The 54,459-nt window shown below is 72.2% G+C and carries 58 protein-coding genes and 1 pseudogene (1 of these 59 only partly in view); 40 read left to right on the forward strand and 19 right to left on the reverse strand.

What is annotated here, in order from left to right; all coding sequences use genetic code 11:
- Positions 1-440: 440 nt before the first annotated feature.
- Positions 441-1,775, forward strand: a complete 1,335-nt coding sequence (locus ACZ7H1_RS25360) for a carbohydrate-binding protein (protein WP_470789945.1) — start codon at positions 441-443, stop codon at positions 1,773-1,775.
- Positions 1,776-1,954: 179 nt separating this feature from the next.
- Here the strand turns inward: ACZ7H1_RS25360 and ACZ7H1_RS25365 are convergent, their stop codons facing one another.
- Genes ACZ7H1_RS25365 through ACZ7H1_RS25375 form a run of 3 tightly spaced genes read right to left on the reverse strand, consistent with a single transcriptional unit; the run spans position 1,955 to position 5,861 of the window.
- On the reverse strand, positions 1,955-2,965 hold the full coding sequence (locus tag ACZ7H1_RS25365; RefSeq protein WP_470789947.1) for a YdcF family protein: 1,011 nt from the start codon (positions 2,963-2,965) through the stop codon (positions 1,955-1,957).
- 34 nt (positions 2,966-2,999) lie between these two features.
- Positions 3,000-4,556 (reverse strand): N-acyl-D-amino-acid deacylase family protein, encoded by a 1,557-nt coding sequence (locus ACZ7H1_RS25370; RefSeq protein ID WP_470789948.1) that lies wholly within the window; start codon positions 4,554-4,556, stop codon positions 3,000-3,002.
- A 9-nt stretch (positions 4,557-4,565) separates the two neighbouring features.
- Complete coding sequence (locus ACZ7H1_RS25375) at positions 4,566-5,861, reverse strand: amino acid deaminase (RefSeq protein WP_470789950.1); 1,296 nt, start codon at positions 5,859-5,861, stop codon at positions 4,566-4,568.
- A gap of 127 nt (positions 5,862-5,988) precedes the next feature.
- Between ACZ7H1_RS25375 and ACZ7H1_RS25380 the strand changes: the two genes are divergently transcribed.
- On the forward strand, positions 5,989-6,735 hold the full coding sequence (locus ACZ7H1_RS25380; protein ID WP_470789952.1) for an IclR family transcriptional regulator: 747 nt from the start codon (positions 5,989-5,991) through the stop codon (positions 6,733-6,735).
- Positions 6,732-7,142 carry a RidA family protein gene (locus tag ACZ7H1_RS25385; protein WP_470789954.1) on the forward strand — a complete coding sequence of 137 codons (411 nt, stop codon included), beginning with the start codon at positions 6,732-6,734 and terminating at the stop codon, positions 7,140-7,142. The genes ACZ7H1_RS25380 and ACZ7H1_RS25385 overlap by 4 nt, the downstream gene beginning before the upstream one ends.
- 85 nt (positions 7,143-7,227) lie before the next feature.
- Here the strand turns inward: ACZ7H1_RS25385 and ACZ7H1_RS25390 are convergent, their stop codons facing one another.
- Positions 7,228-8,574, reverse strand: coding sequence for a M14 family metallopeptidase (locus ACZ7H1_RS25390; protein ID WP_470789956.1), 1,347 nt, complete (start codon positions 8,572-8,574; stop codon positions 7,228-7,230).
- A gap of 157 nt (positions 8,575-8,731) precedes the next feature.
- Positions 8,732-10,426: a chitinase gene (locus tag ACZ7H1_RS25395; protein WP_470789958.1), complete on the reverse strand. Its 1,695-nt coding sequence runs from the start codon at positions 10,424-10,426 to the stop codon at positions 8,732-8,734.
- Positions 10,427-10,832: 406 nt separating this feature from the next.
- Between ACZ7H1_RS25395 and ACZ7H1_RS25400 the strand changes: the two genes are divergently transcribed.
- From ACZ7H1_RS25400 to ACZ7H1_RS25475, 16 genes are all read left to right on the forward strand, one after another.
- On the forward strand, positions 10,833-11,696 hold the full coding sequence (locus ACZ7H1_RS25400; RefSeq protein ID WP_470789959.1) for a hypothetical protein: 864 nt from the start codon (positions 10,833-10,835) through the stop codon (positions 11,694-11,696).
- Positions 11,697-11,732: 36 nt separating this feature from the next.
- A complete protein-coding gene (gene cpaB, locus ACZ7H1_RS25405; protein ID WP_470789961.1) occupies positions 11,733-12,431 on the forward strand; it encodes a Flp pilus assembly protein CpaB in 699 nt (232 codons plus the stop codon).
- A gap of 7 nt (positions 12,432-12,438) precedes the next feature.
- Entirely contained in the window at positions 12,439-13,779 is a 1,341-nt protein-coding gene (locus ACZ7H1_RS25410; protein ID WP_470789962.1) for an AAA family ATPase, read from the forward strand.
- On the forward strand, positions 13,779-14,219 hold the full coding sequence (locus ACZ7H1_RS25415; RefSeq protein ID WP_470789964.1) for a TadE/TadG family type IV pilus assembly protein: 441 nt from the start codon (positions 13,779-13,781) through the stop codon (positions 14,217-14,219). Before ACZ7H1_RS25410 ends, ACZ7H1_RS25415 begins: the two co-directional genes overlap by 1 nt.
- 1 nt (position 14,220) lies before the next feature.
- A complete protein-coding gene (locus ACZ7H1_RS25420) occupies positions 14,221-14,604 on the forward strand; it encodes a TadE/TadG family type IV pilus assembly protein (RefSeq protein WP_470789965.1) in 384 nt (127 codons plus the stop codon).
- On the forward strand, positions 14,604-15,941 hold the full coding sequence (locus ACZ7H1_RS25425; RefSeq protein ID WP_470789967.1) for a CpaF family protein: 1,338 nt from the start codon (positions 14,604-14,606) through the stop codon (positions 15,939-15,941). Before ACZ7H1_RS25420 ends, ACZ7H1_RS25425 begins: the two co-directional genes overlap by 1 nt.
- Positions 15,942-16,010: 69 nt before the next feature.
- Positions 16,011-16,949, forward strand: a complete 939-nt coding sequence (locus ACZ7H1_RS25430; protein ID WP_470789969.1) for a type II secretion system F family protein — start codon at positions 16,011-16,013, stop codon at positions 16,947-16,949.
- 37 nt (positions 16,950-16,986) lie between these two features.
- Positions 16,987-17,874 carry a DUF5936 domain-containing protein gene (locus tag ACZ7H1_RS25435; RefSeq protein ID WP_470790127.1) on the forward strand — a complete coding sequence of 296 codons (888 nt, stop codon included), beginning with the start codon at positions 16,987-16,989 and terminating at the stop codon, positions 17,872-17,874.
- On the forward strand, positions 17,871-19,262 hold the full coding sequence (locus tag ACZ7H1_RS25440) for a sensor histidine kinase (RefSeq protein WP_470789971.1): 1,392 nt from the start codon (positions 17,871-17,873) through the stop codon (positions 19,260-19,262). Before ACZ7H1_RS25435 ends, ACZ7H1_RS25440 begins: the two co-directional genes overlap by 4 nt.
- A gap of 78 nt (positions 19,263-19,340) precedes the next feature.
- Positions 19,341-20,090 carry a response regulator gene (locus ACZ7H1_RS25445; RefSeq protein WP_470789973.1) on the forward strand — a complete coding sequence of 250 codons (750 nt, stop codon included), beginning with the start codon at positions 19,341-19,343 and terminating at the stop codon, positions 20,088-20,090.
- A 113-nt stretch (positions 20,091-20,203) separates the two neighbouring features.
- A complete protein-coding gene (locus tag ACZ7H1_RS25450) occupies positions 20,204-20,428 on the forward strand; it encodes a hypothetical protein (protein WP_470789974.1) in 225 nt (74 codons plus the stop codon).
- On the forward strand, positions 20,428-21,054 hold the full coding sequence (locus ACZ7H1_RS25455; protein WP_470789976.1) for a pilus assembly protein TadG-related protein: 627 nt from the start codon (positions 20,428-20,430) through the stop codon (positions 21,052-21,054). The genes ACZ7H1_RS25450 and ACZ7H1_RS25455 overlap by 1 nt, the downstream gene beginning before the upstream one ends.
- A gap of 23 nt (positions 21,055-21,077) precedes the next feature.
- A complete protein-coding gene (locus ACZ7H1_RS25460; protein WP_470789978.1) occupies positions 21,078-21,671 on the forward strand; it encodes a hypothetical protein in 594 nt (197 codons plus the stop codon).
- Between the two features lie 4 nt (positions 21,672-21,675).
- Positions 21,676-22,317 (forward strand): OmpA family protein, encoded by a 642-nt coding sequence (locus ACZ7H1_RS25465; RefSeq protein ID WP_470789980.1) that lies wholly within the window; start codon positions 21,676-21,678, stop codon positions 22,315-22,317.
- Positions 22,318-22,327: 10 nt separating this feature from the next.
- Entirely contained in the window at positions 22,328-22,498 is a 171-nt protein-coding gene (locus ACZ7H1_RS25470; protein WP_470789982.1) for a hypothetical protein, read from the forward strand.
- Positions 22,492-22,962, forward strand: a complete 471-nt coding sequence (locus ACZ7H1_RS25475) for an NB-ARC domain-containing protein (RefSeq protein ID WP_470789984.1) — start codon at positions 22,492-22,494, stop codon at positions 22,960-22,962. The genes ACZ7H1_RS25470 and ACZ7H1_RS25475 overlap by 7 nt, the downstream gene beginning before the upstream one ends.
- Here the strand turns inward: ACZ7H1_RS25475 and ACZ7H1_RS25480 are convergent.
- Complete coding sequence (locus ACZ7H1_RS25480) at positions 22,959-23,930, reverse strand: quinone oxidoreductase family protein (RefSeq protein WP_470789985.1); 972 nt, start codon at positions 23,928-23,930, stop codon at positions 22,959-22,961. The two genes, ACZ7H1_RS25475 and ACZ7H1_RS25480, sit on opposite strands and share 4 nt — an antisense overlap.
- A gap of 341 nt (positions 23,931-24,271) precedes the next feature.
- Positions 24,272-24,946 (reverse strand): annotated as a pseudogene (locus ACZ7H1_RS25485) (DUF4158 domain-containing protein); the annotation flags it as partial.
- A gap of 24 nt (positions 24,947-24,970) precedes the next feature.
- Between ACZ7H1_RS25485 and ACZ7H1_RS25490 the strand changes: the two are divergent.
- From ACZ7H1_RS25490 to ACZ7H1_RS25505, 4 genes are read left to right on the forward strand one after another with little or no spacing between them, the layout of a single operon-like run.
- Positions 24,971-25,945, forward strand: a complete 975-nt coding sequence (locus tag ACZ7H1_RS25490; protein WP_470789987.1) for a WD40 repeat domain-containing protein — start codon at positions 24,971-24,973, stop codon at positions 25,943-25,945.
- An 11-nt stretch (positions 25,946-25,956) separates the two neighbouring features.
- Entirely contained in the window at positions 25,957-26,373 is a 417-nt protein-coding gene (locus ACZ7H1_RS25495) for a WD40 repeat domain-containing protein (protein WP_470789988.1), read from the forward strand.
- A gap of 11 nt (positions 26,374-26,384) precedes the next feature.
- On the forward strand, positions 26,385-26,798 hold the full coding sequence (locus tag ACZ7H1_RS25500) for a WD40 repeat domain-containing protein (protein ID WP_470789990.1): 414 nt from the start codon (positions 26,385-26,387) through the stop codon (positions 26,796-26,798).
- Between the two features lie 7 nt (positions 26,799-26,805).
- Positions 26,806-27,375 carry a GNAT family N-acetyltransferase gene (locus tag ACZ7H1_RS25505; protein ID WP_470789992.1) on the forward strand — a complete coding sequence of 190 codons (570 nt, stop codon included), beginning with the start codon at positions 26,806-26,808 and terminating at the stop codon, positions 27,373-27,375.
- On the opposite strand, the gene ACZ7H1_RS25510 is transcribed toward ACZ7H1_RS25505, so the two are convergent.
- Both ACZ7H1_RS25510 and ACZ7H1_RS25515 read right to left on the reverse strand, forming a co-directional pair.
- The gene (locus tag ACZ7H1_RS25510) at positions 27,344-27,535 is read right to left on the reverse strand and encodes a hypothetical protein (RefSeq protein ID WP_470789993.1); all 192 of its coding nucleotides are present in this window, start codon (positions 27,533-27,535) and stop codon (positions 27,344-27,346) included. The two genes, ACZ7H1_RS25505 and ACZ7H1_RS25510, sit on opposite strands and share 32 nt — an antisense overlap.
- A 9-nt stretch (positions 27,536-27,544) precedes the next feature.
- Positions 27,545-28,396: a helix-turn-helix domain-containing protein gene (locus ACZ7H1_RS25515; RefSeq protein WP_470789995.1), complete on the reverse strand. Its 852-nt coding sequence runs from the start codon at positions 28,394-28,396 to the stop codon at positions 27,545-27,547.
- Positions 28,397-28,622: 226 nt separating this feature from the next.
- Here ACZ7H1_RS25515 and ACZ7H1_RS25520 point away from each other — a divergent pair, with 226 nt between their 5' ends.
- From ACZ7H1_RS25520 to ACZ7H1_RS25530, 3 genes are read left to right on the forward strand one after another with little or no spacing between them, the layout of a single operon-like run.
- Positions 28,623-29,120 carry an ATP-binding protein gene (locus ACZ7H1_RS25520; RefSeq protein ID WP_470789997.1) on the forward strand — a complete coding sequence of 166 codons (498 nt, stop codon included), beginning with the start codon at positions 28,623-28,625 and terminating at the stop codon, positions 29,118-29,120.
- Between the two features lie 30 nt (positions 29,121-29,150).
- Positions 29,151-32,636 carry an NB-ARC domain-containing protein gene (locus ACZ7H1_RS25525; RefSeq protein WP_470789999.1) on the forward strand — a complete coding sequence of 1,162 codons (3,486 nt, stop codon included), beginning with the start codon at positions 29,151-29,153 and terminating at the stop codon, positions 32,634-32,636.
- A 40-nt stretch (positions 32,637-32,676) separates the two neighbouring features.
- Positions 32,677-33,192: a hypothetical protein gene (locus ACZ7H1_RS25530; RefSeq protein ID WP_470790001.1), complete on the forward strand. Its 516-nt coding sequence runs from the start codon at positions 32,677-32,679 to the stop codon at positions 33,190-33,192.
- 201 nt (positions 33,193-33,393) lie between these two features.
- Here ACZ7H1_RS25530 and ACZ7H1_RS25535 read toward each other — a convergent pair whose 3' ends face one another.
- Together ACZ7H1_RS25535 and ACZ7H1_RS25540 are read right to left on the reverse strand one after the other, a co-directional pair.
- On the reverse strand, positions 33,394-34,245 hold the full coding sequence (locus ACZ7H1_RS25535) for a hypothetical protein (RefSeq protein WP_470790002.1): 852 nt from the start codon (positions 34,243-34,245) through the stop codon (positions 33,394-33,396).
- Between the two features lie 305 nt (positions 34,246-34,550).
- Positions 34,551-35,093 (reverse strand): TetR/AcrR family transcriptional regulator, encoded by a 543-nt coding sequence (locus ACZ7H1_RS25540; RefSeq protein WP_470790004.1) that lies wholly within the window; start codon positions 35,091-35,093, stop codon positions 34,551-34,553.
- A 103-nt stretch (positions 35,094-35,196) separates the two neighbouring features.
- Here ACZ7H1_RS25540 and ACZ7H1_RS25545 point away from each other — a divergent pair, with 103 nt between their 5' ends.
- From ACZ7H1_RS25545 to ACZ7H1_RS25565, 5 genes are all read left to right on the forward strand, one after another.
- On the forward strand, positions 35,197-35,616 hold the full coding sequence (locus tag ACZ7H1_RS25545) for a nuclear transport factor 2 family protein (protein ID WP_470790005.1): 420 nt from the start codon (positions 35,197-35,199) through the stop codon (positions 35,614-35,616).
- Between the two features lie 74 nt (positions 35,617-35,690).
- On the forward strand, positions 35,691-36,029 hold the full coding sequence (locus ACZ7H1_RS25550) for a hypothetical protein (protein ID WP_470790006.1): 339 nt from the start codon (positions 35,691-35,693) through the stop codon (positions 36,027-36,029).
- Positions 36,030-36,223: 194 nt separating this feature from the next.
- Positions 36,224-36,466 carry a hypothetical protein gene (locus ACZ7H1_RS25555; RefSeq protein WP_470790008.1) on the forward strand — a complete coding sequence of 81 codons (243 nt, stop codon included), beginning with the start codon at positions 36,224-36,226 and terminating at the stop codon, positions 36,464-36,466.
- A 138-nt stretch (positions 36,467-36,604) separates the two neighbouring features.
- Complete coding sequence (locus tag ACZ7H1_RS25560) at positions 36,605-37,393, forward strand: polysaccharide deacetylase family protein (protein ID WP_470790009.1); 789 nt, start codon at positions 36,605-36,607, stop codon at positions 37,391-37,393.
- A gap of 176 nt (positions 37,394-37,569) precedes the next feature.
- Positions 37,570-37,896 carry a nuclear transport factor 2 family protein gene (locus ACZ7H1_RS25565; protein ID WP_470790011.1) on the forward strand — a complete coding sequence of 109 codons (327 nt, stop codon included), beginning with the start codon at positions 37,570-37,572 and terminating at the stop codon, positions 37,894-37,896.
- Positions 37,897-37,936: 40 nt separating this feature from the next.
- Here ACZ7H1_RS25565 and ACZ7H1_RS25570 read toward each other — a convergent pair whose 3' ends face one another.
- Positions 37,937-39,118 (reverse strand): serine hydrolase domain-containing protein, encoded by a 1,182-nt coding sequence (locus ACZ7H1_RS25570; protein ID WP_470790013.1) that lies wholly within the window; start codon positions 39,116-39,118, stop codon positions 37,937-37,939.
- Between the two features lie 134 nt (positions 39,119-39,252).
- Here ACZ7H1_RS25570 and ACZ7H1_RS25575 point away from each other — a divergent pair, with 134 nt between their 5' ends.
- Entirely contained in the window at positions 39,253-39,867 is a 615-nt protein-coding gene (locus ACZ7H1_RS25575) for a hypothetical protein (RefSeq protein ID WP_470790015.1), read from the forward strand.
- A gap of 160 nt (positions 39,868-40,027) precedes the next feature.
- On the opposite strand, the gene ACZ7H1_RS25580 is transcribed toward ACZ7H1_RS25575, so the two are convergent.
- The 3 genes from ACZ7H1_RS25580 to ACZ7H1_RS25590 all read right to left on the reverse strand — a co-directional run bounded on the left by ACZ7H1_RS25580 (position 40,028) and on the right by ACZ7H1_RS25590 (position 42,568).
- Positions 40,028-41,308, reverse strand: a complete 1,281-nt coding sequence (locus ACZ7H1_RS25580; protein ID WP_470790016.1) for an extracellular solute-binding protein — start codon at positions 41,306-41,308, stop codon at positions 40,028-40,030.
- Positions 41,309-41,521: 213 nt separating this feature from the next.
- Positions 41,522-42,139: an SMI1/KNR4 family protein gene (locus ACZ7H1_RS25585; protein WP_470790018.1), complete on the reverse strand. Its 618-nt coding sequence runs from the start codon at positions 42,137-42,139 to the stop codon at positions 41,522-41,524.
- Between the two features lie 75 nt (positions 42,140-42,214).
- Positions 42,215-42,568 (reverse strand): DUF192 domain-containing protein, encoded by a 354-nt coding sequence (locus ACZ7H1_RS25590; protein ID WP_470790019.1) that lies wholly within the window; start codon positions 42,566-42,568, stop codon positions 42,215-42,217.
- Between the two features lie 86 nt (positions 42,569-42,654).
- On the opposite strand from ACZ7H1_RS25590, the gene ACZ7H1_RS25595 reads away from it, so the two are divergent.
- Entirely contained in the window at positions 42,655-43,395 is a 741-nt protein-coding gene (locus ACZ7H1_RS25595; protein WP_470790021.1) for a prepilin peptidase, read from the forward strand.
- Positions 43,396-43,563: 168 nt separating this feature from the next.
- Here ACZ7H1_RS25595 and mgrA read toward each other — a convergent pair whose 3' ends face one another.
- Positions 43,564-44,601, reverse strand: a complete 1,038-nt coding sequence (gene mgrA / locus ACZ7H1_RS25600) for an L-glyceraldehyde 3-phosphate reductase (RefSeq protein ID WP_470790023.1) — start codon at positions 44,599-44,601, stop codon at positions 43,564-43,566.
- Positions 44,602-44,726: 125 nt separating this feature from the next.
- On the opposite strand from mgrA, the gene ACZ7H1_RS25605 reads away from it, so the two are divergent.
- The 6 genes from ACZ7H1_RS25605 (at position 44,727) to ACZ7H1_RS25630 (ending at position 51,205) form a co-directional block, all read left to right on the forward strand.
- Positions 44,727-45,488 (forward strand): isoprenyl transferase, encoded by a 762-nt coding sequence (locus ACZ7H1_RS25605; RefSeq protein WP_470790025.1) that lies wholly within the window; start codon positions 44,727-44,729, stop codon positions 45,486-45,488.
- Positions 45,489-45,816: 328 nt separating this feature from the next.
- Positions 45,817-47,133: a PhoH family protein gene (locus tag ACZ7H1_RS25610; RefSeq protein WP_470790027.1), complete on the forward strand. Its 1,317-nt coding sequence runs from the start codon at positions 45,817-45,819 to the stop codon at positions 47,131-47,133.
- 430 nt (positions 47,134-47,563) lie between these two features.
- Entirely contained in the window at positions 47,564-48,253 is a 690-nt protein-coding gene (locus ACZ7H1_RS25615; protein WP_470790029.1) for an aggregation-promoting factor C-terminal-like domain-containing protein, read from the forward strand.
- A 132-nt stretch (positions 48,254-48,385) separates the two neighbouring features.
- Positions 48,386-49,699, forward strand: coding sequence for an AI-2E family transporter (locus tag ACZ7H1_RS25620; protein WP_470790031.1), 1,314 nt, complete (start codon positions 48,386-48,388; stop codon positions 49,697-49,699).
- Complete coding sequence (locus ACZ7H1_RS25625; protein ID WP_470790033.1) at positions 49,683-50,450, forward strand: hypothetical protein; 768 nt, start codon at positions 49,683-49,685, stop codon at positions 50,448-50,450. The genes ACZ7H1_RS25620 and ACZ7H1_RS25625 overlap by 17 nt, the downstream gene beginning before the upstream one ends.
- A gap of 35 nt (positions 50,451-50,485) precedes the next feature.
- Entirely contained in the window at positions 50,486-51,205 is a 720-nt protein-coding gene (locus ACZ7H1_RS25630; RefSeq protein ID WP_470790035.1) for a hypothetical protein, read from the forward strand.
- 148 nt (positions 51,206-51,353) lie between these two features.
- On the opposite strand, the gene ACZ7H1_RS25635 is transcribed toward ACZ7H1_RS25630, so the two are convergent.
- Positions 51,354-51,887 (reverse strand): alkyl hydroperoxide reductase, encoded by a 534-nt coding sequence (locus ACZ7H1_RS25635; protein ID WP_470790037.1) that lies wholly within the window; start codon positions 51,885-51,887, stop codon positions 51,354-51,356.
- A gap of 3 nt (positions 51,888-51,890) precedes the next feature.
- Positions 51,891-52,445, reverse strand: a complete 555-nt coding sequence (locus ACZ7H1_RS25640; RefSeq protein WP_366478365.1) for a peroxiredoxin — start codon at positions 52,443-52,445, stop codon at positions 51,891-51,893.
- Positions 52,446-52,560: 115 nt separating this feature from the next.
- Between ACZ7H1_RS25640 and ACZ7H1_RS25645 the strand changes: the two genes are divergently transcribed.
- Positions 52,561-53,538, forward strand: coding sequence for a hydrogen peroxide-inducible genes activator (locus tag ACZ7H1_RS25645; protein ID WP_470790039.1), 978 nt, complete (start codon positions 52,561-52,563; stop codon positions 53,536-53,538).
- Positions 53,539-53,598: 60 nt separating this feature from the next.
- On the opposite strand, the gene ACZ7H1_RS25650 is transcribed toward ACZ7H1_RS25645, so the two are convergent.
- Positions 53,599-54,459, reverse strand: partial view of an ABC transporter permease gene (locus tag ACZ7H1_RS25650; protein ID WP_470790041.1) — the 3' portion only. Its footprint extends 1,485 nt past the window's final position; only the last 861 of its 2,346 coding nucleotides appear in the window; its start codon lies beyond the right edge, outside the window; its stop codon occupies positions 53,599-53,601.

Here is a 54,459-nt window from a genome sequence, read left to right on the forward strand (position 1 = left end):
TGCCGGTCCCCCTGGGCCCGTGGAGCGGGGTCGGGGGCGCGGCCCGCCCTTCGGGCGGAAGGGCACGCGGCAGATCGCTACACGGCCGCGGCCGACTGGCGGCGGACGCTTGTCTGCAGCAGAGCTCGGCGGGGCGGCCGTGAGGCCGCAAGACGGAGGTGTGCACGGCGGGGAAGCCGCCGACGGCGGGCAACCGCCCACTGGGGGACCTCAGCGTTGCCCTCCCGGCCGCACGGGTGGTGCGGGTGGGTATCCCCAGCCCGCGCGGAGCGCGGGCGCAGCCCCCCGCCGGCGCCAGCCGGACCAGCGGCCCCCGCCCAAGCCAAGCGCAGCGGACGGGCATAACGTCGTGGGAGGGGACAAGTGGTAGGTACCAGGCGGGAGTTCGGGGTTCTACGGTGCGGGCATCCCCACTGACACTCCGAACGAGGAGATCCCCCATGCTTCGACGACACGCCCGCGCGGCGTGTACCGCCATGGTCGCCGCCGGGATGGTGGTGGCCGGGATGCAGGGCAGCGGACAGGCCGCCGCGCCCGGCGTGAAGTCCGCCGCCGTCGCGCTCGGTGCCGCGTCCGCCCAGCCCGAGGTGCTCGGCGCCATGCAGCGCGACCTCGGGCTGACGCGGGCGCAGGCCGTCGCCCGCCTCGGCAACGAGGCCGAGGCGGGGGCCGTCGCCGCGCGGCTCCGCGACCGGCTGAGGACCGCCTTCGCCGGGGCCTGGGTCGACGGCGCCGAGTCCGGCACGCTGACCGTCGCCACCACCCGCGCCGCCGACGCCGGGGCGATACGGGCCGCCGGGGCACGCGCCGTGGTCGTCGGCCGCAGCCTCGCCTCTCTGGAGGCCGCCAAGGGGTCACTGGACCGGGCCGCCACCGCCGAGACGCCGGTGCGGTACGTGGACACCAGGGCCAACACCCTGGTGGTGGAGGAGACCCGGGCCGGGGCCGCGGCGCGCGTGGTCGCGCGGGCCGGGCTGCGCGCCGCGGACGTGCGGGTGGTGCGGGCCGCCGAGGGGCCGCGCCCGCTGTACGACATCCGGGGCGGGGACGCGTACTACATGGGCGGGGGCGGCCGTTGCTCGGTCGGCTTCGCGGTCACCCGCGGCACCACCCAGGGCTTCGCCACGGCCGGGCACTGCGGCCGGGCCGGTCAGACGACCAGCGGCTACAACCAGGTGGCGCAGGGCTCGTTCCAGGGTTCCGTCTTCCCCGGCAACGACATGGCGTGGGTCGCCGCCAACAGCCAGTGGACCTCGACGCCGTACGTGAAGGGCAGCGGCGGTGCGAACGTACAGGTCACCGGCTCGGTCCTGCAGCCCGTCGGCTCCTCGGTCTGCCGCTCCGGCTCGACCACCGGCTGGCACTGCGGCACCATCCAGCAGCACAACACGAGCGTGACCTACCCCGAGGGCACCATCTCCGGCGTGACGCGTACGACGGTGTGCGCCGAGCCGGGCGACTCGGGCGGCTCGTACATCTCCGGCAGCCAGGCGCAGGGCGTCACCTCCGGCGGCTCCGGCAACTGCTCCAGCGGCGGTACGACGTTCTTCCAGCCGCTCAACCCGCTGCTGCAGAACTACGGCCTGACCCTGAAGACCAGCGGCACTGGCCCCGGTCCGGAGCCCGAGCCCGGCGGCACGTGGGCGGCCGGCAAGGTCTACAAGGCCGGTGACGTGGTCACGTACGGCGGTGCGAGCTACCGCTGCCTCCAGGGCCACCAGGCCCAGACCGGCTGGGAGCCGCCGGCCGTCCCGGCGCTCTGGCAGCGCCAGTAACCGGCCGCCTCCCCGCCCCGCACCGCGGCTCCGAAGGGGGGAGCCGCGGTGCGGCGACCGGTCGTTCCGCCGTCCCTGCGTGTGGCAATGGCGGGATGACCGGGTTCCCGTCCTTGGCCGGATCCGCCAGAGCCTGCGCAGGCGCGCCGGCCGCCGGCGCCTGGACCGGCGGCCGTGAGTCAGAGGCCGAGCAGCGTCGCCAGGGTGCCGAGTGCGATCAGGGACGCGCAGATGGAGAGGTTCGCCGCCCTGTGTTCCCAGAAGACCGCGACGAACTCGCGGATGGTGGCGCTCGGCCAGAAGTAGCGGGCCGTCGGGGAGCCGAGGACCTGGCCGTTGACGCCCTCGCGGCGGGCCGTCATCGCCGCGCGGAAGGCGTGGAAGTCGTTGGTGACGACCACGCACCGGTACTGCGGGTTCTCCGCCGTCATCAGGGTGCGGCTGAAGGCCATGTTCTCCGTCGTCGTCCGCGAGCGGTCCTCCAGCCGCAGGTGCTCTTCGGGGACGCCCCGCTCGCGCAGCCAGTTCGCCATCGCGAGGGCCTCGGGCAGCTTCTCGTCCGGGCCCTGGCCGCCCGACGTCAGCATCAGCGGGGGACGGCCGCCGCGGGCCGTCTGGGCCCGGTGGATCTGCCGGCCCTTCTCCAGGCGGGAGGCCAGCAGCGGCGGTACGCGCTCCCCGCCGATCAGGCCGGAACCCAGCATCACCACGTAGTCGACGTCGCCGCGCACCTTGATCCGCCCGTACATGAAGGCGTAGCCGAGGAAGCAGAGGAAGATGAACGACACGTAGGCGACGACGAACGTCAGCGTGATGACGAAGCCGTCGAGCAGCGGGCTGCCGCTCGTGCCCACCGCGATCAGCAGGCCGATCATCACGAAGATGCCGAGTCCGGCGAGCAGCGAGAGCAGGTTGGCCGGGCGGCGGCCCTCCTTGCGGACCATCGTCACGCCGTTGGCGACCAGGAAGACGCCCAGCGCGACCGTGCCGAGGACCGGGATCGCGAAGACCGCCAGCAGCAGGACCTGCGCGGGGAGCGGCGGCAGGGAGGCGATCTGGAGCACCAGCGCGAAGGCGAGCGTGATGAACGTCAGCCCGAGCAGGACGGCGTTGCGGAAGCGGCGGCGGTCCTCCCGCACGCTGAGGCAGAAGACCAGGAAAAACAGGGCAGGAGGGACGAAGGCGGCCATGGCGTCCATCGTAGGCGGGCGGGTGCCGCCGGGATCAGGCCGTTCGCCGGATCGACCGGCCCGCGAGCACGTCCGTGCGCCGCCCGTCCCGCATCACGAACCGGCCGTCGATCAGGACGTGCGGGATGCCCCGCGGCAGCGTCCGCGGCGACTCGTACGTCGAGCCCGCCGCGACCGTCTGCGGGTCGAAGAGCACCAGGTCCGCCCGGTACCCCTCGCGCACCAGCCCCCGGTCCGGCAGCCGCAGCCGGGCCGCCGGCCGGCCCGACAGGTGGGCGACGCACTCCTCCAGCGAGAGCACGCCCAGCTCGCGGACGTACCGCCCGAGGTAGTGGGGGAAGGTGCCGTACGCCCGCGGGTGCGGCTTGGCGCCCTGGAGGATGCCGTCCGAGCCCCCGGTGTGCGCCCGGTGGCGCATGATCGTGCGGACGTTCTCCTCGTGGCCCACGTGCTGCAGGACCGTGGGGCGCAGCCGGTCCTCGAGGAGCAGCCGGCGGGCCGTCTCCCAGCCGTCGACCCGCCGTCCCACGTGCGCGGACAGGGCCGGGTCGGACACCCCGGAGATCTCGATCGCCGACCAGTCCACCGGCACGCCGTGGCAGCCGTCGGCGCCCTCCACCTCCAGCGAGACGCGGATCCGCTCGGCGGCCGCCGGGTCCGCGAGCCGCTCCAGCACCGCCGCCGGGCCGCCTTCGTTCGCCCACGACGGCAGCAGCGCGACGAGCGTGGTGCAGCCGGGGGTGTACGGGTACGTGTCGAGGGTGATGTCCGAGCCGTCGGCCAGCGCCCGGTCCAGCAGGGCCAGCAGCTCGTCCGCGCGGCCCTCGTTCTCGGGGAAGTTCATGGTGGCGTGCGCCAGGTGGAGGGCGCAGCCGGCCTCCCGGGTCAGCCCGACCATCTCGGCGTACGCGCGCAGCGCCCCGCGCCCGTACGAGCGGTGGTGCGGGCAGTAGTAGCCGCCGTACCGCGCCACCACCCGGCACAGCTCGGTCAGTTCGGCGTCGCCCGCGTACATGCCGGGGGTGTACGTGAGCCCCGAGGACATGCCGACGGCGCCCTGCTCCAGGCCCTCCGCGACCAGCTGCCGCATCCGGTCCAGCTCGGCGGGGCCGGCCGGGCGGTCGGTCCAGCCGACGGCGTACGCGCGGACGGTCCCCTGCGGGACGAGGTAGGCGGCGTTGACGGCCACGCCGCGGTCGAGCCGGTCGAGGTACTCGCCGACCGTGCGCCAGTCCAGGTCCAGGTCCGAGCCGTCGCCGTTCCAGCCGGCGACGGCGGCGCGGACCTCGCCGAGGGTGCGGTCGTCGACGGGCGCGTACGACAGGCCGTCCTGGCCGAGTACCTCCAGGGTCACGCCCTGGGCGGCCTTCGCACTGTGGTCGGGGTCGCGCAGCAGCGCGAGGTCGCTGTGCGCGTGCATGTCGACGAAGCCGGGCGCGAGGACCAGCCCGGTGACGTCGAGGGTCCGGCGCCCGCCGCTGCGGAAGCGGCCGATCCCGGCGATGCGGCCCTCGTGCACGGCGACGTCCGCCGCGTACGAGGGCCCGCCGGTGCCGTCGGCGATCCGGGCCCCGCGCAGCACGAGGTCCACCGCGGGCTCCTAGAAGAAGGTGCGGACGTAGTCGGACACCGTCCCGTCCGCCTCGACGACGGGGATCAGCTGCCACTTCTCGAAGATCGTGCACGGGTGCGACATGCCGAGCGCGACCCAGTCCCCGACGTCGAGGGCGTCGGCCGAGTCGGTCTCCAGCCAGGCGTGCTGGTCGGACAGCTTGACGACGCGGATGCCGTCGGCGGGCCGCTCGGTGCCGTCGAGGGGGTCGCGGACGGCGGCGACCTCCGGCAGCCCGAGGTCGTACGCGACGTCCCGCTTGCCCGCGTTGACGAAGGCCTGGCCGGGCGAGGGGCGGGAGACGACCTGGGCCCACAGCCGGAACGCCGGGCGCAGCCCGCCCTCGGCGGGGATCCGGTTGAAGGGGGTCAGGCGGGTGTACCAGCCGTGGTCGTGGGAGACGTACGCGCCGGAGCGCAGCAGCCTGAGCACGGGCCGGGACAGCGGCGGGAGCGCGGCGAACTCGTCGGCGACGGCGTCGAACCACGCGCTGCCGCCGGCGCTGACGACGATCTCGTCGAGGTCCGCGCCGAACCGGCCGTCCTTGTCGAAGTCGACGGCGAGGGCGGTCAGGCGCCGCAGCCAGGCGTGGACCCTCTCGGCGTCGGCGTCCGGCACCTCGGCCTCGTATCCGGCGACGCCCACCAGGCGCAGCGTGGGCGCCTGGGCGACCGCGTCGGCGACGGCCCGGCAGTCGGCTTCCGTACGGGCCCCGGTGCGGGCGCCCTCGCCGGCGCCGAGCTCGACGACGACGTCGAGGGGCCGGCCGGCCGCGGCCTCCCGCAGGGCGCGGTCCATCAGCTCGACGCCGCGCACGGAGTCCACGTAGCAGACGAACCGGAACCGGGGGTCGGCGTCGAGCTCGGCGGCGACCCAGCGCAGGGCGGCGGCGTCGACGAGTTCGTTGGCGAGGAAGATCCGCTCGATGCCGAAGGCGCGGTAGACGCGGGCCTGGTGGGGCACGGCGGCCGTGATCCCCCAGGCGCCGTGGGCGAGCTGACGCTCGAACAGCTGCGGCGCCATGCAGGTCTTGCCGTGCGGGGCGAAGGCCAGGCCGTGGCGGGTGCTGTACGTCTCCAGGGCGCGGAGGTTGTGCTCCAGGGCCTCGGCGTCGAGGGTGAGGACGGGGGTGGTGAACCCGCCGGTGAACAGGTCCCGGCGCTGGGCGGCGAGCGCGCCGACGGTGAGGGCGGCCGCCTCGGCGTCCGGCGGGAGTCCCTTGAAGCGGTGGTCGACCGGTTCCTGCGCAAGTGCGCCGAGCACCTCGCGTGCGTCGCTGCCCATGGGTGCCGCCTCCGTGTAGGTCCGTGCGTTCCGTTGCGTGTTGCGCAACGTGCGTTGCGTGTGCCGCCGCATGCTGTCTAACATCCCGCGTGACGACGGGTCAACGCAGCCGCAGGACGGGAACGTCATGAGTCAGTCACTCGGCAGGGCGCTCGCGATCCTGCCCCTCCTCGCCCGCGGCCCCGCCGACCTCGGGCAGGTCGCCGCCGAGCTCGACGTGCACAAGAGCACCGCGCTCCGGCTGCTGCGCACCCTCCACGAGCACCGCATCGTCCACCGCCGCCCCGACGGGCGCTACCGGCTCGGCGCCCGTCTGTTCACCCTCGCCGCGGAGGCCCTCGAGCACCTCGACGTGCGCGAGAGCGCCCACCCGCACCTCGTCGCGCTGGGCGAGCAGACCGGGCACACCGTCCACCTCGCCGTGCACCAGGACGACGAGGTCCTGTACATCGACAAGGTCGACAGCCGCTACCCGGTCCGCATGTACTCGCGCATAGGCAAGCCCGTGGCCGTGACCGTCGCCGCCGTCGCGAAGCTGCTCCTCGCCGACCTGCCCGCCGCCGAGCGGCGCGCCCTGGCCGAGCGCCTGGACTACCCGGCGTACACGGCCCGGTCCACCCCGGACGCCGCCGCCTTCCTGCGCGAGCTGGAGACCGTACGGGCCCAGGGCTGGGCGGCCGACCTCGGCGGGCACGAGGAGACGGTCAACTGCGTGGCGGCGCCCGTGCGCGGACCGGACGGGCGGGCGGTCGCCGCGATGTCGCTCTCCGCCCCCAGCGCCCTCGTCCCGGCGGACGAGCTGCTCGCACTCCTGCCGCTGGTACGCCGTACCGCGGAGGCCATCAGCCACGACTACTCCGGAGGAACGCCATGACGGAGAAGACCCCTGTCACGCCGCCCACGCACACCGCCCCGCCCGCGACGTTCTCGCACGGCGTGCGCAAGGGGAACATCCTCCAGGTCGCCGGGCAGGTCGGCTTCCTGCCGGCCGTTCCGGGGCAGCCGCCGACTCCCGCGGGGCCGACCCTGCGGGAGCAGACGCTCCAGACCCTGGAGAACGTCCGCTCCGTCCTCACCGCGGGCGGCGCCGGCTGGGACGACGTGATGATGATCCGCGTCTACCTCACCGACACCGCGCACTTCGCCGAGATGAACGAGATCTACGACGCCTACTTCGCCGAGCAGGGCCTCAAGGAGGCCCCGGCCGCCCGTACCACCGTGTACGTGGGCCTGCCGGCCGGCCTGCTGATCGAGATCGACGCGCTCGCCGTCCTCGGCTAGGACCGGCCGGAAGACGCCGGAAGACGCCGGACGGGGGCGCCGGAACACCGGCACCCCCGTCCGTCCGCAGCGGCCCGTCACCGGGTCAGCTGCAGTACTGCGCCTCCTTGCCGATGGAGCGGTACATGCAGTCCGAGTTCTCCAGCAGCTGGAGCACCGCGTCGCGGTTCCGGCTGGTCTCGCGCTCGATCACCTCGTCGGGCGGGTAGAAGCCGCCGCCGCCCGAGCTCGCCGGGTACATTTCGAAGGTGTAGCCGAAGATCTTCTGCGCGCCCCACAGCCAGTCGTCGATCGTGCCGTCGGTGATGTAGAGGTCGCTGGACTGCTCCGGCGTGTAGCCGTTGCTCGCCGCCATCTTCTGGCCGACCGCCTTGAACGCGCCGAGGTCGTCCGCCGTCAGGCCGGGTGCGGTGTCGCTGTAGGTGTAGCCGTACGGCCACAGCACCAGCTCGCTGTACGTGTGGAAGTCGATGGCCGTCTTGATCTGCTGCTTGCCGCCCACGACCCGGCTGCGCACGAAGTCGGAGACGACCTTCACCTCGGGCGCGGACTCCGCGGCCGTGCCGCGGTAGGTCTCGGAGCCCTTGCTGCCGGAGGAGCCGCCGCAGCAGCCCCACTTGTAGTTCCAGTTGCGGTTCTCGTCGGTGCCGACGTAGGACGAGCCGGAGTTCGGCTGCCGGTTCTTGCGCCAGGACCGGTACGAGCCGGAGGCGATGTCGTACTCGCCGCCGTCCGGGTTGAGGTCCGGGATGATCCAGATCTCGCGGTTGTTCACCATGTTGGTGATCCGCGCGTCCGTGCCGTAGTCCTCGCCGAACTCGCGCAGCAGGTAGAGCGCCATCTCGACGGTCAGGTGCTCGCGGGCGTGCTGGTGGTGCGTGAAGAGCACCTCGGGCTCGGCCTCGTCCGTGCCGACGTTGTCGCTGATCTTGATCGCGACGAGGTCGCGGCCCTGGTACGACTTCCCGATCACCCGCTTGCTCATGATGTTCGGGTACTGCGCCATGCGCTGGTCGATCTCCGCGCTCATCTCGGCGTAGTTGTGGTACCTGGAGTCCGCCGACGGGAAGTCCATCGGGGTCACGGCCACGCCGGGGGCGCTGCGCTGCGGCGGGCCGGCCAGGGCGGTGAGCTTGTAGCCGCGCTGGCGCAGCTTCTTGGCCTGCAGGGTGTCGGCGCTGACGACGACGGTGTGGTCGTGGACCTCGTCGATCGAGACGCCGTACGCCAGCAGCGCGGTCCGGTCGGCCGGTGTGGCCGGCCCGTGGATCGTGTACTGGACGATCGCCTCGTCCTGCGTGGCGGTGGAAGGGGTGGGGGGAGCAGAGGCCGTGGCACTCGTGCCGAGGGCGGGTGCGCCCAGCGCGAGTGCGAGTACGGCCGCCATCGCGGCGGCCTTCCGTCCTCGGCTGCCGCGGATGCGTAGCCGCATGCGATCTCCTGGGTGTGGAGTGTGGGGGTGGCTCCGTGCGGACGCGCACAGCGTGCGCCTATGGCATGTCCCGGTCAAGAGCCCGGATCCGGCCATGGTGGCGCCGGGTGGACCGCGCTCTCGCCGCCCGCCCGGCGCCACCCCCCACAGCTATCGCCTACGGCAGGTTGTGCACGTGCGGACCCACCGCGTTGGACCAGGCGTTTCCTGCCTTTGCATCCCAGTTGGTGGACCATGTCATCGCGCCGCGCAGCGACGGGTACGTCTTCGACGGCTTGAAGGAGCCGCAGCCGGTGCCGCGGGTCAGGCAGTCCAGGGCGTTGTTGACGACAGACGGGGAGACGTAGCCGCTGCCCGCGCCGCTCGGGGAGGCCGGGACGCCGATGCCGACCTGCGAGGGGTCGAGGCCGCCCTCCAGCTGGATGCAGGCCAGCGCGGTGAGGAAGTCCACCGAGCCCTGCGAGTAGACCTTGCCGTCGCAGCCGTTCATCGAGCCGCTGTTGTAGTACTGCATGTTGACGACGGTCAGGATGTCCTTGATGTTGAGCGCCGTCCGGAAGTAGCCGTTCGACGTCGACTGCATGTCGATCGTCTGCGGGGCCATCGTGATGACGAGCGAGGGGCCCGCCTTCGCCGACAGGGAGCGCAGCGCCTGGGTCATGTACGTGGCGTTGAGGCCGTTCTCCAGGTCGATGTCGATGCCGTTGAAGCCGTACTCCTGCATCAGCGCGTACGCCGAGTCGGCGAGGTTGTTCGCGGAGGCGGAGTCGTTGACCGTGATGGTGCCCTTCTCGCCGCCGATGGAGAGGATGACGGACTTCCCGGCGGCCTTCTTCGCGGCGATGTCCGCCTTGAACTGGGCGACGGTGTAGCCGCCGAGGCCGGCCGAGTCGAGGTTGAAGGTGATCGCGCCGGGCGTGGCGGTGGCGTCGGCGAAGGAGACGGCGATGATGTCGTACTGCGACTGGACGTCGGAGAGCTTCTGCACGGTCGCGCCGTTGTTGAAGTTCTGCCAGTAGCCGGTCACGGCGTGCCTGGGCACGGTCGGGTTGGGGTCGGTGCCGCCGGGGGACGTGGTGCCGCTGACGGGCGGGCTGGACTTGGGGCCCTCGCCCGCCGCGTTGTACGCGCTGACCTGGAAGGAGTACGTGGTCGAGGCGGCCAGCCCGGTACGGGTGTGGCTCGTGCCGGACACGTCCGCGACCTGCGTGCCGTTCTGGTGGACGCGGTAGCCGGTGGCGCCCGGGACGGCGTTCCAGGACAGGTTCAGGGAGGACGGGGTGGCCCCGCCCACGGCCAGGCCGGAGGGGGCGCCGGGGATCGTCGGGCCGGGGTCGGTGGGTCCGCCCCCGTCCGGTCCGAACACGCTGAAGCTGTCGGCGAGGTAGGCGGGCTGGCCGTACCAGCCGTGCGTGTAGACGGTCACCTGCGTGGTGTTCGCGCCGGTGGTGAAGGTGGTCGACAGCTTCTGCCAGCCGCCGCCGGAGCCGGGCGTCCAGGTCGACACGTCCTGCGTGCCGGTGCCGCTCGCGCCGAGGTAGACGTACGAGCCCTGCACCCAGGTGCTCAGCGTGTACGTGGAGCCGGGCTTGACGGTGACGACCTGCGAGCAACGGGCGTTGTCCTGGCCGGACGGGGCGGCCCTGAGGGTGCCGGCCCCGGCGTGGACCGGGGACGAGACGGCGGTGCCGCTGCCCGCCGTACACGTCCAGTGGGTGAGGCCGGACTCGAAGCCGCCGTTGCGGGCGACATCGATGTCGGCGGCCTGCGCGGTGCCGACGGCGAGGCCGGTGAGCCCGCCGGTGACGAGCACTCCGGCGGCGAGGAGGGCGAGGGAGCGTATGCGGTTCACGGGGAACTCCAGTGGGGGGAGCCGGTGAGGGGAGGGGGTGGGGGGGGAAGGAGGGGAAGGGGCGGGGGAACGGCGGGGAGGGGTGGGAGTGACGGACGGCCGGGGTGTGGAAGTGAACTGGGGGCGCCCGCACCCAAGTTGGTCCAGACCAATGCTCGTGTCAAGAGTGAGTACCGACATCGCGCACACCGGGGAGGGCGGTGTCGGGAGTGACCGTATTTGTTGCCGAATTGGCAGAGGTAAATCAGCCAGCGACCGAAAAGCGGAGTCCACGGGAAAGAACAAGGCCCTGCCCGGACCCTTAAGACGCGGATAAGGTGCTGGGGCAGGAGGGCCGAGCAGTGATCATTTGCGGTCGCGCAGCATGCGCGGCGGCCGCATTGCACGGGGTGAATGGGGGATTCACATGCCGATCGCCATCGCTGTGACCAGTGCCGATCTGGTGCTGCCCGCCGCCGACCGGCACACTCCGCCGGCCGTCGCACTCCAGTCGCCGGAGCAGACCGGACTGGAGGGCTCGCTCGCCGAGATGACCGGTCTGCTGGAGCGCCACGGGTACGTCCTCGCGGTCCTCCCGTCCTCCCTTCCGGTCGCCTTCTCGCGACGCCTGCACACCGTTCGGGCGATCCTCGAGAGTGACCGGATCGCGCTCCTTGACATCGACCTGCCGCCCCTGGGCGTGGCCCTGCTGGTGCGTCAGCTGCGCCAGCTCTCCGTCTGCGACTTCAGCCCCGGGGTGCTCGCCTCCGCGGCCCGGCTGCTGTCCCACTACGTCTACGCCGGCGCCCTGCTGGGCTCGGTGGCCCGGCTCGACCGCGTACCCGTCAGCCTCAAGACCCACGCCAAGTCCTGGGTCCCCGGCTCCCAGTTCGCCGTACTCGCCAACCCGCGCCCGCACCTGGTCAAACTGACCGGCGGCGGCTCGGGCGGCGGGCACGCCCGGCCGGAGCTGCCGCCCGGCCCCGACTTCGGCACCCAGCTCACCTTCGCCCGCGGCCAGCTCGCCTCCGAGTGGGTGGCCTCCGACCTGGCCCCGGCCTGGAAGGTCCAGGGGGTGCTCGAGGCCCCGCTGCCCGCCGACTCGGCGGGCTGGTGGGCCACTTCGCGGCTGGTCGAGTTCGCCGCCGCCATCCCCGACATCTCCGTGCTGTACCAGCTCGTCGCATCCGTCCGGCGCGAGGAGTGCCGCTGGTGCGGCCTGGAACTGATAGGCGACCGCTGCGGCTTCTGCGCCGCTCCGCTCGCCGCCCCCCTGTCCCCGACCTCTTGATCGACTGATCGACGAACGGCGAGGTAGTCCCGGCTCATGAACTCACGTCAGCGGCGCGGTGTGATCCTGCTCCTCCTCTCCGTCCTGTGCGCGCTCGGCGCCTTCGCCGGGGTGCTGTCGGTGATCAGCGACGTCAATTCGAAGGTCGGACCGGAGGTGGTCGCCTACCGCGCCGCACGGGACATCGCCCCGTACGGCGAGCTCAAGGAGAGCGATTTCAAGCAGGTCAAGATCCCCAGGCGGTGGCTGTCCGACACCGCGGTCACGGACCTGTCCGTCCTGCGCAGGAAGACCACCCTCACCACGCTCAAGTCCGGCTCCCTGCTCCAGGCCGACATGATCACGGACCTGCCGAAGCTCAAGGCGGGCGAGCAGGAGATCTCGATCCTGATCGACGCCTCCACCGGCGTCGCGGGCAAGATCCGCCCCGACGACCGGGTCAACATCATCGGCTCCTTCAAGGGCCAGAAGTCCACCGACGGCCTCGTCGTCACCCTCGTCGCCAACGCCCGCGTCGTCAGCGTCGGCACCCTCAGCCGCACCGAGAAGGACGAGGGCCGCCGCGGCGACGAGGAGACCGTCCCGATCACCTTCGCCATCGGCCACAAGGACACCCAGCGGGTCTCGTACGGCGCGTCCTTCGCCGAACACGTCCGCCTGGCACTGGTGGCACCCGGCGACCAGAGCACCGTCGCGCCCGACGACCGCCGGTACACCCTGACCGGGGACAAGTGAGGCACGGATGACCACCCGAATCCTCCCGGCGGTCGGCGACCCGGACGCCGCCCGCTCCATCACCACCCTCCTCAGCCAGCTCCCCGCCGCCGAGCCCGGCCCGCCGGTGGCCGACTCCACGCTGCTCCTCGACACCCTCGCCCGGCTGGCCGCCGAATCCCTCGACGAGCTCCCCGAGGTCGTCCTCGTCCACGAGCGGATCGGCCCGGTGCCCGCACTGGAGCTGATCCGCGAAGTCGCCCTGCGCTTCCCGGCGGTGGGCGTCGTCCTGGTCAGCGCGGACGCCGGTCCCGCGCTGTTCTCGGCCGCCATGGACTCCGGCGCGCGCGGACTGATCGCCCTGCCGCTGTCGTACGAGGAACTGGCCGCCCGGGTCCAGGCGGCGGCCCAGTGGTCCGTGGGCGTACGGCGCCACCTGGGCCGGGGCGCCGACGTGATCACCGGGCCGGGCGGCAAGGTCGTCACCGTCTCCGGCGCCAAGGGCGGGGTCGGCACCACCCTGTGCGCGGTCCAGCTGGCCCTGGCGGCGGCCGCCTCGGGACGGCGTACCGCCCTGGTCGACATGGACCTCCAGGCCGGCGACGTCGCCTCGTACCTGGACGTGCAGTTCCGGCGCTCGCTCGCCGACCTCGCCGGCATCCAGGACATCTCCCCCCGGGTCCTCCAGGACGCGGTGTACGAGCACAAGACCGGTCTCGCCCTGCTGCTGGCCCCCGGCGAGGGGGAGCGCGGCGAGGAGGTCGACGACCGGGCCGCCCGGCAGGTCGTCAGCGCCCTGCGCAACCGATACGAGCTCGTCGTCGTGGACTGCGGCACCCAGATGAACGGCGCGAACGCCGCCGCGATCGAGATGGCCGACACGGCCGTGCTGGTCACGACGCCGGACGTGGTCGCCGTCCGCGCCGCCAAGCGGATGGTCCGCATGTGGGAGCGGCTCCAGGTGCGCAAGGCGGAGGAGACGGCGATGGTCGTCAACCGCTGGACCAAGCACACCGAGATCCAGCCCTCCCTCGTCGAGAAGATCACCAAGACCCGGGTGACCCGGACCCCGGTCCCCTCGGCCTACAAGGAACTCCAGGGGGTCGTGGACGCGGGCCGGGTACAGGACCTCGACAACCGGTCCACGGTCAAGCAGGCGCTGTGGGGCCTCGCCGGGGAACTGGGCCTGGTCAAGGGCCCGGAGGAGGTCCCCGGGGCACCGGCCCTGCCGGCCGGCCGGGGCAGCGGCCGCGGCGCGGGCAGGGGTGCCGGGCGGGGTTCCGGCCGCGGCTCCGGGCGCGGCGGGCAGCTGGCCCTGCCCGGCGGGGACCGCGGATCCATCGGACTGTGGAAGCGGAGGGCCGACTGATGCGGCGGATACGCCTGACACGCCTGATGCCGGCCCGAAGACGCGGGCGGGACCGGGACGACCGGGACGACGTGGACAGCGGGGGAGGGCGGGGTGCGCGGGACGACCGGGGCTCGACGACCTTCGAGTTCCTCGGGATGTTCCCGTACATCCTGCTGATCCTGATGGTGATGTGGCAGTGCGTCGTCCTCGGCTACACCTACACGCTCGCGGGGAACGCCGCCGACCAGGCGGCGCGGGCCGGGGCCGTGGGCGACGACTGCGGCGCGGCCGCCAGCCGGCACGTGGGCAGCGCCTGGGAGGTCTCGACGGACTGCGGCGGCGACCCCGTCGTCCACGCGACCGTCCGGCTCACCGTTCCGGTCCTCGCCCCCGGCCTGTTCAACATGCCCTGGACCGTCGAGGCCAAGGCCGCCGCCGTCTACGAGGAGGTCGACTGACATGAGCGGCACCGCGCGCACGGTGCGACCCCGCGCCACCGCCCGGGACCGCGGACAGGTCGCCCTCGAATACCTGGGCTGGCTGCCCGTTCTCCTGCTGGTCGCCCTCATCGGCATCCAGGTCGGGATCATCGCCTACGCCGCCCAGCAGGCCGGCACCGCGGCCCGTACCGCCGCCCGTATGGACTCCCTGCACGGCGAGGGCGGTGCGGCCGCGGGCCGCGCCGCCGTCAGCGGCTGGCTCCGCCCCTCGCTCGCCGGCGGCCCCGGCGGCGACCGGGTCACCTACACCGCCACGGTCCGGATCCCGACCGTACTCCCCGGCCTCCTCGACCTGGGCTCCGTGTCCCGGACGTCCACCATGCCCTTCGACGGAGACGACTGATGAGCCTGCGCGCCCGCGTCCACACCCAGGAGGACCAGCACGGCACCCGCGAGGACGGCCACCTGGTGGCCTCCTACCGCGCCAAGCTGCTGGAGGAGATCGACCTCGCCGAGATGTCCGCGCTCGCACCCGCCGAGCGCCGGGCCCGCCTGGAGCGCGTCCTCGGGCACATCATCAGCCGCGAGGGCCCGGTGCTCTCCACCGTCGAGCGCTCCCAGCTGATCCGCCGGGTCGTCGACGAGGCCCTCGGCCTCGGCGTGCTCGAACCGCTCCTCGAGGACGCCTCCATCTCCGAGATCATGGTGAACGGCCCCGACCGGATCTACGTCGAGCGGGCCGGCCGGGTCGAGCAGCTCCCGCTGCGCTTCGCCTCGCACGAGCAGCTGATGCAGACCATCGAGCGGATCGTCTCCACCGTCAACCGCCGCGTGGACGAGGCCAATCCGATGGTCGACGCCCGCCTGCCCAGCGGCGAGCGCGTCAACGTCATCATCCCGCCGCTGTCCCTGACCGGCGCCACCCTCACCATCCGCCGCTTCCCCCGGGCCTTCACCCTCCACGAGATGATCGGCCTGGGCTCCCTCGACGAGCAGATGCTGCTCCTGCTCTCCGGCCTCGTCCAGGCCAAGCTGAACGTCATCGTCTCGGGGGCCACCGGCACCGGGAAGACCACCCTCCTCAACGCGCTGTCCGGGCTGATCCCCGAGCACGAGCGGATCATCACCATCGAGGACTCCGCCGAACTCCAGCTCCAGCAGGCCCACGTCATCCGGCTCGAGTCCCGGCCCCCGAACGTCGAGGGCAACGGCCGCATCACCATCCGCGACCTCGTCCGCAACTCCCTGCGCATGCGCCCCGACCGCATCATCGTCGGCGAGGTCCGCGGCGGCGAGACCCTCGACATGCTCCAGGCCATGTCCACCGGCCACGACGGCTCCCTCGCCACCGTCCACGCCAACAGCTCCGAGGACGCCCTGATGCGCCTGCAGACGCTGGCGTCGATGTCCGAGGTGGAAGTCCCCTTCGAGGCCCTCCAGGACCAGATCAACAGTGCCGTGCACGTCGTCGTCCAGCTGACCCGGTTCGCCGACGGCTCCCGCCGCATCACCGAGATCTCCATCCTCGACTCCCACGGCCGCGAACCGTTCCGGATCATCACCGTCTGCCGGTACGCCGCCCAGCCGATGGCCGCCGACGGGCGGGTCTACGGCCGCTTCGAGTACTACCCGCTGCCGCGTCGCATCGCCGAGCGGCTCTACATGAACAACCAGCCGATCCCGCAGGCCTTCGGCGTCGCCGCCGACGACATCGACCTCGCCGTCCGCACCGCCCGCTAGCCCGCAAGCCCGCAGCCCCGACCCGCACCGCCCGACCCGCACCGCCCAGACAGGAAGCCGAACACCGCCATGAACAACCTGGTGCTCCTCACGATCGGAGTCACCCTCCTCGGGTGCCTCCTCGTGGTCATGGGCGTGCACGTCTACGCCAAGGGCCGGGCCGAGCGCGCGGCCCTGATCGAGCGGCTGTCGTCCAGCAGCCAGATCGAGGCCGGCGGCCGCCGGCGCCGCTTCCGCAAGCTGGACCGCCGGCTGCGCCGCACCCGGCTGGGCCGCCGCATCGAGCTGAGGCTCGCGGCCACCGGGCTCGACCTCACCCCCGGCGAGTTCTTCGTCTACATGCTCGCGGGCGTCGCGGCCGTCTGGCTGATCGCCTCCTCCCTCCTCGCCTCCTTCTTCGGGCCGGTGGCGGGCCTCATCGGCCTGTGGGCCTCCCACGCCTTCCTCAACTGGCAGCGGGCCAAGCGGATCGAGAAGTTCATCAACCAGCTCCCCGAGCTGTCCCGCATCCTCGCCAACGCCACCCAGGCCGGCCTGGCCCTGCGTACGGCCATCAGCCTCGCGGCGGAGGAGCTGGAGGCACCCGCCGGGGAGGAGCTCGCCCGGGTCTCCCAGAGCCTCGCCGTCGGCCACTCCATCGACGACGCCCTCACCGAGCTCACCGAACGCCTGCCCTCCCGCGAGCTGGTCGTCCTCGTCACCACCCTCGTCCTGTCCAACCGCGCGGGCGGGGCGATCGTCGGCTCCCTGCGCAACCTGACCGTCACCCTGGAGCAGCGCAAGGAGACCCGGCGGGAGGTCAAGACCCAGCTGTCCCAGGTGACGGTGACGGCGTACGCGATCCCGGTGATCGGCGTCGGCTCGCTGCTGATGGTCGACGCCGTACTGCCCGGGGCCCTGGACCGGATGACCGGAGCGTTCATCGGGCAGACCGCCGTGATCGTCTCCATCGGGCTCTACACCCTCGGCTTCGCCCTGATCCGCCGCCTGTCCAAGATCGACGTCTGAGCCGAAGGGAGCCGATCCGCGTATGAGCACCCCCCTGATCGGACTGCTGCTCGCCCTGGCCGCGGGCCTGTGCGTCTTCGGCGCGTTCCACGGCCTGCGCATGTACCGCGCCGACACCAAACTCCCCTCCGACCTGGCCCTCGCCCTCGAGATCGGCGCCACCCGCACCACCGCCGTCGGCTCCCTCGTCGACCGCCTGGGCATCCGCTGGGCACCGGCCGTCCTGAACCTGATGGGCCCCAAGCGGGTCGCGAAGAAGCGCAAGCAGATCGACATGGCGGGCAACCCGCACGGCCTCACCCTCGACCGCTACGCCGCCCGCCGCGCGGTCTACGGCTTCCTGGGCGCACTCGGCGCCCTGTCCATGCTGCTGCGCGGCCAACTGGTCCTGGCCGCCCTCATGGTGGCGTTCGGCCTCTTCTGGATCGAGGTCGGCCTCTGGTCCGCGATCCGGGTCCGCCGCGATCACATCGAGCGGACCCTGCCCGACTTCCTCGACGTACTGGCCGTGGTCGTCAGCGCCGGACTCGGCTTCCGGCAGGCCCTGGAGCGGGTCGCGGAGAAGTACGAGGGCCCCTGGGCCGACGAGATCCGGATCACGCTGCGCCAGATGGACATGGGCGTCAGCCGCCGCCAGGCCTTCGACGAGCTGCGCAGGCGCAACGACTCCGAGCAGGTCGCGCAGTTCGTGACCGCCCTCCAGCAGGGCGAGGAGCTGGGCTCCCCGATCGTGGAGACCCTCATCCAGATCGCCGACGACATGCGCCGTACGGACGCACAGAACGCGCGTCGGCGGGCGGCCCGCGCCGTCCCGAAGGCCACCTTCGCGGTCACCACGTTCATGCTGCCGGGCACCCTGATCCTGCTCGTCTGCGGCTTCGTCTACGGCACGAACGTCGACTTCGACTCCTTCACGGCCGGATGAGCGCCGTCGTGGCCCCCGGCTGGCGCGCGGAGGCGAATCAAGCCTCGCCGGCGTTTGAGGCGCGGGGTCTGGGGCGGAGCCCCAGGGGCCCGAGGGGCGCAGCCCCGGCCCTCGCCCTCCAGCTGAACGCCCTCCAAGCCCTGTGCAGACAAGTCTTCGGCTTCCGGATGGCGATGATCGCCCTCGGCACCCCCTTCGCCCTCGGCGGCACGGCGCCGGGCCCGGCGAGCTGGCTGGTCGGCGGGGCGGTGCTGGTCACGTTCATGGGCTCGTACGTCCTCTTCCGCGACTGGGAGCGGTTCGGGCCCTACCTGCTGCGGCACCCGTGGGTGCTGGCCGTGGACATGCTCTTCGGCAGCCTGCTGCTGGTCACCGCCACCGCGGAATCCCCGCTGGGTTTCGTGACGGTGTGCACACCGCTGCTGGCCGGACTCGTCTACGGCTGGCGCGGATCCGCGGTGTACGCGGCGCTGCAGGCCGCCGTGGTCGTCGGCGTACAGGCCCTGGACGCACCGGTCTCGGGACAGGTGGCGGGCCAGGTGTCCGAGGGGAGTTCCGGGGGCCCGGCGGTCGCCCCCCTGATCCTGCCCGCGCTCTGCCTGACGGCGGGCGCGGTCGGGGTGACCCTGCGCAACCTCATGTTCCGCTTCGGCGCGGCCAGCCAGGCGCTCACCGAGACCCGGGCCAGGCTCGCCGTCACCGAGGCCGTGACCGCCGAACGCGAGCGCCTGGCCCGGGAGATGCACGACTCCGTCGCCAAGACCCTGCACGGCCTGGCCCTGGCCGCGGACGGCCTGGCCGCCTCGGCCGCGCACGCCGACGAAGGCCGGAGCGACCCGGACACGGTCAGACAGCAGGCCGAACTGGTCGCCCGCGCGGCCCGCCGGGCCGCCGCCGAGTCCCGGGAGCTGCTCGCCGACCTGCGCCGGGAGGGCGACCTCGGCGCGGACGGCGCCCCGCTGGCGGAGGAGCTGGCCCGGTGCCTGCGCGACTTCACCGACCGCACCGGCCTCCCGGCGGAGCTGCGCCCGGTGGGCACGGCCGCACTTCCCGCCGTCCCGCACGCGGTGGCCCGGCAGCTGCTGACCGTGACGGCGGAAGCCCTGGAGAACGCCCACCGGCACGCCGGCGGAACCCGCGTGGTGGTGGAGGCGGGAGTCGTGGACGACGTACTGAGCATCAGCGTCCTGGACGACGGCTGCGGCCTGCCGCCGGGCACCAGCCTCGAAGAACTGCGCAGGGCCGGTCACTTCGGACTGGTCGGCATGGTCGAGCGGGCCGCCGTCATAGGGGCCCGCATCCGGATCGGCAGGGGCCGGACCGCGACCGGCACCGAGGTCAGACTCGACCTCCCGGTGGCAGCCCTGACCCGAGCCGCCCCCTGTTGATCCAGACGTTCCAGATGATCCGGATGTCCGGACACCCAGACGCACCAGTTGACCTACGGGAGAGAGGAGGCCGTACCCATGCCGGACGACCTGCACTACCCTCCGCCGGCCGCGCCGCCGCCGCCCCTGCGCGTGGTGGTCGCCGACGACAACCCCGTCGTCCGGGCGGGCCTGAGCGCCCTGCTCGGCAGGCGCGAGGACATCGACGTGGTGGCGGAGGCCGCCGACGGCCGCGAGGCCCTGCGGCTGGCCCGGGAGCACCGGCCGGACGTGGTGCTGCTCGACGTCCGGATGCCGGGCGTGGACGGCCTGACCGCGCTGCCGCACTTGGCGCGGATCGCGGCGGTGGTGATGCTGACGTACAGCCGCGAGGACGAGATCGTGCGCGAGGCGCTGCGCCTGGGCGCGGGCGGGTACCTCGTGCACGGCGAGTTCGGCGTCGAGCAGCTGGCGAGCGCCGTCCACGACGTCAAGGCGGGCCGCGCCCACCTCACCCCCTCGGCGGCGACCGCCCTGCTCCACCAGGTCCGGGAGTCGACCCGGGGTCCACTCCCCGGGATTCCGGCGCAAACCCCTTCGCACACGCAACGTCGTATGGCACAGTCTTCTGAGCGGATGCGCAACCACGTGGGGTTCGGGCTGAGTTCGCGGGAGGGAGAGGTCATGGACCTGATCGCATCCGGAATGAGCAACCAGCAGATCGCTGCGGCCTGCTTCATCAGCGAGAAGACCGTGAAGAACCACATCAACCGCATCTTCGCCAAGCTGCACAGCGCGACCCGGAGCGAGGCCATCGCCCTGTGGCTGGGAACGGTCCGCCATGCGTAGGCGCGGACGCGGCCTTTGGGCCCGCGGATGGGCCCAGGGACCCTCGGGGACCCGCCGCGGCCGGGCATACCGTGCCCCGGTCGGCAGCGACACCGGACCCGGAGGGGAATCCCATGCTCAAGGCGACTGTTCGCGTGAACGGCTGGGCCAACACGGCGGTTTCGACGATCCAGCGTCGGTACGCGGCCTCGTCGAAGGACCGGGGGCAGACGGCCTTCGAATACCTGGGGATCATCCTGGTGGTCGTGGCGATCATCGGGGCGATTGTGGCTACGGGGATCGGCGGGGCGATCTCGGCGCGCATCAGCGGGCTGGTCGACTCGATCACCGCTGGCTAGTGCTTGGTCATTTCCAGAGCGATCGAGGGCAGGCTTTCCCCATCTACATGTGGATGGTGGCGAGCCTGCTCTTTGCTGTGATCGTCTTCTTCGCCGTCGGCCAGGCCGGTGATCTGCGGAACGGCGCCCAGGGAGCAGCGGACGCCGCCGCGCTCGGTGCAGCTCAGGAAATGCGGGACACCCCGCCGTGGGACAACCTCGCGGACCTCGTGTGGGAGGACTGGGAGGACATCCTCAACGGCGAGGGGTTCAAGTCGGACGGCGCGTGTGCTGCGGCCCGGGCCTTCGCGGCCGAGAACCGGGCCGAGGTGGAGGAATGCGACCCTTCTGGGCGCGAGGTGTGGGTCACGGTCCAGGGAACGCGTACGGCGTCCAACCCTGCCGTGCCGGGGCTCAGCTCCGCCGGAGCGACGGCGACGGCCAGTATCGAGCCTCGCTGCAAGCTGGGACCCAAACCCGATGATCCGCCGCCCCCCGGTGACGATGAGGAGCCGGAAGAGCCGGACGACACCCCGCAGCCCATCGAGATCGACTGCGACGGCAGGATCCTGCACTTCGACCCGCTCAACCCCGATCCGTGGCGGGATCTCGCGCGCACTCTCTTCACCGTGCAACTGGTCGACTGACAACGAGACAAGGAAACGCACAGATGAGCATTCGGTCCACTACGAAGGCCCGACAGGGAGTGGCCGCGGTCGCCATGGCGGCTGCGTTGGCCCTCGCCGTGACCGGCTGCGGTGGCGAGGATGGCAAGCAGCCGGAGGGCAAGGCGCCCGTGTCTGCTCCGACGAAGAGCCAGCCGACGAACGATCCTTCCCCTGATGGCGGTCAGGACGAGCCGAAGGTCACCCTCGCCGAAGTGAAGGGCGACGGTGGTGTGGTTTTCGCGATCAACGAAGCGAGGCGGGACGGAGGTGGCTTCGTGACTGTGGGCGGGATCATCAGGAACGACGGCGAAGTCGCACGCAACACCGCCGCGTGGGCGGGCAGCGAACCGGGGGTGTCGCGGCGGAGTCCCAATTCCGTAGCGGGCGCGACCCTGGTCGACGAGGCGGGGAAGAAGCGCTACTACGTTCTGCGCGATACGGATGGTCGCTGCCTGTGCAGCACCGGGTTGGTCGCCCTGCAGCCCGGAAAGGAGATTGGCGTGTTCATGCAGTTCCCGGCCCCTCCTGAGGGCGTTGAAGAGGTCCTGTTCAGCCTCCCCACCTTCGCCACCGCCACCATCAAGATCTCCGGGTGACGCCATGACCCCGACACCACCCCCCCACCGCCTGGCCGTCACCACCCTCGCCGCCGTCGTGCTCATCACCGGTGCCAACATCCTCGGCGCGACCGCCGCGCGGGCCGATGAGACGCCCGGGGCCGTGCCGCCCGGGACCGAGCCGTCCGCGTCCGCGCCCGTGCCCATCGACTCCAACTCGCCCGGACTCAAGCTGCCCCAGGGCGCGACCCTCGCGCCCGCCAAGGTCCTCGACATCGCGCAGGTCGTCGAGGACCTCGGGGGCGAGGAGCGGCGGCAGGACACCAACGAGACCGTGATGCTCGCGCTCCAGGCGGAGGTGCTGTTCCCCAAGAACAGCGCCGTCCTCAACGCGCAGGCCAACGCCCGCATCCGGGCCATCGCCGCCGAGATCAACAACGCGAAGGCGACCCGGGTCCGCGTGTTCGGGTTCACCGACAACCTCGGTACGTACGAGCACGGCAAGGTGCTGTCCAAGCAGCGGGCCGACGCCGTGCAGCGGGAGCTCGCTAAGGGGCTCGATCCCGGGATCACCTTCGACATCCGCGGGTACAGCGAGGACTACCCCATCGCCGACAACGGCACCGAGGAAGGCCGCAAGAAGAACCGCCGCGTAGAGATCTCCTTCCCGCGCGGGGCACAGTAGGCGCGGCGCGTTGAGGAAGGTCCTCGTTCGCCTGGCGGCGGCGCTGGCGGCCGCGGTGGCCGTGTTCGCCTCGCTGGCCGCCAACGCCGCGGCCTCGCACGACCGCTGGCCCGGGTTCTGGACGCCGTACGGCAGGATCCCTGGCACTGGGTCGGCGGGCTGTGCGGCGCGGCCGTGCTGATCGCCGTCGCTGCCGTACTGCTGTCCGATGGCCCGGGGGCGGTCGCCGGGGATCCGCCGCCGCCCCCGCGGGTGCCCGTACCGGACTGGGTGGTCGACCGCAGCGCGGGGCGCGGGGCGGTTGCCGCGGTGTGCGGTCGGCGCGGGCGCGGGCACGGGCAGGCGGTCGGGATCACCACCGCGCTGGAGGGTGCGGGCGGGTTCGGGAAGACCACGCCGGCGGCGTCCGTGTGTGCGCATCCGCGGGTGCGGAGGCATTTCAAGGGCCGGGTGTACACGATCACGATCGGTCGGGACGTACGCGGCCGGTCGGCGATCGCGGCGAAGGCGACGGAGGCGACGGCCTTCATCGCCGGCGACACGACGGCCTACGACGACCCCGACCGCGATGGCGGCCACCTTGGGCGGCTGCTCGACGAGCGCCCGCGCACGCTGATCGTGCTGGACGACGTGTGGGAGGCCTAGGGGATGACGAGCAGCTTGCCGGTGGTACGCCGAGCCTCCAGATCGCGGTGAGCCTGGGCGACCTCGGCGAGCGGGTAGCGGGCCGTCACGGTGGTCTCAAGCGCCTTGGTGCGCACCAATTCAAGCACGTCGGCGGCGCGCCGGAGCAGCTCGGACCGATCGGCGATGAAGTGGTCGAGGCTTGGCCGGATCAGGGTCAGCGAACCGCCCTGGGCGAGCCGGATGGGGTCGAAGGGCGGCACTGCACCACTCGCGGCGCCGAAGAGCACCAGGTGGCCGCGGGTTCGCAGGCTGGCGAGGCTCGCATCGAAGGTGTCCTTGCCGACGCCGTCGAAGACGACAGGCAGGCCCTGGCCGCCATGGAGCCGCTTCACCTCGGCCGCGAGATCGTCCACTGCAGAGTAGAGGATCACCTCGGCGGCCCCGGCGCGCCGCGCCAGCTGGGCCTTCTCCGGTGTCGAGGTTGTGCCGATCACTCTGCCGCCGAGATGGGTGATGAGCTGGGTCAGCACAAGCCCCATGCCGCCGGCAGCAGCGTGCACGAGCACCGTGTCGCCTGGCTGGACCGGGTAGGCGTCCTTGACGAGGTAGTGCGCCGTCATGCCCTGCAGCAGCACGGCGGCGGCGGCCTCGAAGTCGACGCCGTCGGGCAGGGGCACGAGCCGGGAGGAGTCCACGACGGCCTGCTCGGCATAGGTGCCGGGAATCTCCACCCAGCCGACCCGGTCTCCCACAGCGACGTGGGTGACGCCGGGTCCAACCTCGAGGACCGTGCCCGCGCCCTCAGTGCCCGGGGTGAAGGGCAGTGGGAGGGTGTACCGGCCCTGGCGGTGGTACACGTCGAGGAAGTTGACGCCGGACGCGGCGACCTCCACGACCGCCTGGCCCGGGCCCGGCGTCGGTTGATCAATGTCGACCAGTCGCAGCACCTCGGGACCGCCCACTTCGGAAACCTGAATCGCTCGCATGACCCCTCCTGAAACGGCTAACTTCCCTCACCAACTCCGGTCGTGGCGCTCCGATTCCCGCTCGCGGTGAGGTGTCGTAGCCGTCTCGTGCCCACGTGGGAGAAGGGTGCCACCGACGGAATGGGCCTGCCCGGGTGACGAAACGCGGTCGACGGTCGGCCGGGCATCACGGCTCTGCCTGCGCTCGCACCGCAGCCGGCTCCCGTTGGCGGCCATCACCCGGGATCGCGGACACAGCTGCTCGGGATCGACGCCTGGCGGAAGCCACGTTCCTGCAGGTCAGTCAATTCCGTCGGTGGCCCTTGTTCATGCACATTGATCCGTGCAGGTCCACGCGTCCGGGCGGCGCGCGGGGCGACTTCCTCCACCGCCGCCCACAGCGCGGCCACGTCCAGGTCCGCCTCCTGCTCCTCGAACAGCACCTTCGCCGCCCGCGCGAGCACCCGTGACGCCTTCTCCAACTGCGGCAGCGTCGACAGCCGCTCCTTCTCCGTCTTGCGCTTCGCCGTGTTCAGCAGGCGGGTGGCCATCAGGACCTGGAACAGGACCTGGAACAGGTCCAGGGCCTCATCGATTGCCTTCGCCTCCAGGTGCCGCATCACCGCGGTGGGCATCGCCGTGCGCTTCGGTTCCGCCGCCCGCTCCAGCAGCGGCGCCTTCGACCCCAGCGCGTACCGGGCCAGCGCAGCAGGACCCGGTGACGGCGCAGCCAGCCCACCGCGTGGTCGAAAAGCGCCTTCGGGCCCTCAGCGTGCGTCCATGCCCGCCCGTGCAGGAACGCACGGAACCGCCGGCCCCCCTCAGCCCTCGTAGGGGTGGTAGCCGTAGGAGTCCCGGATCTCCCACGCGTGGTCGTACAGCGTCCGGCGCCGCTCGGTGTACCGCTTGACCACCGACGGGTCCTCGATGCCGAGCTGCACGGCCAGGTGCTCGATCACTGGCCACGGCACCGCGAGCGGGTCCTCCAGCAACAGGCCGACGTACCGCACCGTGCACATCTGGAGCGCGAACCCGAGGCCGGCTACCTGCTCGACCACCTCGTGGAACACCTGCTCGCCGCGGGGAGGCCACACAAGGCCGAGGAGGTCGCCGGGGACATCCGCTGGGTGGAGAACCGGCTGCACCAGCGAGGCCCGTCGGCGCCCTGGTCCGACCTGGCCCGGATCCCCACGGCGACCGCTGCCGCCCGGGCCCGCGACCTCACCCGCGCCGCCCACCTGCTCGCCCCGGCCGACCCGGCCGCCCTGCGCACGAACGTCCTGTACGACCGACTCGGTCAACTGCCGCTCCGGCAGGCCCAGATGGAGGCGAGGCAGGCCGGGTCCGAGATGCGCCCGCTGTTCGTCGGCCGCTGCCCGCTGCCCGACCTGCCGGACCGGGCGTTCCTCCGCAAGTTTACGGATTTCCACGATCCGGTACGCGGGTTGGCCGCGACTCCGGACGGCAGGCATCTGGCGGCCGTCGACTCGGACGGCCAGGTCCGGGTATGGGAACCGGTGTCCGGGAGGTGCGTGAACCGCCTGGACACCGGAGACGCTCCCGTGGGGGCCGCCGCGTTCGCCGCGGACGGCGACCGGCTCGTCCTCAGCGCGGGCCGCTCGCTGATCCCTTGGCACCTTGACCCGCGAACTCCCGGTCGCCCCGTGCCGGTTCACGAGAAACTTCCCCCCCCGGGCGACCGGCCCGACGCGCTCCGGCGGCCCAGACTCCTCCAGCGGACCGGCCATGCCACGCGGGTGACCGCCGTGGTGTTCGCGCCGGACGGCTCGTGGTTCGCCACGGCCGGAGCCGACGGAACCGTACGCATGTGGGGCCGCACCGGAGCGCCGCGTGGGGTTCTGTACGCTCACGACGGCTGGGTCAAGGCGCTCGCGGTCGCTCCCGACGGGAGCTGGCTCGCGAGCGGCGGGGACGACCGCACCGTGCGGCTGTGGGAGCCGCCGTCCCGGCGCAGGCCGCACCGGCCGAGCTGTTCGACCGGCTGTCGTCGGTGGCGTTCTCACCTGACGGACTGAGTCTGGTCACGGTGGCCCACGGGCATCGGCCACAGGTATGGGACACGGCGGCGGGCACTGCCCGACTGGTCCTGGAGGGAAGCCGGCCGTCGTCCGGGACCGCCCTCTTCGCGCCGGACGGCAGGTGGGTCGCGGTCGCGGACGACGACCACGAGGTCCGGCTGTGGAACGCGGCGACGGGCGTCCGCGAGGCGTCCTTCACGGGCCGTACGTCGTCCGTCACCTCGCTGGCGGTCGCCCCGGACGGCTCCTGGCTGGCGAGCGCGAGTTTCGATACGACGGTACGGCTGTGGGACGTGGCGACCGGCTTCGGCGCGGGACTCCTGCAGGACGACGCACCCGTCTTCGCGGTGGCGGCCTCGCCGGACGGCTCATGGCTGGCGACGGGGGCTGACCTGCCGTACGCATCTGGGACCGGGCGCGCCTGACCCGTACGGGCGTGCTGCTCGGCCACAGCTCCTCGGTCCACGCCGTGGCGGTCGCGCCCGACGGGACCTGGCTGGCCGGCGGGAGTGGTGACCGGTCGGTCCGGCTGTGGGACGTCGAGTCGAGGGAATGCACGGCCGTACTCACTGGCCACACCGGCATGGTCTGGTCCGTCGCAGTCTCCCCGGACGGCCTGTGGATCGCCTCCGCGAGCGAGGACGGCTCGGTACGGATGTGGGACCGGGCCCGTGGTCGCACCGCGGCCCTCGTACGCACCGAGGGGTCGCTGGTGTCCTGCGCCTGGTCCCCCGACGGCCGGAGTCTGGCCGTGGGCGGCCACCGGGACTGTACTTCTACGACTTCCGGCCGTGATCTTCGTGAGAGGATCCGATCGCGCCGTGGCGCGCGTCCCGACCGTGGAGGGTGAACGACCCATGTACGCGATATCCCTGGGCGACGACGGCGCCGAGCTGCGCCCCCTCGAACCCCGGCACGCCGAGGAGTTCCTCGCCCACGTCGACCGGGGCCGGGAGTTCATCGGGCAGCACAACGGCCTGCCCGACGTGGTCACCGACGTCGAGTCGAGCCGGGCGCTCCTCCAGGCGTACGCGAAGAAGACCGAGAGCGACACCGGTCGGATCTGCGGGATCTGGGCGGACGGCACGCTGGTCGGCGCGGTCATCCTCCGCACCATGGACGTGGCCGGCGGCAACGCCGAGGCGGGCTGCTGGCTGGAGCCGGCCGGCGTGGGCCGCGGCCTCGTGACCCGCGCCGTACGCGTACTGATCGACTGGGCCGTCCGGGAGCGCGGCATCCACCGGGTCGAGTGGTGGGTCTCGTCCGGGAACGCCCCGAGCATCGCCGTGGCCCGCCGCCTGGGCATGACGAAGGAAGTGGTGCTGCGGCAGAGCTACCTGTACCGGGGCGAGCGCCACGACGAGGAGATCTGGGCGGTTCTCGCCCCGCAGTGGCTCACAACAGGTGATCGGCTTCCCCGGCCTTGATGGCCCGGATGAGGTGCCGGAGGGCTTCGGCGGAGTCGGTGAGGTACGCGTCCTCCTGCCCGGCGACGGCGATGTAGCTGTTGCCGTCGCCGTCGACCCCGATGCGGTAGCAGTTGTTTCCCTCGCCGCAGTAGGCGTCTTCCCAGGTGATGGCTGCCATGGAGGCTCCTCAGAGTTGGCGGGCAAGGGTACGGATGAAGTCCCGGGTCGCGCTCTCGGGTAGGGCGTGGTCGGCCATCCAGGCCAAGTGTGCTTCGTACTTGGCGAGCTGTGTCTCGGCGTGGGTGAATTCCGGCCCGTGCGCGGAGTCGAGCTGAACGGTGTCGAGGGCGGAGACCGGGCCTTCCGCGTAGAGCATCGCGTGACCTGCCCCAGGGAAGGCGCCCGCCTCGAAGGGCAGTACGCGCACGGTGATGTTCTCCCGTTCTGACTGCTCGCACAGGTGCTCCAATTGCTCCCGGGCAGCTCTGCGGCCGCCGAACTGCATGCGCAGGGCGGCTTCGTGGATGAACCCCGTGTACGTGCGGGGTTGGCCTGCGTCCAGGATCAGCTGGCGCTGAGTGCGGTGCGTCACGCGAAGCTCCACCTCCGAGGCCGGGAGCGCGGGCAGCACCGAGCGGAACACGGCACGGGCGTAGCTGCTCAGCTGGAGCAGGCCCGGAACGTGGCTTGTCTGCACGGTCCACAGCCGGGTGGCGTGCCACTCCAGCTCGGCGATGTCGTTCAGTCCCGCCGGAAGCACCCCGCGGTACTGCTCCCACCAGCCGCGCTCGGCAGGGAAGGCCAAGGCGACAAGGCTGTCTGTGTAGGACTGGTCCGCCCACTCGCAGTGCGCGGCCAAGGACCGCAGCCGCTGCTCGCTGACGGCTCTTGCGCCCTGCTCAATGGCGGAAAGCTGCGAGCGGCTGACCCCGAGGAGGCCGGCCGCGGACTCGGCGGAGATGTCTGCCGCAACGCGCATCTTGCGCAACTCCGAGCCCACGCGCCGCTGCCGTTGCGTGGGAGAGGTCCTGGCTGTCATGCGTGCAGTCTGGCGGTTCCGCTGGCGACTTGGCGACGAAGGGTGAATTTCCCGAGCGGAGGGGCTCAATTACGCCCGACTGCTCTACCGTAGGTAATGCACCGCTCACGCATGGGAGTTGAAGTGCATCGCCGCTGCATGCCTCGCGCCAGCGGCGACGAGCCACGCTCCCACCCGCCCGCGTCAGCCACTCGTGCGCGCCGAACTCACTGCGCTGTCAGCGACCATGACCACGTACGAGGAGTCCGCGATGCTCAGCACCAGCCACCTTCCGCTCACCGCACACCCCGCGTCCGTACCCGACCCGGACGGGCTGGCGTGCAGCCTGACCCTGCCGGGGGAGCCGTACGCGGGGCAGATCGCCCGTAGCGCCGTCCGATCCGCCCTTCACGCCCGCGGGCTGGACCCGCTCGTGCCCGCCGCCGTGCAGGTGACCGGCGAAATGGTGGCCGCAGCCTGCAAGTTGAGTCCGGGCGAAGCCGTCTACCTGTCCGTGCGCTACCGCGACGACGCGCTCCGGCTGAGCGTGTACGACGGCCACGGCGGGCCCCCAAGCCACCCGCTGGCAGCCGCGTTCGAGGCGCGTCGGCGCGCCGCGCTGCGATTCCTCGGCTGCGTCGTGCGCGAGTGCGGCGGCGTCTGGGGGTACGGGGAGTCAAGGGAGCCCGGCGGCGGTACGCGGACCTGGGTGAGTCTTCCCCGTACGGGCGCCGCCGCCTACTGACCGCCGCTAGCCTCCTGCCAGGGGGTGCGCATGCGCGGCACGTGGACACTGGTGACGGGCTGCCTGGCGGCTGCGCTGACCGCGGTGGTGGCCGTGCTCGCCTCCCTGGCCGCCAACGCCGCCACCGGTGACAAGCAGTGGCCGTACCACCTGGACGCGATCCGTCAGGACCCGTGGCCGTGGGTCCGCGGCCTGGGTGGCGCCGCCGTGCTGCTCGCCGTCGTCGCCGTACTGCTCGCCCGCGAGCCGGTCGCCGCAGGCGATGCGCCTCCGTCGCCCCCGCCCGTCCCCGACTGGGTGATCGGGCGCGCGGAGGGACGCCGGGCCGTCGCCGCCGTACGCGCGCGCCGGCGGCGCGGCCGGGCCGTGGGGATCACGACCTCGCTCCAAGGCGCCGGCGGCTTCGGGAAGACCACGCTCGCCACGGTCGTCCGTGCCGATCCGAGGGTGCGCCGGCACTTCCGGGGGCGGGTGTACATGTTCACCATCGGCCGGGACGTGCGCAGCCGCGCCGACATCGCGGCCAAGGTCGCGGAGGTGACCGCCTTCATCACCGGGGACACCCGGACGTTCGAGGACCCCGACAGCGCCGGCGATCACCTGGGGCGGCTGCTGGACGGGCGGCCCCGCACCCTGCTGGTCCTGGACGACGTATGGGAACGCGAGCAGCTCGACCCCTTCCTGCGCGGCGGGAAGACGTGCGTGCGGCTCGTCACCACGCGCGTTCCCGGGATCCTCCCGGAGGGCACCGCGCGGGTGCCCGTGGACGAGATGCTGCCCGAGCAGGCGCACGAGGTCCTGACCTGGGGGCTGCCCGAGCTGCCGAGGAACACCGTGGAGGGCCTGCTCAAGGCCACCGGCCGCTGGGCCCTGCTGCTGCGGGTCACCAACCGGCTCATCGCCCGCAGGGTGGCGACCGGCGCGGACGCCGCGGCCGCTGCCGCCCACGTGCTGGAGCAGCTGCGGCAGGGCGGGCCGGCCGTGGGGGAGGGGCCGGCGCAGCCGCTCGACCTGGACGACCCGGCCCGCCGGGCCCGGGCCGTACGGGCCACGGTCGAGGCGGCCAGGTCCCGCCTGCCGGACGGCGGCCCGCGACGGCTCGCCGAACTGGCCGTGTTCGCGGAGGACGAGGCGATCCCCGTGCCGCTGATCGCCCGGCTGTGGGAGGCGACCGGAGGGCTCGCGGAAGCCGGGACGCGCGACCTGTGCGCCGAGCTGGACCGGCTCTCGCTCGTGACCGTCAGGCCGGACGGCGGCGGCCGGGTCACCCTCCACGACGTGCTGCGGGACTACCTGCGCGAGGAGCTCGGCGACGCCGAACTGGCCCGGCTGCACGGCGTACTGGTGGACGAGGGGCTTCCGGAGCCGTGGTGGGAGCTGACCGAAGACGACGGCTACCTGCTCGACCACCTCGTCGAACACCTCGTCGGCGCCGGGAGGCAGGAGCGCGCCGAGGAGATCGCCGGGGACCTCCGCTGGGTCGAGATGCGGCTGCACCAGCGCGGGCCCGCCGCCCCCGCGGCCGACCTGGCCCGCATCCCCACGGCCACGGCCGCCATTCTGGCCCGCGACCTCACCCGAGCCGGCCACCTCCTCACCCCGGCAGGCCCGCCCCGTACGCTCACCGGCATCCTGCACAACAGGCTCGGGTCGCTCCCGCACTGGGACGCCCAGACGAGCGCCCGCCAGGCCGACCCCGCCCTGCGGCCGTTCCTCACCAACCGCTGGCCGCTGCCCGACCTGCCGGACCCGGCTCTGCTGCGCACGATCTCGGGTCACCGAGGTCGGGTGGAGAGTGTGGTGATCGCCCCCGACGGCAGCTGGCTGGCGACGGCCGAGGCGTTCGGCAGCGTCCAGCGATGGGATCCGCAGACCGGGAGCCGACTCGCGAGGCTGGGCACCGGCCGCCTGGAGGCGACTGCCCTGGCGGTCTCACCGGACGGGCGCCTGCTGCTCGCGGAACACGGCAACTCGCTCGCCTTCTACGACGTCGGGACAGGCACCGTCCTGGGCAACGTCCGGCACACTTCGCCGAAGTGCGCCGCGTTCGCGCCGGACGGCACGTGGTTCGTCACCGCGGGCCACGGGGCGTCGGTGAGACGGTGGGACACGGCTTCCCGCACCTGCACGCACGACTTCCGCGGCCACGCCGGGAAGGTGAACGCGGTTGCGGTGGCTCCGGACGCCGGCTGGTTCGCCACGGCCGGAAGCGACGGGACCGTCCGCCTGTGGAACCCGGCATCCGGGGAATGCACCATCCTGCGCGGTCACCGGGACCCGGTCCTGACCGTCGCCGCCGCGCCCGACGGGACCTGGCTGGTGAGCGCCGACCAGGCGGGCCGCGTCTGGGAGTGGGACATCGCCTCCCGGGTGGGCACCGGATTCGGCGCCCACCTCGGCGCGGTGAACGCGGTGGCCGTGGCACCCGACGGCCGCTGGTACGCGACCGCCGGAGCAGACCGTACGGTGCGGCTGCACGACGTGGGATCGGACTCCGGCGGAACGACCCTCACCGGGCACGCGGACGAGGTCCACGCGCTGGCGATCGCCCCGGGTGGCGACTGGCTTGCCAGCGCGGGCGCTGACCACACCGTGCGGCTCTGGGAGACGGGCACCCGCACCGCGCAGCCGCCCGCGCACCGCCACGGGCAGGTGTCGTCGCTTGCCGTGTCGCCCGACGGGAGACGGCTGGCCACGGCCGGCGGGGATTTCGGACTGCTCGTGTGGGACCTGGATACCGGGGTCGTCGCGGACACACCCTCCGACCCCTGGACCGTTGCGAGCCTGGTGGCCTGGGTGCCGGACGGCAGCCGTGTCGTCACCGTGGAGCGCCGGACGGCCGTCAGCGTGTGGGACGCGGCCCTCGGGTCCCGCACGGCCAGGCTCGGCGACGACTCGGAGGACGTCACAGGGCTCGCGATCGCCCCGGACGGCAGCACGGTGGCCACCGCCACCGGACAGAGGGTGCGGCTGCGGGATCTCGCCACCGGCGCGCTACGGGCGGACCTCGCCACTCGCTCGACAGCTTGGGCCCTTGCCTTCGCACCCGACGGCACCTGGCTGGCAGCCGGCGGGAGCGGCGCGCTCCCGATCACGGACTATCCGGAGGGCGTGGTCCGGATCTGGGACCCGGTGCGGGGCGCGGTCACCTCCACGCTGTCCGCCGACGATGGTCCGGTGAACGCCGTCGCGGTGGCGCCGGACGGGAGCTGGCTCGCCTCGGCGGGCGGCTACTTGGGCCGGCTGCGGATCTGGGACACCCTCACCTGGACGTGCGTGGCGGTGCTGGAAGGGCACGAGGGCTCCGTGACCACCCTGGCGATCACGCCCTGCGGCCGGTGGATCGCCTCCGGCGGCGAGGACGGCGCCGTCCGCGTGTGGGAGCGCACCAGCCTGCGGACCGTCACCGCCGTCCGTACCGAAGGCGCCGTGCGCGCCTGCGCCTGGACCCCCGACGGCCGCAGCCTCGCGGTGGGCGGCGACCGAGGCGTGTGCGTCTACGACTTCCATCCCTGAACGGCTCCGTCCGCAGGGCCTGCGCGCCTACCGTCCCGCTATGACGAAGACCGCCGCCCGCCGGCACGCCCTGCGGGCCCTGCCCGCACTCCTGTGCACCGTCCTCGTCGGCGGCTGCACGTGGCCGGAGGAGGAACGCCCCGCGCGCGGCGAGTCGTACGCGTCCGCGACCGCGTCCCCGACCTCCGGCATGCGTACGGAGGACGAGGTCCGCGCCGAACTCGACGTCGCCATCGGGCTGGAGCGCCGCGGACCCGGGGCCGGGCGCCTGGTCGCGGCGGGCAAGGTCTACCTGTCCGAGGAGATGCGCGTCGTCGTACCCGTGGGCGACCGCAGACGCCTGCGGCTCACCGTCGCCACCGCGTCCTTCGACCGGGCCAGGCCGCGGCCCTTCGCCGAGCTCCGCCTCCCCGGCGTGTGGCCGGACGCCCGGTCCGCGGGAAGCACCGCGTGCGCGTGGGAACTGCGGGGCGTGCCCGAGAAGTTGGTCATCCGGGTACGGGCGCAGCAGGGCAGCGAGGGCGCGCTGCTCGCGTACCGGATCACGGAGGCCTGAACCCCGGGGAAGCGTTAGCCTGCGACCAGGGGAACGGCACGGCGGGGGTGCGGGGTCGAGCAGTGTGGCGAAGGCGCTTGCGCCGGCTGCGGCGGTGCTGATGGCGGCGGTCGCCACCCTGGCCTCGCTCGACGCGAACGCCGCGACCTCGGGCCCCGACGGCTGGCCCGGCCCGCTCGACGCCATCCGGGCCGACCCCCCCTACTGCCCCAGGTGGGCCCGCGCTATCTCCCACCACGTGACCTCGGGGCAGTTGCCCTGCGGCCGGTCCTTCAGGAACAGGGAGTACGGCACCTCGCGCGGCGGCTGGCCGATCTCCAGCCAGTGGGGCTTGCCGGACATGAAGTCCCAGCCGTCGTTGGGCATCCGGATGTGGTCGTGCCGGTCGTCCTTGTCCTGGCTGGTGATCTGCAGGACGCTGGCGTGCGTGGCGTGTGCGTGCAGGATCACGCAGTAGCGCTTCTTGCCCTGGGACCGGTCCTCGCGGTACGGAACCACCGCCAGCCAGACCTCCCCGGGACGCGGAGCGATGGCCCGGGGGCGCGCACCCCCGACCGGGCGGGTCGGGTACGCCGGTGGAGCCTGCGGGAACCTGCGGCGGATCGCATGGAATCCCACGGCGGCGGCGATGCCCGCCACCGCGATCTCGCACAGCGCCGTGACGAACGACACCAGGAACTCGCGTTCCTCCGCGTCGAAGTCCCCCCGGAGGTTGTTCTCGAACGGTCCCTCGACCAGGGCCCCGACGACGACCGCAAGGACCGCCGCGACGAGGAACACCGCGGTGTGCCCGAGCAGCCGCTTCGGCCGGAGCGGCCCGCGGCCCGCCGCCATCCAGGCGAGCAGCACCGCCGTGAGCAAGGAGGCCACCCACAGCCACGGGCTGGGGTGCAGGAAAGGGTGCGACCCGCCCGGCGGGGGCTTGGCCACCAGGGGAATGACGGCCGGAAGGCAGAGCAGGTACCCCGCGAAGAAGAACCCGATGAACGACAGACAGCCGTTCCCCCCGCCGCCCGGCCCGCCCGGACCGCCGTAACGCCTCGCCATCGCCACCCCCGGGATCGTCTGTTCGGCCGACGATAGCGGCGCCCCGCCGACCCCACCCGGTCAACGCGGATCGCGGTCCCTCCGAGGTCGGTTGGCGGCTTCAGGCGAAGGAGGAGGTGTCCGGCGCACAGCCGAAGGGAGCGGGGACGGCGAGCGGCTTGGGTGTGGCCTGCTCGGTCATCGTGGTCACCGTCATCCTCCGCAGGGGCGTGGCCGGGTTGTCGGGTCTGCGCCTCACCTCAGGCTGGTACCCGTCGCGCCGCGGTGCCCGGGCTCGGGGGCGGATTCACCGCCACGGGGGTCCCGGCGCGTCACAGGAGGGCTTCTGCCATGCGGCGGGCCTGGTGGGCGGGGGTGGGGCCCGGATTCAGGGCGGCCACCGCCGTGGCTCCCTCGACCAGGATCAGCAGCCGGTCGGCGAGGTCCGCGGAGCCGCCCGCCGATTCGGCCGCCTCCCCGAGCAGGGCGTGCAGCTCGCTCTTGTGACGGTGGATCACCGCGGCCACGGGCGCCGGGGCGTCGCCCAGTTCGCCGAAGGCGTTCAGGAAGGCGCAGCCACGGAAACCCGGCTCGGCGAACCAGTCCGCGAGCCAGTCGAAGACCGCGAGGACGCGCTCCCGCCCGGCCGGGGCGGCCGCGACCCGGGCCCGCAGGCTCGCGGTCCAGCGCCCGTCCCGGCGCTCCAGGTACGCGGCGACCAGCGCCTCCTTGGCCGGGAAGACCCGGTACAGGCGTTTCAGCGGGACCTGGGACTCCGTACGGATGCGGTCCATGCCGACGGCCTGGACGCCGTGGGCGTAGAAGAGCGCCTCGGCGGCGTCCAGCAGGCGGGTGCGGGCTTCCTCGTCGTCCATGGACCCATTATGGCTTGCGCAGAGAACGTACGTTCTCTAGGGTCGTGCACGAAAGGGTGAGAACGGTCGTTCTCGCCCGTCCGCACCGGAAAGGGGCCCGCCCGTGACCACTGCCGTCCGTCCGCCCGTACCGCCCTTCACCGAAGAGTCCGCCCGCGCCAAGGTCCAGGCCGCCGAGGACGCCTGGAACAGCCGCGACCCCGAGCGCGTCGCCCTCGCGTACACCGAGGACTCGGTCTGGCGGAACCGCGAGCGCTTCCTCACCGGCCGCGCCGAGATCCGCGCCTTCCTCGCCGACAAGTGGCGGCGCGAGCTCGACTACCGGCTCCGCAAGGAGCTCTGGTCGTACACCGGCAACCGCATCTCCGTCCGCTTCGAGTACGAGTGGCACGACGCGTCCGGCCAGTGGTGGCGCAGCCACGGCAACGAGCAGTGGGAGTTCGACGACGCGGGGCTGATGCGCCGCCGCGAGGCCGGCATCAACGACGTACCGATCACGGCGGCGGACCGCCGCCTGCACTGACCGGCAGCCCCTGCCGTCCCGGGGTGGCGGGTCTATCCTGGAACAGGGGCGGCACCGTCGTGGCAGGTGACGACATGAGCGGCAGCATCGATTTCGGCGACGAGGTCACCCACTACGGCGACCACAGTCTCGGCATGGTCAGGCACCCGGGTCCCGAGGACCCGCAGGTGGTCCTCCCCGAGCTGATCGCGGCGGCCCGCGTCATGCGGGACCAGCTCGAACCCCCGGACCGGCAGGTCGTCGACGAGTCCACGGCCGTGCTCCGCGCGGCGGACCCGGCCGCGGCCGGCTCCGGCGACGCGTCCGTGCAGCGCGCGCTCCGCCGCCTCTCCGGGGTCGCGTCCCTGGCCGGCCAGCCCGGCGTGCCCGTCCTCGAGGCCCTCGGCCGCATCAACGCCCCCACCGCCGTCTAAGGCCTGTGTGACGACTGATCACAGCGCCACACGGGCCCTGGCGTGCGCCCGCATCCGGTGGGACTCCACCCGCCCACCAGCGATCCTCGAGCGCTTCGCGTGACGCTCTCCGCACGACCCAAAGCACCATGACCCAAAGCACCACGACCCACAGCACCTGACCGAGAGGGAACACCATGCGGATGCGTCGTGCCATGACAGTTCTGGCCCTGGGGAGTGCGCTCGCCCTGGGAGGAACGGCCGTGTCGGCCCACGCGGCCGGACCTGCGGAATCGGCGAAGGTCTCGGCCGACGCCGCAAGCGCGGGCGGCCCCGTCGGCGTCTACCGGACCTACGCGGAGTGCGATGCCGCCGGCAAGGCCACGGGCGCCCCGAGCTTCCGCTGCGAATTCTTCGGCTACCCCCTTATGATCCCCGGCTGGTACTTGTTCGCGTAGCTAGTCCCGTCCGCAGTCAGGGGATGGGGGCCGAAGGTCCCATATGGCCAGTGTTAAGTCCGAATTGAGTGAAACCTTCCCGCTGTGCGTAACGTCCTCCTCTCCGGGAGTCGGTCGCACAGCGGGGAGTGGACGTTCATGGCACTGAAGAAGTACACGGCGCACATAGCCGTCGTCGCGTCGGCGGTCGCGCTCACGGGAGCGGTGTGGGGGGCGTCCGTCCTGACGCATTCGGAGGCGGCGAGCGCCGTGCGCGAGCCGGCCGCGCCGGTGCACGAGCCCGCGCCGCGGGGGCAGAACGGCCCGCAGCAGAAGGTGCCGGAGGGCATCGCGCACGCGACGGAGGCGGGCGGACGGGCCGTCAGCATCACCATCGACGACGGGCCCGACCCGACCTGGACCCCCAAGGTCCTCGAGGTCCTGAAGAAGAACGACGTCAAAGCCGTGTTCTGCATGATCGGCCCGCAGGCCAAGGAGCACCCGGACCTGGTCAGGAAGGTCGTCGCGGACGGGCACCGGCTGTGCGACCACACCGTGTCCCACGACACCGCGATGGACAAGAAGTCCGTGGACTACCAGAAGCAGCAGATCCTCGCGGCGAAGAAGATGATCGAGGACGCGGCCGGCGGCGCGAAGGTCGAGTACTACCGGGCGCCCGGCGGCGCCTTCACGCCCGACAGCCGGCGCATCGCCGCGGAGGTCGGCATGCGTCCGCTCGGCTGGAACGTCGACACGAAGGACTTCGAGAAGCCCGGTACCGCCGCGATCGTGAACACGGTCCGCAACGAGCTCCCGAACGGGCCCACGATCCTCTTCCACGACGGCGGCGGCGACCGCCGCCAGACGGTGGCCGCACTGGAACAGGTCCTGCCCTGGCTCAAGGAACAGGGCCACCCCACCGGGTTCCCCGTCCGCACCCGGCCGTGAGTGTGCGGCGGTGAGCCCGGCGGCACGGGCCCCGGGCCGGGCCGTGACACGCGGCGGGCGGTCGAACGGGTGAGGGTCGGCCGCCGCTGACCCGCTGCGGTGTTCCCTGGTACTCCGCGCCCGGCGCGGCCGTCCCGCCCCCGCACCCGCACCCGCACCCGCACGCAGGAGCTTCCGTGACCATCGCCCCCAAGAACCTCACCGACCCCGCGGTCGCCGCCTTCGTCACGGCGGTCAACGCACACGACCAGGCGGCCTTCTTCGCGCTCCTGACCCCCGACGCCACCATGTCCGACGACGGCACGGCCCGGGACCTGCACGAGTGGACGGACCGTGAGATCTTCTCCTCCTCCGGCCACATGGACGTCCAGAAGGAGTCCGACGGCGGACGCGCTCTGATCGTCTCGTACCGCAACGACACCTGGGGCGAGATGCGCACCGCCTGGCGCTTCGACGTGACGCCCGCCGGCCGCATCAGCCGCTTCGAGACCGGCCAGGCGTAGCCGGCTCGCGCCCCGGGCGACGCTGCTTCGACGGCGCCCCCTAGAACGCCGCGGCGGTCGTGAGGACGGCGGCCGTCAGCGGGGTGTTCTCGGTGGCGCTGCCGCCCGGGAAGAAGAACCGGCGGCGGGTGTAGGCGTACGCCAGGCCCGTCGCCGGGTCCGCCCAGGCGTTCGCGCCCGCGGCCCCGCAGTGGCCGAAGGCGGCCGGGCCGACCTGCGGCTGCCTTTCGAAGCCGAGGCCGAAGTGGTCGCTCTCGCCCGTGACCCGGTCCGTGCCCGCCGCGTGCAGGCGGGCGAACTCCGCGGCCGTCTCCGGCGTCAGCAGCGCCGACCGCCCGTCGACCTCGCCGATGGCGGCCGCGTACATCCGGGCCACGCCGCGGGCCGTGCCCGCGCCGCCCGCCGAGGCCGGGCCGAGCGCCAGGATCCGCGGCGAGTTTCCGTACTCCACCATGTCCATCGGCGTCTCGCGGTGCATGTTGAACGCCACCGGCAGCAGGCTGCCCGCCGGGGGCTGCGCCGCGAAGGCCGCCAGCTGCTCCGGGGTCGGCTGCGGCGGCAGGATCGGCGCCCAGCGCTCCCGCACGAGCTCCGCGGGCAGGCCGAGGTGGAGGTCCAGCCCGTACGGCGCGCGGATCCGCTCCTCGTACAGCTCCTGGACGGACCGCCCGGTGGCCCGCCGCACCACCTCGCCGGTCAGTGCGCCGATCACGAAGGCGTGGTAGCCGTACTCCGCACCCGGCTTCCAGTACGGCTCGGCCGCCGCGAGGCGCGCGGCGACCAGCCGCTCGTCCGCCAGCTCCTCGATCGTGAAACCCTCCGGGGTGTTGACCAGGCCGGCCCTGTGCCCGATCAGCTCCCGCAGGGTCAGGTGCTCCTTGCCGCCGCCGGTGAACTCCGGCCAGTACGCGGACACCTCGCGGTCGAGGTCGAGCACGCCGTCCTGGACGAGCAGCGCGACGACGAGATGGGCCGCGCCCTTGGTGATGCTGTACAGGGTGCCGAGGGTGTCGCCCGTGGTGTGCGCGCCGGTCCACAGGTCCACGACCTGCTCCCCGCCCCGGTACACCGCCAACTGGGCTTCCGGATTGTGCAGTTCGGCGGCGGCGACCGCCTCGAACTCGTCCCGTACGGCCTCCCAGCCCGCGGCGACGGTGCCGTACACCCGCCCGGTGTGGCCCCCCTGGTCCGTGTGGTTCCCGCGGTCCCCGTGTTCCGTCATGATTCCCCCGTTTCGACGACGTCCCGTTGTGCTGATCACCAACTGGCGTCCCGCGCCTGCTATTCCGGGCTCTTACGGGTGAATGCGCGGACGGCGTCGTTCCGGGCCGCCGGGCGGGCGCGTTGAACCAGGGCATGAACCGCATCCGCACCGCCGCGCTCGTCACCGCGGCCGCCCTGTCGGTCCTCGCCCCCGCCACCCTCTCGCAGGCCGACGGCCCCTCCGGGACCGCCTTCCTCCAGGACCCCGCCGGCGGCGGCAAGGACATGAAGTCGCAGTGGACCAAGGGCGACAAGCACAAGCTCAGCGGCCAGTTCCGGTTCCACCCGGGAACGGACTACAAGCTCAGGAACCGGCCCGGCCCGCAGGCCGCCCCCGAGTGGGAGGCGAAGACCCCCGACGCGAGCACGCTGGCGTACCTGCCGGAGTTCGCCTTCTCGTACGAGATCGCCACCTCGACCGTGATCAAGAAGGGGATCACGGAGAAGAAGGGGAAGCACCCGGTCACGCTGCACGCGGTGCTCCGCGACGCGAAGGGCGGCGTGGCCGTGCGGATCCACGAGGAGCGGGCGGACCGTCCGGCGGTGCTGCGGAAGAGCTTCCCGGCGGGGCGGAAGATCGCCTGCGACACGGGCGTCTACACCGTGGAGTGGTCGATCTCGCGGACGGGCACGGATGCGGCCTCGGTCGGCGGCACGGTCCGGTGGGACTCGTCCTGCAAGGAGCTCAGGGCCGCGCTCAGCCACTGAGGCGGGCGGCTCGGGGCCGGGTGGGGCCGCCGCCCCGGGCACCTTGTGGGTGCGCAGCGGGCGGCCGGCCGGACGTCCGGTCGACGTCGTGGGGCCGTGGGGCGATGCCGTGGGGTACTGCGGTGCGGTCCGGCGGCGCGCTTTCGTGCTGCGGTCCGGGTCAGCTCTGCCGGGCGAGCTCGCGGGCCCGCTCCGCGATGTCCTCGAGGACGGTGCGGGGGTCGCCGCCCGGCTCGACGGCCTTGCCGATGTTCCGCTTGATGGTGTCGCTGACCTGGAGCCAGGACGGCTTGTTCACCGGGTACAGCTGGGCGCCGTGCAGGGCGTTGAGGAACTGCTCGTGCGTACGGTCGAGCCCGCCGCCCGCCGGGGTGCGCGATGCGGAGACGGTGGAGGGCAGCAGGTGGTAGCGGCCCGCGAAGGAGCTGAGGTTCTTGTCGGCGTAGAGGAATTCGAGGAACTTCCCGACCTGCTCGCGGTTGCCGTTCTCCTTGAAGGCCATCATCCAGTCGGCGACGCCCATGGTGGGCGGGACCTCGCCGTCCGTGAGCCAGTCGGCCACCGGCATTTCCACGGTGCCGACCCGGATCCCCTTCGCCTTGGCTTCGTGGGCCAGCGACGGGTAGCCGTTGAGCATGCCGACCTCGCCGCGGAGGAAGGCGTCGAAGGCGTCCTGGCGGTTCAGCTTCCCCGGGGCGACCGGGCCCGTCAGCCCGGGGGCGACCAGCTTCTCCTTCAGCCAGGTGAAGGTCTGCGCGTTCTGCTCGGACGCGATGCTGTAGCCACCGGTGCCGTCGGCGAACCCGCCGCCGTTGCTCAGCCCCCAGATCATGGCCTCGGCATGGGCCTCCTCTGGGCCCAGCGGCAGTGCGTACGGGGTCTTCACCCCGTCGTCCTTGAGCGCCTCTGCCGTGCTCTTCAGCTGGGACCAGGTCTTGGGCGCGCTGACTCCCGCGTCCTCGAAGAGTTCCTCGTTGTAGAAGAGCAGCCGGGTGCTGGCGACGAACGGCAGGCCGTACATCTTGTTGCCGATGGAGCCGGCCTGCGCGAGCGGCGGCAGGAAGTTCGCCTCGGTGGCGACCGAGAGCAGGTCCCCGGCCTCGTACAGGCGGCCCTGGGCGGCGAAGTCGGAGTAGGCGCCCATCAGGGCCATGTCGGGGGCGTCCCCGTCCTTGACCATGCGGGTGACCTCGCGGTCGACGTCGGTCCAGGGGTGCAGCGTCACCTCCACCTTCAGGCCGGGGTGGGCGGCGGCGAATTCCGCCGTCACCTTGTCCCAGAAGGCCCTGGAGCTGTTGGCCGGGCTGTCCCCGTATTCGGCGGCGACCAGGCTCAGGGTGGAGCCGTCACCGGACCCGGCGGACGAACCGCAGCCGGACAGGGTGCCGAGAAGGGCGAGCGCGGCCGTGATGGCTGCCGCGCCGGAGTGTCTTCGTCGCACGTTCGTTCCTCTTGATCTTGTTTCGGACACTGCGTCCGGAATTCTCGCTCCCTTTCCGCCGAATGGGCCCATGTGAACCCCAGTTATGGCCCTTGCTCCAACTGCGGCTATTCGCCGTGGTGTTTTCCGATATGGGTGAATGGATTTGGACGCGCGTAGATACGGCACCGGCCGTCGGCCGGTGCCGTATTCAAGATCGCGGAGTGCCGGTGATCAGCCGGTGAACTCTCCCGCGTAGGGGTCGGGCTCACCGGTTTCGGGATTGCGGCCGGTCTGCCAGCGGCGCTGCGCTTCGCGCCAGTGCACGAAGTTCAGCGGGCCCCCGTCCCAGAAGGTGATGCTGACGGGATTCACGTCGAACTCGTCGGAGAAGAGGCGGTGCAGGAATTCCGCCATGCCGTACGGGTACAGGGTGAAGGGATCGGCGGTGTGCCGCCCGCAGACGAGAACCGGCCAGCGGTCGGGGTCCGGGTCGCTGGTGTGCCAGCACAGTATGTCCGCGCCCGCGGTGATCCCCCAGGCGAGGATGTGCTCGGGCTCGGTGGCGAAGACGGTCGGGCCGCCCTCCGCGTGCCAGGTCTGCCGGGCGTTGCCGGTCTCCTCGACCATGTCGGCCGGATCCCACTGCGGGCCCGGGGTCGGCAGCGGCACCAGGATGCTGGCCTCGCCGTTGATCCGGCCGGCGCCGTACCGGGCCATAAAGGCCACGAAATCGGCCGGGAAACGGGTGCCCCAGGTCGCCTCCGCGGCAGCCCAGTCCACCTGCTCGTCCGCGCCGTGCTCCGCGGGCATGATCCGTTCCAGCGCCGTGATCTGCGCGTTCTGCGTCATGCCCGCTCCCCTGACAGCCCAGCCCAACCGCCCCAACTTACCGTGCCGGCAGGTACCGGCCTAGCCGGTGTTCCGTCAGTCGGACAGCACCGTCAGGACGGCCCCGGGGCGTATCCCCCAGCGGGCCATCGCGCCCGCCTCGGCCTCCAGGACGTGCCGCGAACGCAGCCGGGGGAGCCCGAGGCGGCCGGGGCGCATGGTGCGCACGGCCAGCACCCGGCAGCCGCGGTCCAGATAGGCGACGTCGATCGCGAAGCGCATCCGGAAGGTGTGCACGCTCCCGGCGGGGGTCAGCAGGAGCGCGCCCTCGATCCCGTCCCGCCCGAGCAGCCCCCGCGTACGGGCCCGGTACGAGGCCGCGATCTCCAGCGGGACCCGCACCCCCTCCACGCCGAGCGTCCCCGCCCCGTCCTGCCACCCACGTCCCATGGCGGCCAGGTTAAGGGCTCTTCCGGGGCGGTGAATGGGCCCACGGGCCCATGACCAGGGTTGCGGGGGCTGCCTAGGGTCGGGGCGTGGCGCTCGTCGTGATCATCGTGGCCGCCCTCGCCTACGGCGCGGGCGCCGGGCTGCTGCTGCCCCGGGCCGTGTACCGGATGTCCGTCGAGCCGGGGGAGCCGTGGCGGTCCGCCTGCCCCGCGGGGCACGCCCTCGCCGGACCGGCCGCCGGCTGGCTGGGCCCGGCGCGCTGCACGCACTGCGCCGGCGGACCCTACGCCCCCGGCCCTGCCCGTACGGCCGTCCTCGGCGCCCTGGTGTGCGCCGTGCTCGCGGCGGCCGGCGGAGCCGTGCCCGAGACCGCCGTCTGGACGCTGCTCGCGCCCGTCGTGCTCCTGCTCGCCCTGGTCGACCGCGCCGTCCACCGGCTGCCGGACGTGCTCACCCTGCCGCTGGCCGCCGCGGTCACCGCCCTGCTCGGCCTGGCCTCGCTCTCCGGCCGCGCCGCCGGCGACTGGCGGCTCGGCGTCCTCGGCGGGCTCGCCCTCGGCGCCGGCTACCTGGTCCTGTTCCTCGTGAACCCGAACGCCATGGGCTTCGGGGACGTCAAGCTCGCGCTCGCCCTCGGGGTCGCTCTTGGGTGGTACGGGTGGGGGGTATGGATGGCCGGCGCCTTCCTGGGCTTCCTCTACGGGGCCCTCTACGGCCTCGCCCTTGTGGCGCGCGGGCGCGCGGGCCGCAGGACCGCCCTCCCCTTCGGCCCCTTCATGGCGGCCGGCGCGTTCACCGGAATGCTGCTGGGCGGATTCGGAGCGTAGTCGCGGCGCGGCGGTGCACGCAGGACGCTTTACGAAGGGTTATGGTGGAACCCCCCCCTCGGGCCGGTCCGTATCCCCCCCACGGACCGGCCCGTTTTTCGTCTCCGCGCCGTGTCCGCGCCCGGAATTCGGGAGCGGACACGAAAGCGCAGGTCAGCCGAAGCGGCCTCAGCCTCGCTGGGCCCAGATGTTCGTGCCGGGGGTGGAGACGGCGTAGGAGTCGATCTCCTTCAGCTCCTCCTCGGACAGCGCGGCACCCGTCAGCGCGGCGACGTTCTCCTCCAGCTGCGCCACGCTCGACGCACCGATCAGCGCCGAAGTCATCCGCTCGTCGCGCAGCACCCAGTTCAGCGCCAGCTGCGCCAGCGACTGGCCGCGGCGGGCCGCGATGTCGTTCAGGCCGTTCAGGCGGCGGACCACCTCGTCCGAGAGCAGGTCCGGGCTGAGGGACTTGCCCTGGGTGGCGCGCGAGCCCTCCGGGATGCCCTTGAGGTACTTGCCGGTGAGCAGGCCCTGGGCCAGCGGCACGAAGGAGATGCAGCCCATGCCGGCCTCCTCCAGGGTGTCCAGCAGCCCGTCCTCCTCGGTCCAGCGGTTGATCATGGAGTACGAAGGCTGGTGGATCAGCGGCCGCACGCCCATGTCCTTCAGGATCCGCACCGCCTCGGCCGTCTGCTCGGCGGTGTAGGAGGAGACGCCGACGTACAGCGCCTTGCCCTGCTGGACCGCGGACGCGAGGGCGCCCATGGTCTCCTCCAGCGGGGTGTCCGGGTCGAACCGGTGCGAGTAGAAGATGTCGACGTAGTCGAGGCCCATCCGCTTCAGCGAGGCGTCGAGCGAGCCGAGCAGGTACTTGCGGCTGCCCCACTCGCCGTACGGGCCCTCGTGCATCAGGTAGCCGGCCTTGGTGGAGATCACCAGCTCCTCGCGGTAGGACGCGAAGTCCTGCGCGAAGATCTTGCCGAAGTTCAGCTCGGCCGAGCCGGCCGGCGGTCCGTAGTTGTTCGCCAGGTCGAAGTGGGTCACGCCCAGGTCGAAGGCGCGGCGCAGGATCGCACGCTGGGACTCCAGGGACTTGTCGTCGCCGAAGTTGTGCCAGAGGCCGAGGGAGATGGCGGGGAGCTTGAGGCCGCTGTGCCCGGTGCGCCGGTACTCCATGGAGTCGTAGCGCGAAGCGTCTGCCCGATAGGGATTGTTATCAGTCACGTTGTCCTCCCTATCACGGACTTGTGACCGACCGAGTTGGGTCACCCCTCCCGGCGCGCAGTAGTGTGGCGCCCTCGGGGGACCGCAATTCGCACGGGGGCATTGCACGGAGGGGCTGGAAGATCGTGAAGCTGCGCGACCTGGTGTACAAGCTGTACGCACGCCGGGTGGAAGGCCGCCTCGACCATGCCGCGGTGCCCAAGCACATCGGTGTGATCCTGGACGGGAACCGGCGCTGGGCCAAGGCGTCAGGCGGCACCACCGAGCAGGGCCATCAGGCCGGGGCGGACAAGATCTCCGAGCTGCTGGGGTGGTGCAACGAAACCGACGTCGAGGTCGTCACCCTGTGGATGCTCTCCACGGACAACCTGGACCGGCCCGAGGTCGAGCTCCGCCCGCTGCTCAACATCATCGAGAACACCGTCCGCGGGCTCGCCGCCGACGGCCGCTGGCGGGTCCACCACGTCGGCAACCTCGACATCCTGCCCGGGCGGACCCAGACGGTCCTCAAGGAAGCCGAGCAGGCCACCGTCGACCGCGAGGGAATACTCGTCAACGTCGCCGTCGGCTACGGCGGCCGGCAGGAGATCGCGGACGCGGTCCGCTCGCTGCTCCTGGAGCACCACGAGAAGGGCACCTCCATCGAGGAGCTCGCCGAGATCCTGGACATCGACCACATCTCCGAGCACCTCTACACCCGGGGCCAGCCCGACCCGGACCTCGTCATCCGCACCAGCGGCGAGCAGCGCCTGTCCGGATTCATGCTGTGGCAGAGCGCCCACTCCGAGTACTACTTCTGCGAGGTCTTCTGGCCGGCCTTCCGCAAGGTCGACTTCCTGCGGGCGCTGCGCGACTACGCCGCCCGGCACCGGCGCTACGGCACCTGACCGGACCGCCGGCCGCGAGCTGACGCCCTCTCGGGCATCTTCCCCACCCCCCTCAAGGCCTTCACCAGGGATTCACCGAGCGTCCGTCATATGCCATGGCATGGCAGCGCATGTTCGAGGGAATATCCCTCTCAGGTCGACGCCCGATCCACGGGTGTCGAGTCTCAGCGGACGGCACAGGCGCCGTCCGCCCGGGAGGCCCTTTGCGCCAGGACGCACGTGCGGTTCGCACGGACGGAGTGGGAGGGCCGGAATTCGGCCCCTGCATGGGGCTGATGACCGGTCCGGTCTTCATGGCCCGACCTCTTCCGAGGGGGTACGTCCTTCCGTGGTGACCAGCACAAAACGCCGCCTGCCCGACAGGCGGACCTACGTCCTCGACACCAGCGTCCTGCTGGCCGACCCCAACGCGTTCCGCCGCTTCGACGAGCACGAGGTCGTGCTCCCGATCGTGGTGATCACGGAGCTGGAGGCCAAGAGGCACCACCCCGAACTCGGCTACTTCGCCCGTCAGGCCCTGCGCCTGCTGGACGACTTCCGGGTCCGGTACGGCCGCCTCGACGCCCCCATCCCGCTGGGCGACCTGGGCGGCACCCTGCGTGTCGAGCTCAACCACTCCGATCCGGGCGTGCTGCCCGCGGGCTTCAGGCTGGGGGACAACGACTCGCGGATCCTCGCGGTCGCCCGCAATCTGCAGGCCGAGGGATACGACGTCACGGTCGTCTCGAAGGATCTCCCGCTGCGCATCAAAGCCTCCGCCGTGGGGCTGCTCGCCGAGGAGTACCGCGCCGAGCTCGCCATCACGGACGCGGGGTGGACCGGCATGAGCGAGCTGTCCCTCGCCGGGGAGCAGGTCGACCTCCTCTTCTCCGAGGAGCGGCTGTACGTACCGGAGGCGGCCGAACTCCCGGTGCACACGGGACTCGTCCTGACCTCCGAGCGCGGCCGGGCGCTGGGCCGGGTCACGCCCGACGGCAACGTCCGCCTGGTCCGCGGGGACCGCGAGGCCTTCGGCATCCACGGCCGCAGCGCGGAGCAGCGCATCGCGCTGGACCTGCTGCTGGACCAGGAGGTCGGCATCGTCTCGATGGGCGGCCGGGCCGGCACGGGCAAGTCGGCGCTGGCGCTGTGCGCGGGCCTGGAGGCCGTGCTGGAGCGCAGGCAGCACCAGAAGGTCATGGTCTTCCGGCCGCTGTACGCGGTGGGCGGCCAGGACCTCGGCTACCTGCCCGGGGACGCCTCCGAGAAGATGAGCCCGTGGGCGCAGGCGGTCTTCGACACGCTCTCGGCGGTGGCCGGGCGCGAGGTCATCGAGGAGGTGCTGGGCCGGGGAATGCTGGAGGTGCTGCCGCTCACGCACATCCGGGGCCGCTCGCTGCACGACGCGTTCGTCATCGTCGACGAGGCCCAGTCCCTGGAGCGGAACGTCCTGTTGACCGTTCTGTCCCGAATCGGAGCGAATTCCCGGGTTGTTCTGACGCACGACGTCGCCCAGCGGGACAATCTCCGTGTCGGCCGGTACGACGGAGTGGTCGCCGTCGTTGAGAAACTGAAGGGGCATCCGCTCTTCGCGCACGTCACCCTCACCCGCTCCGAGCGGTCGCCCATCGCGGCCCTCGTGACGGAGATGCTCGAATCGGTCTAACGACCCGAACCTGCCCAAACGGGCAGCAATTTGAGCGCCGTCCGGCAAAGGCGAAGAGCCTAGCCGGGCGGCGTTCCATTGCGCAGGGGTTTGCCCAAACCTCTTGCTGCGTACGAGGTGTGAGCTTTCACACTCGGCCGGGAATTGCCTTGGGTCATCCGCGTCCGGCAAAGTCTTGCTTCCGTCAGGCCCCGCATACGGCACACCTGTACCTCCAGGAGACCCACCGGGACTTCCGGGGTGCATCAGCACCTCCACAACTCAACAGCCGTTCGCCGTATGCCGCCCGGAGCACCACGCGGCACTCCTCCCAAGGGAGTTGCCCACGGGCCCGCCGCCTCCAGTGACCCACTCTCAAGTGGAGGCCAGTGCCAGGGGCACTATTGCGTCCGCGAGGTCACCGCTGCGGACGTCGCTGGAAGGAAACCGTGTGAGCCGGATCTCGGTTCGGGGATTTGCCGTGGCCTCCGCCACTGCCGTCACCACCGTCGGCGCCGTCGTGGGAGTCGCCGCGGGCGACCCCCAGTCCACGAACGACCTCGAGGTCACCGCTGCCGGTACGACGCTCCTCACCGACATCCCGGTCGGCGAGCAGGCGCAGGTGCAGACCGCGTCCCTGACGCAGCAGGCCGATGCGCTCGCCTTCCAGGCCGACGCCGAGGCCAAGAAGACCCTCGAGGAGTCCGCGCGACTCCAGGCCGCCAAGGACGCCAAGTCCAAGAAGGCCGCCGCCGAGGAGCGTGCGAAGAAGGAGCGCGAGGCGAAGGAAGAAGCGGCCAGCCGCTCCGCCGCCCGCGACGCCGACGACTTCACCCCGCAGTCCTCGTACACGGTCGCCCAGGTCAAGGCCATCGCCCGCCAGATGGTGCCGGCGAGCCAGTTCCAGTGCTTCAGCAACATCGTGAACCACGAGTCGACCTGGAACTACCGCGCGCAGAACCCGTCCTCGGGCGCGTACGGCCTCGTCCAGGCGCTCCCCGGCTCCAAGATGTCCTCGGCCGGAGCCGACTGGCGCACCAACCCCGCCACCCAGATCGAGTGGGGCCTGAAGTACATGGACAGCCGCTACGGCAGCCCCTGCGGCGCCTGGAGCTTCTGGCAGGCCAACCACTGGTACTAGGCCCGTGGCCCCCGCGGCCCGGACCCTGGCTCAAGCCTTGGCGTGAAGCCCCTCACCGTCCTTCGGTGAGGGGCTTCACGCGTGTACGGTCGGGCGTGGCGTGTGTACGGGGGACGGGGGAAAGGGATCCAGATGTCGCGTGAGCCCGGTAAGTGGCCGGACTGGCTCGGCCGCCTCGGCAAGGCGCTTCCCGAACGGAAGCCCGAGCCCGAGCCGGACGAGGGCCCGCCGGCCGTGCCGCCCGTGCCGGCCCGTCCGCCGGCCCCGCCGGTCCTCGGTGCCGCCGCCCGCAGGCCGAAGCCCGACCCCGTGAGCGTGGTCCCGTGGGGAGTCCGGGTGGCCGCCGAGGTCAGCTGGCGGCTGCTGCTGCTCGCCGGCATGCTCTGGGTGCTGATGCGGGTGATCAGCGAGGTCCGGCTGGTCGTCCTGGCGTTCGCCGCAGCGCTCCTCGTCACCGCTCTGCTCCAGCCCTTCGTGGTGCGGCTGCGCCGCTTCGGGCTGCCCCGGGGGCTGGCCACCGCGGTCACCGCCATCACCGGCTTCGTGGTCATCGGGCTGGTCGGCTGGTTCGTGGTCTGGCAGGTCATGGAGAACCTGGACGACCTCTCCGACCGGCTCCGCGACGGCATCGACGAGCTCAAGAGAGCTGCGCTCAACAGCCCGTTCCACGTCACCGAGAAGCAGATCAACGACATCGCGAAGAACCTCAGCGAGACGATCACCACCAACACCGACGAGATCACCAGCGCCGGGCTCCAGGGCGTGACCGTGCTCGTCGAGGTGCTGACCGGCATCCTGCTCGCGATGTTCTCGACGCTGTTCCTGCTCTACGACGGCAAGCGGATCTGGCAGTGGACGCTCGGCCTCGTGCCGTCGATCGCCCGGCCCGGGGTGGCCGGCGCCGGCCCGCGGGCCTGGCGCACTCTGACCGCGTACGTCCGCGGCACGGTGATCGTGGCCCTCATCGACGCCATCTTCATCGGCCTGGGCATCTACTTCCTCGACGTTCCGATGGCGGTGCCACTGGCCGTCTTCATCTTCCTGTTCGCCTTCATCCCCCTCGTCGGGGCCGTGGTCTCCGGTGCACTGGCGGTCGTGGTGGCCCTGGTGACGGAGGGACCGTTCAGCGCGCTGATGGTGCTCATCGTGGTGCTGGCGGTCCAGCAGATCGAGGGCCACGTGCTGCAGCCGTTCATCCTGGGCCGTGCCGTACGCGTCCACCCCCTGGCGGTGGTCCTGTCGGTCGCCGCAGGTGGGATGATCGCAGGGATCGGGGGCGCGGTGGTCGCGGTCCCGCTGGTGGCGGTCACGAACACGGTGGTCGGCTACCTGCGGGCGTACTCCCGAGAACAGGAGCTGCGGATCGGCCCGGCGCCCCACGGCGCGACGGCCCTCCCCGTGGCTCCTGTCGACCGGGGGGACGCAGAAGGTGATATCCGAGCCTGAGATCGACGGGGTGTACGGGCCCGCGGGCCCGCGGCGCGAGGAGCTCGCCGACCCGCCGCCGCAGGAGCGGCGCGCGGGCGGCACGCGCCGGGCCTGGCAGTGGGCGCTCGGCGGCGCCCTGCTCGCCTCGGTCGCATGGGGCGCGGGGCTGTACGCCTTCACGGACTTGGTCCGCGGACCGGAGATCCGCTACGACGCGGGTGACAAGCTGTGCGACCGCTTCAAGGCCGCCGCCGTCACCCGGCTGCTGGGCGAGTCCGTGGTCAACGGCACCACCAAGCAGACCCGCGGTTCCGCCTACGACCGCAGCGCCTGCGCGCGCAACGCCATCGGGGGCACCGAGGTGACGACCCACCCGGGCTTCGTCCGCCAGTACTGGATGTCCGCCGAGGTGGAGCGCCACAAGAAGACCGACCCCCAGCCCGAGTTCGAGGCCGTGACCACGGCCGGCGAGGTCTGGGCGTCCGAGGCGGACGCGGAGGAGGTCCCGGGCCTGGGGGAGCGGGCCCTGCTCGTCACCGACGGCCCGTCCTCCGACTGGAGGCTGACCGTCCTGGACGGCGGGGTGGTCTTCACGCTCAACGTCCAGGTGATGCAGGACTACAACGGCGGGGAGGGCGAGGACGCCGAACAGCTTCCCGAGCCGCCCAAGATGGAGTCCGATGCCGTCCTGGCGGCCATGGTCGAGGACATGCGGCAGCTGATGACCGCGCTGTCGCAGCAACAGGGGACATCAGGGAAAGACGGATGACCCGGTGAAGGCCGGGGCGAACGGGGGAACGAAGGGTGATCAGCGAGCCTGAACTCGACGGGGAGTACCGGCCTCCCGGTACGTACGAGCAGCTGACCGAGCCGCCGCCGAAGGAGCGCCGCCCGCCGGGGCCCTGGGCGTGGACGCTGGCCGGCGCCCTGGTCGCCTCGGCGGCCTGGGGCGGCGCGCTGTACGCGTTCGGCGGCGGGGAGCAGGCCCCGCCGCTGCGCTACCGGCAGCCCGTCAACCTGTGCGACGAGGTAAAGGCGAAGGCCGTGAGCCGGGTGCTGGGCAACCTGCGGGGCATGACCACCCGCTCGGAGGCCGAGCACCCTGCGGTGGACTGGTTCAGCTGCGTGCTGTCCCTGCCCGACGACAAGGAGGGCGTCAACGGCTGGCAGCGCACCGCCGAGATGACGGTGACGCTGGAGCTGCACCGCAAGACCGACCCGGAGCCGGAGTTCGACGCCGACCTGGAGCGGCAGCGGTGGGACGCCACCGCGACGGTCAAGCGCGAGGCGGTACCGGGGCTGGGCGAACAGGCGGTGATGGCCACCGGGGACATGCTGAGCGGTCCGCAGCTGCGGGTGGTCGACGGCGGCACCGTCTTCATGATCGAGGCGGGGCAGGGCTGGAACTGGTCCGGCGCCGATGCGCCGGAAGAGGACCACCCGGAGGGAAAGTTCGACGAGACCGCGCTCCAGGCCGCGATGATCGAGGACATGCGGGCCCTGATGACGGCCCTCAAGGCCTAGTCGTGTCGTCGAAATCTCGCCTGGTCGGCGGGCGGACGACGCCACTTTGACGACACTCCCCGGCCGGCCGGCCGGCAGCGGGACGGCGGGGACGGCAACGAGCCCCCGGCGCCACGGGATCGTGGCGCCGGGGGCTCGTCGGCTCTGCCTATTCGGCGAGGGTGGCTTCCGCGTCGAGGGTCACGCCCACCGCCTGGATCACCGAGGCGATCTTGACGGCTTCCTGGACGGTCTCGCGGTCGACGCCGGCCTTGCGGAGCACCTGCTCGTGCGAGTCGAGGCACTGGCCGCAGCCGTTGATCGCGGAGACCGCGAGGGACCACAGTTCGAAGTCGACCTTCTCCACGCCCGGGTTGCCGATGACGTTCATCCGCAGACCGGCCCGCATCGTGCCGTACTCCGGGTCGGAGAGCAGGTGGCGGGTGCGGTAGAAGACGTTGTTCATCGCCATGATCGCCGCGGCGGACTTGGCGGCGGTGTACGCCTCGGGGGAGAGGTTGGCCTTCGCCTCCGGCTCCAGCTCACGCAGCACCTTCGGGGAGCGCGAGGTGATCGCGCACGCCAGGACGGTGCCCCACAGCTGCTGCTGCGGCAGGTCGCTGTTGCCGATGACCGAGCCCAGGTTCAGCTTCAGGTCCTTGGCGAAGTCCGGTATCGCGGCCTTCAGCTCGTCGAGGGCCACGGGTCACTCACCGGCCAGCAGCGCGCCGGCGTCGAGGGTGTCCTCGCCCTTGGTCCAGTTGCAGGGGCACAGCTCGTCGGTCTGCAGGGCGTCGAGGACCCGCAGGACCTCCTTGGGGTTACGGCCCACGGAACCGGCGGTCACCATCGAGAACTGGATCTCGTTGTTCTGGTCGACGATGAAGACGGCGCGCTGCGCGAAGCCGTCCTCGCCCTGCACGCCACAGGCCTGCATGAGCTCGTGCTTCGAGTCGGCCAGCATCGGGAAGGGCAGGTCACGCAGGTCGGCGTGGTCCTTGCGCCAGGCGTGGTGCACGAACTCCGAGTCGCCGGAGACGCCGAGGATCTGCGCGTCGCGGTCGAGGAACTCGTCGTTCAGCTTGCCGAAGGCGGCGATCTCGGTCGGGCAGACGAAGGTGAAGTCCTTCGGCCAGAAGAACACCACGCGCCACTTGCCCTCGTAGGTCTTGTGGTCGATCTGAGCGAACTCCTTGCCGGCCTCGAGCGAGACGCAGGCGGTCAGATCGTAGGTGGGGAACTTGTCACCGACAGTGAGCACGTGCACTCCTTGCGGAACGGAAGACCGCACCCTTGTGGGGTGTATGCGGACTTCTGAGGGGGTTGGACGGATCTCACATGCTGGCACAGCTGCATTGATTACAGAAATAGCTAGCATGGAAGGACGTGATCGGAGGTACCTATCAGTGGCACTGGGTAATAGGGGAGCGAAGCAGCCGACGCTCGCCCAGCTGAGGGCGTTCGCGGCGGTGGCCGAGCACCTCCACTTCCGCGACGCCGCCGCGGCGATCGGCATGAGCCAGCCCGCCCTGTCGGGGGCAGTCTCCGCGCTGGAGGAGACCCTCGGCGTCCAGCTGCTGGAGCGCACCACCCGCAAGGTGCTGCTGTCGCCCGCGGGCGAGAAGATCGCGGCCCGCGCGAAGGCGGTGCTCGACGCGGTCGGCTCGCTCATCGAGGAGGCCGAGTCGGTACGGGCCCCCTTCACGGGGGTCCTGCGGCTGGGGGTCATCCCCACCGTGGCCCCGTACCTGCTGCCGACCGTGCTCTCGCTGATCCACCGCCGCTACCCCCGGCTGGACCTCCAGGTGCACGAGGAGCAGACGTCCTCGCTGCTGGAGGGCCTGGGGAGCGGACGGCTGGACCTGCTGCTGCTGGCCGTGCCGCTCGGCGTCCCCGGGGTCACCGAACTGCCCCTCTTCGACGAGGACTTCGTCCTGGTGGCGCCGCGCGACCACGAGCTGGCCGGACGCCGGGACATCCCGCGCGAGGAGCTGCGCGGACTGCACCTGCTGCTGCTCGACGAGGGGCACTGCCTGCGCGACCAGGCCCTCGACATCTGCCGTGAGGCGGGCCGCACGCAGGGCGCGGACGTCACCACCACCGCCGCCGGGCTGTCCACCCTGGTCCAGCTGGTGGCCGGCGGGCTCGGGGTGACGCTGCTGCCGCGGACGGCGCTGCGCCTGGAGACCACCCGCAACGAGCACCTGTCCACGGGGTACTTCGCCGAGCCCGCGCCGTCGCGGCGCATCGCCCTCGCGATGCGGACCGGCACGGCCCGGCAGGGCGAGTTCGGGGAGTTCGCGGCCGCGCTGCGGGAGGCCGTACGACCGCTGCCGGTGTGGCCCGCGGAGTGAGTCCGCGGGCCGCACCGGCGAGGGCCGTGCCGGCAGTGCCGGCAGTGCCCGCGGGGGCCGCTACTCGGTCCGCAGGCCGTCCGGGCGCATCAGGCGCAGCAGCGGCGGCAGGCTGAGCAGGGTCACCGCGAGGACCACGCCCGCGCCGATGCCCGCCATCGATGCGACCGAGGGCCAGTCCACGGCGACCGGCACGTTGGTCATCCGCATCAGTACGGCGCCCAGGGCCAGGCCCGTCGCCGTGGCCAGGGCGAGCCCCAGTGCGATCGGCACCGCCGTCTGCCACAGCACCGACAGGCTCAGCGTGGAGCGCCGGGTGCCGAAGGCCACCAGCGCGGACAGCAGCTTCTTGCGCTCGCGCAGCTGCTCCAGCTGGGAGACCAGCAGGCTCGCGCCGATCAGCGCCAGCACGAGGACCGCGCCGATGAACAGGCCGGTGCGGATGCTCGCGAAGCGGCTGCTCTCCTCGGTGCTCTGCAGGGTCATGACCGTGGCCAGCGGGTCCGCCTTGAAGGCCGCGGTCCGGGCCCGCTCCAGGGCGTCCGGCACGGAGGGGTCGACCTGGACGTACACGGAGGCGCGGCCGTTGGCGCCGAGGCCCTTGGGGGCGGCGCCCGGGGTGGCGAGGATGCCGGAGCGCGCGGTACCGGCCGGGTCGGGCCTGCTGTCCACGGTGCGGGCCGACTTGGGCAGGGTCCAGGAGACGGTCCTGCCCGGCTTGTCGTCGTACACGGCCCCGACGTGCAGCCGGGTCCCGGGGGCGGCCAGCTGCTCGGCCGCCGTGTCGTCGTAGCCGCCCCGGATGACGAAGGCGTCCCCGTCCTTGCAGGAGGGCAGCTGCCCGATCTCGCGCAGGGACGTGCAGTCGGCGACGGTCACTTCGATGGACTGGTCGGAGTTCCGCTGCACGGACGAGGCGTC

This window comes from Streptomyces sp. NPDC037401, from assembly GCF_055602345.1.

Bases quoted from the DNA above. Each gene is read 5' to 3' on its own strand.
- ACZ7H1_RS25360 (WP_470789945.1), top strand. From the start codon at position 441: ATGCTTCGACGACACGCCCGCGCGGCGTGTACCGCCATGGTCGCCGCC.
- ACZ7H1_RS25365 (WP_470789947.1), bottom strand. From the start codon at position 2,965: ATGGCCGCCTTCGTCCCTCCTGCCCTGTTTTTCCTGGTCTTCTGCCTC.
- ACZ7H1_RS25375 (WP_470789950.1), bottom strand. From the start codon at position 5,861: ATGGGCAGCGACGCACGCGAGGTGCTCGGCGCACTTGCGCAGGAACCG.
- ACZ7H1_RS25380 (WP_470789952.1), top strand. From the start codon at position 5,989: ATGAGTCAGTCACTCGGCAGGGCGCTCGCGATCCTGCCCCTCCTCGCC.
- ACZ7H1_RS25385 (WP_470789954.1), top strand. From the start codon at position 6,732: ATGACGGAGAAGACCCCTGTCACGCCGCCCACGCACACCGCCCCGCCC.
- ACZ7H1_RS25390 (WP_470789956.1), bottom strand. From the start codon at position 8,574: ATGCGGCTACGCATCCGCGGCAGCCGAGGACGGAAGGCCGCCGCGATG.
- ACZ7H1_RS25400 (WP_470789959.1), top strand. From the start codon at position 10,833: ATGCCGATCGCCATCGCTGTGACCAGTGCCGATCTGGTGCTGCCCGCC.
- cpaB (WP_470789961.1), top strand. From the start codon at position 11,733: ATGAACTCACGTCAGCGGCGCGGTGTGATCCTGCTCCTCCTCTCCGTC.
- ACZ7H1_RS25410 (WP_470789962.1), top strand. From the start codon at position 12,439: ATGACCACCCGAATCCTCCCGGCGGTCGGCGACCCGGACGCCGCCCGC.
- ACZ7H1_RS25415 (WP_470789964.1), top strand. From the start codon at position 13,779: ATGCGGCGGATACGCCTGACACGCCTGATGCCGGCCCGAAGACGCGGG.
- ACZ7H1_RS25420 (WP_470789965.1), top strand. From the start codon at position 14,221: ATGAGCGGCACCGCGCGCACGGTGCGACCCCGCGCCACCGCCCGGGAC.
- ACZ7H1_RS25425 (WP_470789967.1), top strand. From the start codon at position 14,604: ATGAGCCTGCGCGCCCGCGTCCACACCCAGGAGGACCAGCACGGCACC.
- ACZ7H1_RS25430 (WP_470789969.1), top strand. From the start codon at position 16,011: ATGAACAACCTGGTGCTCCTCACGATCGGAGTCACCCTCCTCGGGTGC.
- ACZ7H1_RS25440 (WP_470789971.1), top strand. From the start codon at position 17,871: ATGAGCGCCGTCGTGGCCCCCGGCTGGCGCGCGGAGGCGAATCAAGCC.
- ACZ7H1_RS25445 (WP_470789973.1), top strand. From the start codon at position 19,341: ATGCCGGACGACCTGCACTACCCTCCGCCGGCCGCGCCGCCGCCGCCC.
- ACZ7H1_RS25450 (WP_470789974.1), top strand. From the start codon at position 20,204: ATGCTCAAGGCGACTGTTCGCGTGAACGGCTGGGCCAACACGGCGGTT.
- ACZ7H1_RS25460 (WP_470789978.1), top strand. From the start codon at position 21,078: ATGAGCATTCGGTCCACTACGAAGGCCCGACAGGGAGTGGCCGCGGTC.
- ACZ7H1_RS25465 (WP_470789980.1), top strand. From the start codon at position 21,676: ATGACCCCGACACCACCCCCCCACCGCCTGGCCGTCACCACCCTCGCC.
- ACZ7H1_RS25480 (WP_470789985.1), bottom strand. From the start codon at position 23,930: ATGCGAGCGATTCAGGTTTCCGAAGTGGGCGGTCCCGAGGTGCTGCGA.
- ACZ7H1_RS25505 (WP_470789992.1), top strand. From the start codon at position 26,806: ATGTACGCGATATCCCTGGGCGACGACGGCGCCGAGCTGCGCCCCCTC.
- ACZ7H1_RS25510 (WP_470789993.1), bottom strand. From the start codon at position 27,535: ATGGCAGCCATCACCTGGGAAGACGCCTACTGCGGCGAGGGAAACAAC.
- ACZ7H1_RS25515 (WP_470789995.1), bottom strand. From the start codon at position 28,396: ATGACAGCCAGGACCTCTCCCACGCAACGGCAGCGGCGCGTGGGCTCG.
- ACZ7H1_RS25520 (WP_470789997.1), top strand. From the start codon at position 28,623: ATGACCACGTACGAGGAGTCCGCGATGCTCAGCACCAGCCACCTTCCG.
- ACZ7H1_RS25525 (WP_470789999.1), top strand. From the start codon at position 29,151: ATGCGCGGCACGTGGACACTGGTGACGGGCTGCCTGGCGGCTGCGCTG.
- ACZ7H1_RS25530 (WP_470790001.1), top strand. From the start codon at position 32,677: ATGACGAAGACCGCCGCCCGCCGGCACGCCCTGCGGGCCCTGCCCGCA.
- ACZ7H1_RS25540 (WP_470790004.1), bottom strand. From the start codon at position 35,093: ATGGACGACGAGGAAGCCCGCACCCGCCTGCTGGACGCCGCCGAGGCG.
- ACZ7H1_RS25550 (WP_470790006.1), top strand. From the start codon at position 35,691: ATGAGCGGCAGCATCGATTTCGGCGACGAGGTCACCCACTACGGCGAC.
- ACZ7H1_RS25555 (WP_470790008.1), top strand. From the start codon at position 36,224: ATGACAGTTCTGGCCCTGGGGAGTGCGCTCGCCCTGGGAGGAACGGCC.
- ACZ7H1_RS25560 (WP_470790009.1), top strand. From the start codon at position 36,605: ATGGCACTGAAGAAGTACACGGCGCACATAGCCGTCGTCGCGTCGGCG.
- ACZ7H1_RS25570 (WP_470790013.1), bottom strand. From the start codon at position 39,118: ATGACGGAACACGGGGACCGCGGGAACCACACGGACCAGGGGGGCCAC.
- ACZ7H1_RS25575 (WP_470790015.1), top strand. From the start codon at position 39,253: ATGAACCGCATCCGCACCGCCGCGCTCGTCACCGCGGCCGCCCTGTCG.
- ACZ7H1_RS25585 (WP_470790018.1), bottom strand. From the start codon at position 42,139: ATGACGCAGAACGCGCAGATCACGGCGCTGGAACGGATCATGCCCGCG.
- ACZ7H1_RS25590 (WP_470790019.1), bottom strand. From the start codon at position 42,568: ATGGGACGTGGGTGGCAGGACGGGGCGGGGACGCTCGGCGTGGAGGGG.
- ACZ7H1_RS25620 (WP_470790031.1), top strand. From the start codon at position 48,386: ATGTCGCGTGAGCCCGGTAAGTGGCCGGACTGGCTCGGCCGCCTCGGC.
- ACZ7H1_RS25645 (WP_470790039.1), top strand. From the start codon at position 52,561: ATGGAAGGACGTGATCGGAGGTACCTATCAGTGGCACTGGGTAATAGG.